A 54,151-nucleotide genomic window follows, 5' to 3' on the forward strand; every position below is an offset into this window, starting at 1 on the left:
GGGCGCCGCCGTCGGGGCCCAGGGCGCGCGTGAACACGGTGTGAGGGTCGGCGTCGAGTTCGCCCATCTCACCGGTGGTGGTGTCGGCGTACTCGATGGCGACGCGGCCGCCGTCGCGGCGGGTCCCGGTGATCGCCACCGTGGCCGGGGTGCCGTCGAGGTCCAGGACGATGACGTCGCCGTCCTTGAGGTCCGCGGCCGTCGGCTCGTCGATCCCGGTCACGGGGGCCGTGGCCGGATCGTCGTCGCGGACTTCGCCGGTTACCCGCAGGTCGCCGGCGCTGCGGGTGATCTTTCCCTGGGCGGTGGCGATGGTGACCTGGTCACCGTCGATGTTGTCGACGGGGCCGAGGAGTGCACCGTCGGTGTCGGCGACCACAGCGTCCGGGCGGACCTGCTGGCCGTCTGCCGTCCATCCGTCCGGGCGGGCGCTGTTGGTCACCGCGAGGGTGGACGGGCTGACGCCGTCTTCCTCGTCGTCGTCCCAGCGCACCGACACGGTGCTGTCGGTGGCACCAGTGACGGTGCCTTCCTGCGTGCGGATCCCCCGTACGCCGGTGACCGTGCTGCCCGGGAACAGGGCACGGCCGTTACGGTCCGTCGGGACCCGCTCCGGCAGGGCCCCGGCCCGCACCGTGTTCTGGGCGCCGCTGGCCGGCGAGCCGGGCACGACGTCGTCCGGTGTGGCGGCGCGCGCCGCCGCGGCGTTGAGGCTCGTGTAGACGTTGCCGGAAGCGCCGGTGCCGTCCGGGTTCTCGGTGACCCACGTACGCCACATCTGCTCGGTGCGGCCCTGGCGGGTGACGTCCACGCGCACGGGCGCGGTGTAGACGTATCCGGCGCGCTGGAGCGGCTTGCCCTTCTTGGTGGTGCCGTCCATGCGGACCATGTCGCCGGGCGTCAGGTCCTCGACCCGGGCCCAGTGCGCGGGCTGACCGCCGACCGGGGCCGGCTCCGGGGTCGGCTCCGGAGCGGCCGGCGGGCGCGCCGTGGTCTCCGGGGTGCCTGCCGGCCTGTCGGGCGCGGGCGTGCGCGGGGACGGGGCGTCGCCGGTGTTCTGCTCGTCGCCGTCGCGGGGCCGCTCGCGGTCGCTGTCCGGGACGCCGAGCCCGTCGAGGAGACGGCCTGCCCAGAACGTGCGCGCGTCGAGGTCGGCGAGAACGTCGCTCTGTCCCTCACTCGTCAGTGTGCTGCGCAGCCAGGCGAAGTCCTCGCGTGCCTGCGCCAGGTCCTGGCGCAGGTCCCCGCTGGGGGACCGCTGGTCGCGGAAGGCGTCGACGGTGCCGGACAGTCGCTCGTAGCGGGCGCGGGCTTCCGGATCGCCGTGCAGGGATTCCGGTAGCCCGGGCAGGGCACGGGAGGTGCCCGCCAGGTGCACCATCACGGTGTCCCAGGCGTCGTCGCTGGGGTTCGTCGGGTCCTCGGGCCCGTTCTGCAGCGCCCGGACGACGAGGTTGGCGACGGCCGTGTCCCGGCTTCCGGAGCGGGTCGTCCGGTCCTGGTCCAGGCCGAGGAACGGAGTGGCGTCCCATACCGGGTCACGGTCCGGGAGCGAGTGGTTGATGTTGTGGATAGTGCCGATCTGCTGCCCGTCGAGCCACACGGACGCGGACTCGCCGTCCCCCTCGGGACGGACTTCCGCCTGGTCGGCGAACTCCAGCATCCGGTCGCGGCCGCCGAAGCGGAGCGCCGCGCTTTCCTCACTTTCGACGCGCCTGGGGTCGAACAGCGGTGCCGGGTGGACGTCGGCCGCCGTGAAGTCGGTGCTCTCCTCTTCCGAGGTTTCCTCGCCCCCGGCCGCGAGACGCCGCTCCTCCTCGTTCTGCTGTTCCAGCTGCAGATCCCTGCGGCGCTGTTCCTTCCACTCGTTGAAGGTGACCCGCCCGTTGGCGTCGAACCACTCGACCAGCTCTTCACTGGCGTACTTCCGCCACCGGTCGTTGGACATGCTCCCGCCGGAGAACAGCACAGACTCGCTGGGGACGCCGGCGCGGGGCCGGGAATACTCCCGCTTGAAGAAGTAGCCGTTCGTCGCTTCGTAGGCCTGACGGCGGCGTGCCTCGTCCCAGTCTTCGAACTCGGCCCACAGCACACGGTCCTTCTCCCGCTGCCGGTACTGCGGGTACGTGAGCCGGCCGTGACCGGGGCGACCGGACTCGTCGCCTTCGAACCAGACCCGCAGCTCCGGGGAGGCCAGTTCCAGCGCCCGCTTGTTGGTGTACTTGCGGTGCGAGAACACCTCCCGGGGATCGTGGCCGGCGGCCTCGGCCTCGGGACTGAGCATCCGCCCGCCGGTCTCCTGCAGCGCGGCCTGGAAACGCTCCTCGTCCAGGCGGTCGAACGAACGGCGCAGGTTGCCGGGGGTGGCCGGAGCGGGCCGCGTGACGTCGGTGTCACCGAAGCCGAGGGCTTCGTCCATGGCGCGGCCGCGGCGCTCGGCCTCGGCGGCATCCGCCGGCGGGGTGTCCGGCACAGCGGCGCGGATCCGCTCGTCGACGTAGCCGTCACGGCGGTCCATCTCCGCCATGACCCGCATCTCGTCCTCCGGGCCCAGACCCTGCCGGTAGGCGGCCTCGAGTTCCGGGTCGCTGAGGGTGGTGAGGTCCTCGGGCAGGTCGAAGGCGCCGTTGCGCTCCTGCTCGTAGTCGTCGTGCACCGCGCGGAGCGCCTGGGGAAGAGTGCGGCCTTCCCCATCACGCCATGCGGCGATGCTGGCCGGCCCCCACGGCTGGTGCCAGTCGAACGTGTCGCCGTTGCGGTCGGTGATCTCCTCGAACCGTCCGGCCAGCTCCCGCGCCACTTCGGGGTCGTCGGTGGCCAGGGTGATACCGGGCAGGTTCGTGCCGTTACGGGCCTGGACGAAGCGCCACACGGTGGTGCCGTCGTCCTGCTGCTCCGGGTACATCGCCAGGCCGCCCTCGGGCGACAGGGCGAGGCCCTCGCGGTCCGCGAGATCAGCGAGGTGGGCGCGCCGCTCGGGGGTGTCCTCGGCCGTGGTGAGGCCGTCGCCGTTCTTCCACGCGTTCCGCAGGGAGCCGACGTCGCGGTGCCGGGGGCGGGTCGCGCCCTCGCCCTCGCCCTCGTCGCCTCCGGTGCCGGTGCTGTCGGGGAAGTCGGGCAGGTTCAGGTGCGGCAGACCGGGGCCGCGCGGACCGCCGGGGCCGCCGTTGCCGTCCCTGCGGTTACGGCGCCGCCGCCGACGCCGGCGCTCCTCGTCGTCCTCCTCGTCCTCACTGTTCTCGGGAGCGTCCTGCTCGTCGTCGTTCGGTCGGTCGCCGTCGTTCTCGCCGTCACTGTCGGGGGTGTCGGGGGTGTCTGCGCCACCGCCCTCGGGCGCCTCGTCAGGACCGGCGCCGTCCGGGTCCGGGTCGGTGTCCCGATGCCGGCGGCCCTCCTCCTCGTCGCGGCGGCCCTCGTCCTCGTCGCGGCGGTCATCGTCCTCGCCACGAGCGATGCGAGCGGCTTGTCGGAACAGCTCTGCCGCGCGCTCACCACGGGGGCCGCCCAGCTCGTACATCTCCGCGAGGGAGTCCAGCCGATCGGCGATGTCGCGCAGTTCGGCGTCCGGGGCGTCGGAGTTCTCGACCTGGTCCATGGCGTCGGCCAGCTCACGGATCTCGGGCAGCGCGTCACCGCCGGCGCGGTCGAGGGCGCGGCCGACCAGATCGGACATGCGGTCGGTGCGGTCCTTGATGGTGCTGCCGTCGCTGTCCGGGGTGCTCTCCGGCTCGTCGACGTCGGGGGTGTTGGACTCGGCGGTGTCGTTCTCGGGGATCTCCTCGTCCGGGTAGCGCAGGCGTACCTCGGCGTCGGCGTTGTAGAAGCGCTCCTCACCATCGCTGGTGACGATGCGGGTCCGGCCCCGGGAGGTCTTGACCGGGGGTTCGGCGACGGTGTGCGTGCGGCCGTCGGCGTCGGTGTACCGGTCTCCCGTCTCGAGGTCGGCGGCGTTGCGCATGCGCGCGGGGCGCAGGTCGCTGGTGTCGCGGCCTTCGGCATCGGCGAACATGTCCGGCGTGCCAAAGGCGTCAGCAGGCCGGTCCTCGGGGTTGTTCACGTCCGCGGCGCTGTTCGCCTGCGGGGTGGTCGCCACGTCGTCGAAGAGGCTACCGGGCTCTGCGGTGGGCTGCTTCGGCTTCGAGGTTTCCTCGCGCTTCGGGGCACGGCCGGCGCGGCGGGCCTCTTCGGCTTCGAGGACCTGCAGGCGCGTGCGGTCGACGCCGGGCAGCTCCCCGCCGTTGGCCATTTCGCGGCCCATCAATTCCACGATCTCGTCGCGGATCTCCTCGTTGGTCATCGACGAGGGGGCCTTGGATCCCTCGGGACGTACGGCGTCGAGCTGGGTAGAGACCTGGTCCGGGGACAGCGTCACCGTGCCGTTGTCCTCCGGAGCGGCGTCAGCGTCGCCCTGGTCGCCGTCCTCGTCGTCGCCGAGGTCGCCGGTGCTCGGGGCGTCGGCCGGCGGCTCGTCACCTCCTCCGTTGCCGCTGCTGCCGGTTTCCGGGGCCTCCGTCTCGTCGGTGTCCGGTGCGTCGCCGTCAGGGTCGGTGTCCCCCGTGGACGCGCTGTCGTCGTTGTTTTCCGGAGCGGTGGTCTCGGGGGCCGTGGCGGGTTCCGGGCGGATGCGTGCGAGGGCTTCGCGTACCTCGTCCTCGGAGAGACGGACGGTGTCGTCCTGCTCCGGCGCCGGGTTCTCCACGTCCCACTGTGCGAGGTCGGCGACGGCCTGGTCGACGGCGGCCTGCAGGGGCTCGCGTTCCTCGCGGCGCTCCTTTGCGATCGCCTCGCGGGCGTCCTTCTTGTACTTCTTCTTGTCGAGTTCGTCGGGGTCGATCTCGGGCTTCGCGTCGAGGTCGGTGATCCGGGCGACGATCTCCTCGAGCAGGTTCGACCGCTTCCGGGCGTGGTCGATCTGCGGGGAGAGGTCGGCGGCCGCGTGGGCGGACTGAAGCAGGGCTATCTGCTCGTCCAGGTCCGGTACCTTGGCCCGGTCCGATTCCTGGAGCGCGGGGGCCTTGTCGAGGGCGTTGCCGAGGCGGGTGATCATGCCCGATCCGGCGTTCTTCTTCTGCAGGTCCTCCACGGTTCGCGTGAACTCGGAGTGCCGAAGGTCTTCGAAGCCGACGTGCGCGACGAGCTTGCCGTTCGCGTCGCGCTCGGTACGGACGCCGAAGTCGAGGCCGCGGAACTGGCCGAGAGTGTGCCAGTCGCTCAGGCCCTCACGGTCGTGATCGAGGAGACGGCGGGTGATCTCCCGGTGCAGGGCCTTGCCGGCGTCGGAGCGCTCGCTGTACGGGGAGCCGCCGAGGGTCATGCGGAACTGGTCGCCTGCCTCCTGGATGCGGGGCAGGGCCTGCTCGCGGCGCTGGATACCGTCGCGGGTGGCCTGGGCCTCCTGGCGCAGCGCCTCGAGGGCTTCGGCACGGCGGATACGCTCCGCGGCCTCGTTGTGCTGGTCGATCTCCAGGTCCTTGAGACGGCGGCGGGCCTTCATGAGCTGACTCATGTAGGGGTTGCCGCCGATCTCGGCTTCCATGGTCTCGTAGTCGAACTCGCCGCCGTCGATCTCCTGGACGACGTCGCTGGAGTCGCCGTCCTCCGGCTCGGGCCTCTGGATGTCGACCAAGCCCTCGGCCTTGGCTGCGACGAAACCGGCCTTCCAGCCGTCCATGGAGCCCTTGGTCGCGACGATGTCGATCTCGACCTCGGGGTTCATGTTGCCGTAGCGCAAGATGCGGCCGTTGCGCTGCTCCATCTGCGCGGCACCCCAGTCGAGGTCCACGTGCGTCAGGGAGATCATGCGGGCCTGGGCGTTCATGCCCGTACCGGCGACGGCGCTGGAGCCGATCAGGACCGCGATTTCACCTTCGCGTGCCTGCCGGAACAGTTCTGTCATGTCTTCGGGCTTGCCGGACTTCTTGGCGTCCTGGACAAACTTGATCTTGTCCTCGGGGACACCGCCCGCGACCATGAGCTGCTTGAGCTCGGCGTACGCGTCGAAGCCGCCCTTGTTGTTGCTGTCGGGGACGCCTTCGTTCAGGAAGATCATCTGAAGGGCGCCGGGAACGGGGTGGTCCTCGTCGCTGCCGTACGCGACCTTGTAGGTCCGGTCCTTGGTGGCGTGGTACCGCTCGATGTGCCGGTCCGCGACGGCCTTGAGCTTGTTGCCCGCAGGTGCGTTTCCGTCGATGAGCCGCGGGTCCAAGGCCACGCTGGTGCCCTCGTTGGACACCGTGAGCATGTTGTCGTCGGCCAGCTCGCCCCGACGGGTACGAATCTTCTGGGGCTCGCCGTTGTGGATGTCACGGCCGCGGGCGACGAGTCCCTTGAGGCGCTTCTTCTGGTCGGGCGTTGCGTCGACCAAGATCAGGTTGGGGGCGCCGCCCTTGATCTTCGGCCGGGGGATACCGACGTCGTCGGCGCGCTTGGTGTCCGCGACCAGGCCCCACATGGTCTTCATGGCGCGCTTGTTGTGGAACTCGGAGAACCGCTCCACGACGCGGAGGCCGGAGCCGTCGGGGGCGTTCTCGATACGCAGGGTCTTGCGACCGAAGGTGTTGGCCCACAGGTCCGGGGCGCCGGCCTTGTAGGAGTCCAGCACCCACGGCGCCGCGAACTGCAGCATGGTGAACTGCTCGCTGATGCTGTTGGACAGCGGCGTGCCGGTGGCGAGCGTGATCGTGGCCCGGCCCCGTCGGCGGCGGTGCAGGTCGGTGGTCTTCTGATGCAGGTCGACGCCGCGGAGGGACGCCGGATCGCCGCCTGCCTCCTTGGAGCGGAAGCCGACGCCCTTGTACCGGTGGGCCTCGTCGACGACGAAGTAGTCGAAGCCGAGGTCGTCCCAGTACAGCGCGCCCGGCCGCCGCATCTCGGCGGCGTTCTTGTTGATGTTCTTCTGGACCGTCGCGATGCGCTGCTCGATCTTCGCGACGATGAACGGGTGGTTCGGGTTGTCGGAGTCCTCGTACTGGCGGTCGAGCTGCTCGCGCAGCGCCTCCAACTCCCGGAACTCGTACTCGTCCTGAGCCTCCGGGCTCATCTTGATCGAGCCGAACGCCTCTTCGGTGAAGATGACCAGGTCCGGCTTGTTGGCGCGCAGCCACTCCAGCGTGCTGCCGCGGCGGTCGCCGGCCAGGTCCGCCGAGGTGATCAGGTGGATATCAGCGTTCGGATACAGGTACCGGGCCTCGTCCGCCCACTGCTTGGCCAGGTGGTTGGGGACCACGGCCATCGGCTTGTCGATCTGCCCGGACGCCTTGAGGGCCTGGGTGCCCATGACGAGCGTCGACGTCTTGCCGAGACCCACCTCGTGGGCGAGGATCACGCCCCGCTCGAACTGCATACGGGCCGCACCGGAGCGCTGCCAGGCGTGCGGGTCCCGGTCGGGGGTGAAGCCCTCGAGCGTGGGCGACATGCCCTCGTACGAACGGACGACGTGCCCGTTCATGATGCGGTTGTACGACTCGGTGAGGACACTCAGCCGCTCGGCGTTCGCCGTGGCGTACTTGGCGAACTCGGCCCGCATCTGGTCGGCCTTCTGCCGGATCAGGCGGGAGGTCGTCTCGTCGACTTCCTTGCGCTTGTCGTCCTCGTAGACGGTCAGCGAGCCGAAACCGAGGAGGGCGCGGGCGATCTCTACGGCGTTCTTGCCCTTGTTGCCCTTGATGCCCTTGTCCGGGTTGGGCTTTACGGCCGGGACGCCGTACATGAGGTTGTTGGCCTCGGGCACCTTGCCGGTGTTGAGGATCCAGCCGTACCGGTCGTCGTGGGCGACGCGGAGGGTGCGGTCGCCCAGGTACTCGCGCAGGAAGCCCTGCAGCAGCTCCGGCGGCGTCCAGTGGGCGCCCATCTCCGGGGTGAACTGGCCGATGGTGCGGTCCGGGGGCTGTACGGCCTCCAGCGCGGCCACGTTGACCGCGTACGCCGGGTCCTTCTCGGCGGCCTTGCGGGCGGCGGCGAGTTTGTCGCGGACGGCTCCGGAGAGGTAGGCGCCGGCCAGTTCGAGGCGGCCGGTGGCCGGGTCGGTGAAGACCTCGCTGCCGAGCCGCTTCAGCGCCTCGGGCTCGTCGACCTCCAGGAGCCGCGCGACCTCACCGAGATCCACCTCGCCCTTGGCGGCGACGACCGCGGCCAGGGCCGCCTTCGGGTCGCTGGTCGAGGAGAGCGGCTGCCGGCGTGCGGCGGCACGCTCGGTGAAGACACGCGAGAGGACCGGCTCGCCCTTGTCGGCGTCCCACCGCTCCAGCGCGAGGACCGCCCCGGCGTCCGGGTCGGCCCGGAAGTAGCCCCACGCCGTCGGCACACCGTTCTTGGTGCGGTGCTGGCCGGGCTTGGACAGCGGCCCGTACTTCTCGACGTACGCGGCGTGCAGGTCCCGCAGCTCGGCGCGCAGGGCCTCGGCGCGTTCCTCCTCGTCGTTCTTCCGGTCCAGTTCGCGCAGCTCGGCGGCGACGTCACGGAGCTGCACCAGGTCGCGAAGCTGCTCGGTGTTGCCGTCGCCCGGCTCCAGGAGCACGGGTTCGGCACCGTTGACGTGCTGGTAGAACTGGCCGTCGTCGCCCTCGTACAGGCGGCCGGACCAGTCGTTGGCGTGCTTCTCGCGGGCGGTCTGGAGCTGCACCGGGGGACGGTCGTCGCCATCGGGGTGCGGCTCGTAGCCGCGGCCGTCGGCCTTCGCCTTGGCGGCGATGTCGGCGAGTGCGGCACGGAGCTGCTCGGCGGCCTTCGCCGGGTCGCCCTTGACGGTCGGCTGCGGCCCGTACTGGGTGGATTCGGTGGTGAGCGTGCCGAGAATGTGCTCGGGGTGCTCGTCGAAGTAGGCGTTGATGTGGTGCGGCGTGCCGTTGATGTCCCGTTCGGGGGCGTCCAGCCATGACGTGTCGGCCGGTTCGGTGCCGTCCTCGCGGCGGCGGAACACCAGGACGTCGGTGGTGACACCGGTGCCGGCGTCGTTGAAGACGCCGGAGGGCAGACGGACGGCGCCGATCAGGTCGCCGTACTTGGCCATTCGCCGGCGGGCCTTGTTGCCCTTGGAGTCCAGCGTCTGGCGGGAGGTGATGACGGCGGTGATGCCGCCGGGTCGAACGAGGGCGATCTCCTTGGTGACGAACCCGTTGTGGAGGTTCTCCGCCGGGTACCGCTTGTCGTCGAACGGGGCCTGGGCGAAGGGCACGTTGCCGATCGCCGCGTCAAAGGTGCCCGGCCGGGCGTCGGTCTCCGCGAAGGACTCGTTGAGGACGTTGGCGTGCGGGTAGATCGCCTGCGCGATCCGGGCCGTGGTCGGGTCCAGTTCGACACCGGTCAGGCGCGCCCCGTCGGGGGCGACACCGAAGAACGTGCCCGCGCCGGAACCGGCCTCGAGGACGTCACCGCGGTCGAAACCGAACTCGCGCAGGCCCTCCCACATCGCCTCGGCGATAGGCTGCGGCGTGTAGTGCATGGACAGCACGCCGCGGGACGCCTGCCGGAACTCCACGGGGGTGAGCACGCGCTGCAGTTCGCTGCGGATGTCGCTGTACTCGGACCACCGCTCGTGGTCCTTCTCGAACTTGCCTTCACGGGTGCCGCCCTGCTGGTAGCGGGGCTCCTTCGCGTTGGGCTCGTTGGCGAAGATGATCGGCACGGAGCCCCAGCCGGACCAGCGGGCGAGGATGCGCTTCTCCTCGTCGGTGGCCGGCCGGTTCTCGACCTCCAGCGTCTTGAGGACGCGGATCGCCTCAACGTTCGCGACCGCACGCGCGCGATGGCCCTTCGGCGCGTTGGCCGGGTCCGGCCGGAACCGCGTTACGCGTCGTACATCAGGTCCCGGATCTCCTGCAGGTGCTGCTCCATCGCCGTCTGCTCCGGCGCCTTCTCCGCCCCCGGCTCCGGCTCCGGCAGAAGCTCCGCCAGGACCATCGCCGTCGCGTCCGCCCTGATCTGCCTGTGCCTGCCGGCCGCCTCCTGATAGCCCGTCGGCTCCGGCACCGTCTTCTCCAGCGCCTCCTCGGCCACCAGAATCTGCGTCTCGATCTCCCGAGCCTTCGCCTCCACGAACGCCTCCGGATCGGCCATCGCCGCCCACTCCTTGGGCCGGTGCGTCGCCCAGTGCTCCCGAACCATCGGGCTGAACATGTTCATCGTCGCCTCCCAGCGCCTCACGGAGCGCAGCCCTCTGGGCCTCTGCCTCCTCACGGGACATGACCTTCTGGTCGTCGTTCCCGCCATTGTCGCGGACCTGCGCGCGCCGCGCCTCGATCGCGTGCAGAGCCACGTTGATGGACGCCAGACGCGTCTTGGCCTTCTGCCGGTCCGAGCTGTCCGCGTCACGGTCCGTGGACCGTACGGCCATCTCCCGGGACAGTTCCTCCGTCACCCGGTTGAACTCGGCGAGAAGCCCCTCGGGAACCCACAGGTTCCGGCCCTTGATGTTGCGGCCCTTCTTGCCGTCCGGGACCAGCGGGTTCACGCCGTCGTCCCAGCCGTACCGGTCCTCGAACAGGCTGTAGAGGTACTGCCGTTCCTGACTCGCGCTGGCCAGCCGGTCCTTCATGCGCTCGCTCTGGTACAGCTCCACGAACATCTTCGGGACGAAGACCTTCTGCGCGGTGCCCCAGGTGCGCTCACCGCGGGTGTCGGGGTCGTTGTCGTACGCCCGGACCAGTGCCGCCAGGGCAGCCGCCCGGGAGGTGTAGACCGTGTTGTCGTGGTCCCAGGAATTCTTGCCCCAGGTCCATCCGGGCTCGCGCTTTTGGTACCCGTTCGTGTCGGCCCGGAAGTCGACGTAGCCGTACCCGCCGCGGCCGTCGACGCGGATCTTGTCGTTGGCGTCCGGGTTGTCGATACGGGCGAGGAGCTGCGCAACCTCCGGCGTGGTGTCGCGTCGGTTCTGCTCCTCCTCCAGCGCGGCCACGCGTTCCTTACGGACCGCCTTGATGTCGTCCGTCTCGTCGTACGACGAACGGACACGGCGCAGTTCCAGGTACTCCGCGGCCAGGTCTTCCGCGCTCAGGTTCTCGGGGGCCTCCCGGTCGGTGATGGCCCGCTTCTTCCGCTCGCGGCGCTCCCGCTTGAGGTCCTCCAGACGTCCCTCGAGGACCTGCTGCGCCTCCGGCGGTGCCTTGCGGAAGTCCCGCCGGAGCAGGTCGTTGTACTCGCTGGACAGCTCGTCGTCGGTGAGGTCAGCGACCGGCGGGCGGTCGGCGATCTGTTCGGCGCGGCGGCGCTGCTGCTCGCCGACGATGGCGTCGTGCCGGGCCTGCAGGGCCTGTCGTATGCCCTGTTCCGCCTCGTGGTCGTCACCGGCGGCCTGGTGCATGCGGACGCGGTCGGCGATGGTCTCCCGGGCGCTCGCCAGGTCGTTCGCGGCCATCGTCGTGAGGTCGGTGTCATCGTCGACGAGGGCCTGCGAGCGGCGGCGGCGTTCGCCGTAGACGGCCCGCTCGACGTCGTTGGCCGGCTCGCCCCTGCGGGTGCCGTACGTGCCGCGTTCCCTCTGGGACTCCGCGATGCGGGCCTCGATGTCGGCGTCGCTGAGCGAGGTGGCGTCCCGGGCGGCGGCCGCGTCCCGTTCCTGCCGGCGGCGCTTCAGCTCCTCGTCGATCAGCTCTACTTCTGCCTCTGCACGCTCGCGGGCAGCGTGGGAACGGGAACGGTGGGAGGTCATCACCCGCTCGTTCCGCATCTGCTGGAGACGGGCGTCGTCCACCGCGGCGATGGTCTTGCGCAGCGCCTCGGTCTCATCGACCGCACCGCCGGGCGCGTCAGGGGTGCCTGCCGCGGTCTCGTCGGTGACGTGGATGTTGCGGCCCTGCTCGGTGAGCTTGGACAGGACCTCGCTGATCCGCTCGTCCCGAGTCCCCTCGGTCATGGTCGACATCGTCGAGTGGGCCTGCATGGTCCGGTTCCACATGATGGCGCGGGTCGAGCCGACTGCCTCGTGGTCGCGGTCGTCACCCTTGACGGTGCCGCGGAACACCATGACCCTCTTGCCCTTGTGCACGGTCCACGCCGCGGTGATGCGGTCACGCTGGTCTGGGTTCTGGGCCGCGAGGTGCAGACGGGCCATGACCGCTGCGCCCTGCTTCGGGTACTGCGAGATGGGGACGGTGACGCCGTCGATGTTCGCCTTCGGCGGGTAGCCCCGCTCGCTGGTCGCAGCGACCTGCCCGTCCGGGCCGTACAGAGTGATCGAGCCGCCGTCGTTGACGTAGTGGTAGCCGTCCACGCCTTCGACGGGCTCGGCGCCCTCCGGCAGAGCAGGTGCCGGCTGCGGCTGCGTTGCCGGGTCTGGCGTGTTCTGCGCCGTGTCGGGGGACGGGGCGTCCTGCGGGGCCGGGGTGCCCTGGCTGTTCTCCTTCTCCCGCTCGCCGAGGAGCTGGTCGACGACCTCGCGGATGTTCTTGTTGTCGTCGGACCGCCACTTGGTGATGGCGCCCTGGGCCAGGTCGAGCGGCTTACCGTCCTGCCCCTTGATGTCGGTGGTGACCAGCAGCCGGGCGAAACGCTGCGCGTCCTGCTGCGTCTCGAAACGAGGGTGCAGGGTGTAGCCGCTGCCGGTGCCGGTAAGACGCCAGTTGCCGTCAGTGTCGCGCCGGGTGACGAGCTGGCCCTGGCCGACCAGCTTGAGCCGGTCATCGTTGATCAGGGTGTTCAGCATCTGCACGGCGTTCTGCACCGACGGACCGCCCTGGCTCAGGCGGTCGCGCATGTTCGTCCAGTGCGCGCGGACGTCCTGCACGGTGGTGAAGCGGCGCCCATTCGCCGCGGGGGCGGCAGAGGAGGAGGCGGCCGGCTTCGGAGCCGTGTCCGGGACCGTGCCGTCGAACTCCTTTCGGGCCCGCTGGATGGCGCCCTGGATGTTCTCGCCCTTGGTGGAGCGCCAGCTGCGGGCGGCGGCGTCGGCCTGCGGGTCGGAGAAATCGAACGGCTCGTTGAACTTGGTGATCTGGCCGTTGACCGCGGTCTTGTCGAGGTGCTCGACGAACCGCTCGGCGTCCTGGAGGCTGTCGAAGTCACCGGCAGTATCGACGCGCTGGCCGGTGCCGGTGGCGGTCAGGAAGAAGCGGCCGTTCCTCTCGTCGCGGAGGATCGCGAGCCGGCCGGACGGGGTGGTCTGCAGGTCGTCGTCGTACGCCACCGAACGCAGGAAGGCGGCCATGCCCTCGCTCGTGCCGGGCTGCTCGGCGAGCTGCGTGAAGTGACGGCGGACGGCGGCGGTGTCCTTGTGCCGGGCTCCAGAGGCGTGCTGCTGGTTCGGGAGGGCGTCGACGTGGACCGGGAGAGAGCCGTCCTCGGGCTCGTCCTGGTCGTCATCGTCGTCGGGGCCGTCACCGTCGTCGGGGCCGATCGGACGGCCCCGGTCGTCCTGGTCGTGCGGATCGTTCGGGGTGTCCGGGTCGCCGTCGTCGTCGTGGACCACGCCGTTGCCGCGCCGCGGGTCCACGCGGCGCTTCTCGTCCTCGGCTGCGACCTTGTCCTCGTCGTCGGTGGGTGCGCTGCCGTCGGGGCGGGTGACCATGCTGACCCACTTGGCGCTGGTGGTGTGCCGGCGCCCGCGGAACTCGTTCGGGCCGCTCTGGTCCTGGACCAGGATGCGGTCGTGCGGAAGTGCGCGGATGACGCGCGCGAGCTTGCCGCCCCAGGTCCTGACCACACCACCGGTCTCGATGAACCGGCCCTTACTGTCGCGGGGGTGCAGAGCAGGGTTCCATGGCCGTCGCGTGACCTTGACCTCGAGACCGCGGTTCAGGTCCTGCGACTCAGCCTGTGCAGTGGGGCGATTCAGCATGCCGGGGACCATGCACACCGCGGGGGGTTAGTGTCGCGCCCTGGGATGCAGGCGCGACACCGCGGCGGGGCCTACATGGTTTCGGTGAGGATGTGGATGGCGAACCAGCCGGAGAATCCGAACCAGCCGACGGCGAAGACGGCTCGGCCGGCCTTGCTGGTGCGGGTGCGGAACAGGCGGCGGAAGTTCTCGGAGAGCGTGTCGCCGTCGCGTCGGTTGGCGAGAGCGATGGTCTCGAAGACGGCGAACAGTACGCTCCAGGCGATCCAGATAGCGGCCCACATGGCGGGTTACTCCTTTGGCTGGGGAAGAGGGCGGGGGCCGGTGCCGTCGTAGGGGGCGGCGTGGCCGGCGTCGATCAGGTCGGTGTTCAGGCAGGCGCCGTCGGTGGTCGTGATGGTGGCGAGCCAGCGGCCGTACTTCTCCTTGCGGTGGGTCTCCACGACGAGGCCGGGGCCGTGCTCGGCGAGCCAGTCGGTGGCCCAGGCGATGGCGGCCTTGCCTTCCGCGGTGTTCTTCTCCGGGGTGTTCAGGCCCAGGAGCCGGACGCGCTGGCGGATGCTGATGCCGAACCCGAGGTCGATGGCCAGGTCGTAGGTGTCGGCGTCCACCGTCCGCTCGAGGGCGGCGGGGTAGGTGTTCACGTCACCTCACCTCCTTGTCGGTGGCGTAGTGGAGACGGCAGCGGCAGTTGATCGTGAGGGCGATGGGGGCGAACGGGTCGCCGGGGTAGCGGAGGCTGGCCCCGTCGACGGTGTACGGGGTGCCGACGGGCAGTGTCTTGCCGTGCAGAGCCTTGTGGGCGGGCCGTACACGGTCGTCTCCGCGGGTGACCCACGTCCGGACGACGTCCGGGCCGGCGTGCTCGGCGGCGGCGTCGGCGGCGCCGTTGATGGTCGCGACGGCGCACGCCTCGGCGATGCGTGCGATCAGGGCGGGCCCGGCGGACGCGTAGAAGCGGGTGACGGCGTCCTCAAGGTCCCCGATGCTTTCGGCGTCGTGCTGGGCTTCACGGAGGACTTCGGCCAGTTCGGCGAGGAAGACGGTCACGGCCTCGCCGGCGTACGCCGCGGTGACGATGGCGGCCGCGGCCGCCGCCGGGGGAACCGTGTCCGTGCTGGTGAGGGCCTGGCCGACCTTGCGGGCGGTGGCGACGGCTGCCTGCTGGAGGATCGGCGCCAGGGTGCGGCTGGTCTCCTCTGCCCAGCGGGCGGCGCTGACGACACGGTCCTGGTCGAGGTCGGCGTCGACGTGCCGGGTGTCGTTGTCGTTCTCCGGCTCCCAGTACCGGGTGTACTTGCGGATCTTCGGGGCGCGGAGCCGGGCGAGGACAACGCCTTCCTGTCGGGCCAGGAGCGCGGTGATGGCCGCGGCCACGGCCATGGACAGGGCGTCGAAGTCGTCGTCGGTGACTTCGTATCCGTCGTCCTCGGGCAGGGCCTTGGTCTCGACGGGTGCGCGGGCGGCCGCCACGTCGTCGGCAGCGTCCCCGGGGAGCGCGGCCTCTTGGGTGGCGCGGGCGCGGGCGACGTCGTCGGCGGCCCCGCCGGGCCCCTGACCGGTGTCGGTGGCGCGGGCGGCGGCGACTGCGTCGGCGGCCGTCTCCGCTGTGCCGGCGGGCAGGGCGAGGGGGCCTCCGGCGCGGGCGGCGGCCACGTCTGCCGCAGCGCTCGGGCCGGAGCCGAGAGCGCGAGCGGCGGCCACGTCGGCGGCCGCGGTCTCCAGGGCGGTGCCTTCGGGGAGCGGAGCACCGCTGGGGGCGGCTCCGGACATGTCTGCGGCGGCCGGGTCGGGGCCGAGCCCCAGCGCGGCGGCGTCCTGCGGGTTGGCAGGCACAGGGGCCTTCTGCGGGGAGATCCACAGGGCCCTGGATTGCGGGACGCCGAACGCGGCACGGCCCGCGATCTCGCGGTACTCGTCGATGGTGATGAGGCCGGCCTCGAACTCCTTGCGGGCTTCCTCGCGGGCCTGGCGGCGGGGGAACTCCAGTGCCTGAACGCTGGAGGTGTCGAAGCGGACGATCCACTCGTCATCCAGGTCCGGGTCGAAACCGGACGCGATCAGGTTGAGGTGGGGCAGTTCCGTGTGGGCCCAGAAGTTCCACTCTTCGCGGTCGGCGTTCGCGTAGGTGCGCTCCGAGGCGTTGCCGACGATGGACTCCGGGACACCGAACGCGGCGAGGATCTCGCCCTTGGAGGTGTTGGACAGCGTCTCGTAGGCCATCTCCCGGGGCCGGGCGGACGTGTCGACGTAGGTCACGCCGCCGGGGCCGGTGCCGACGAGGGTGAGCTGGCCGGCGTTGTGCGCGCCTGGGGCCAGACGGCTCTGGATGCGGTCGACCTCGCGCGGGTCCACGCCGTCCAGGTCGATACCGACGATGCCGCCCGGCCGGCCGTCATTGTCGATGAAGCTGATGTTGTAGGTGCGGGCCTTGACGTCCAAGTCGATGGACAGGCCCGCCGCCTCGAGCGGAGTGACGCCACAGAACGGATCGGTGGGGTGGGGGTCCCTGATCCAGATGACGTGCTCGGGCAGCAGCTCCCGCACGTGCCCGCTGTAGTCCGTGAACTCGAAATGCTTGACGTAGTCGGCGTTCCGGTCGTCCGGGATGATCTGGACGCGGTCCGGGGGCAGCAGGTCGAGACGGACGAGGACACCGCCCCGGGAGTACGTCTTCTCGATGAACACGCCCTTCTTGGACAGCAAGAGCTGCGCGCTCAGCCGCTTCTTGAAGACGTCGCCGCTCTCCAGCGGGTTCGCCTTCTTGTTGAGGAGCTTCAGCAGCGGATGGTCGTCGAGGGTCTGCTCGAAGCGGCGTTCGTCCCCGCCGCGTCCGATCTGGATCGGGAGCGTGCTGGCGTGCTTGCTGATCGCCTCGACGGACTTGAAGGTCCAGATGGACCGTTCGTAACCCTCAACGATGACGCGTTCCATGTCCCAGCCGTCCGCGCGGCCGGGCGTCCCCCACACGTTGGTCACGCCGGCGTACGTCATCGAGACGTAGCCGGTGCCCGTGAGGAGGTTCTTCGTCTCCACGGGCGGCGGTGAAGAGGGAGCGGCAGCGCGCGGGACGAGGAGGCCGCGGAGGGTGGGGAGGAACTGGCGGGGCATCATCAGGCAGCCTCCTCGGCTTCGGGCTCACGGGTGGTGAGCCACAGGCCGGCGAGGACTGCTGCGAGAGAGACGCTGATCCAGCCCACAGGGACGCAGAGCGCGAAAGCGCAGCCGGTGAGGCCGCCGTACCCGGTGATGCAGACGGCGCCGCGGATGGCGTGCGCCCAGTGCGGCGCGTCGGGCTTCGGACGCGTGAGGATGCCCGCGGCAAGGAGGCCGGCCGCCGCAGCGGACAGCCCGGCCGCCCAGTGGAGTGCGCCCAACGCCACGAGGACGCCGAGCAGGCCGAACGCGGTGATGAACAGGCCGGCGGCTTCACGCGCGAGCGCCCAGGAGGTTCGCTGAGTAGTCACGCTGCGCACAGTGGACAGTGGGCGCAGCTAGTGTCGCGTGGTCAGCGCGGGGGCCGGGAAACACCCCCCACGTACGCCTCGATGCCGCGGCGCTGGATGCGGCCGCCGGGGACCACGCGAGCGTTCCTCGGGGGAACGGGGACTTTGCGTTTGGCGCGGGTGCTCTGGTCTCCGCCGATCAGGTGCCTGTTGTCGACCTTCGCGGCGCAGTCCTGGCCGGTGACCTCGTCGTAGGGGCGGCGGCAGCCCCGGCAGTACACCTCGAGGGCCTCGATGCGCTGCCCCTCGGTCGTCTTGAAGCTGCCCCGGTAGTCGGCGATGCTCGCGATCTTCGGGGTGACCTCGACCTCGGCGGCCACGACCCAGACGTGGGACAGGTCCCGCGCTTTCCCCTCGGCGGGCGGGGCGGGCGGTTCTTCTGGGGCGGACTCGTGCAGCGCCGTGGTGGCGTCTGCCTCCGCGGCCTCGTCTGCGGGCGCGGAGGCAGGGTCGGGCTCGAGCCAGGCGAAGAGACTCTCCTGCAGGTGAGAGCGGCCGGTCTCGGGCGGGAGGGGGGCTATCGCTGTCGTCACCGTTCCTCCGGAGGGCTGCGGGGTTGACGTAAAGCGTCAACCCCCTTCACAGCCCAAACGTCAACGGCCGCGATCTGTTACACCCTGCCCTCTACGCGGGCCTCTCCCAGCCGTGCACGGAGAACGGTTCGCCCTTGCGGTAGTGGGCGATTCCCAGCGCGTTGTACGGGACAGTGCTGTCCGGGAGGTGGTCGATCGCGTGCCAGGAAAGGCCCGCGCACTTGTGCGGTTCCATGTTCCGCGGCTCGCCCTCCCAGTGCCGTGCGGCGAAGAACCAGCCGATCCGGGGCTCACCTTCCGGGTTGCGGAAGTGCATGACGTGCACGATCCGCAGGGCGTCCCGCTCGATGACGATGCCGATCTCCTCCCGGGCCTCCCGGATCACGGCGTCGTACACGTCCTCGCCCTCGTCGAGCTTCCCGGAGGGCAGGTTCAGCATGCCGTCGGCGTAGCCGGTGCCCTGCCGCTCGGCAAGGCACACGGCGCCGCCGCGCTCCAGGATGAGCATCACGTCGTTCACGGGCTGTTGGGGCACTGTGCTTCGTCCTCCGACCGGTGGGGCGCTTGCCGGTAGGGGACTCTAGCCGGGATCAGACGGCGATCAGCCCCATGTCTCCAACGCGGCTCATCGCCCACTGGACACGCTCGGCGACCGTCAGGCCCGTGGGCATCTCCAGCATCGGTACGCCCGTGGCGCGGCACGCGTCGTAGATGGCCGTGTCGGACTCGTCCTGGATGCCGAGGACCTTCGCTCGCATCTGGTCGCCGCCGGCCTTCTGGTCGTAGCGGTCCCGGCAGTAGATGACCGCGTCGTAGGCGGTGGGCATCCAGGCGCGGCACAGGGCCTCGGCGGCTGCGAGGACGGGCGCTGTGCCCGGCTCGGTGGGGTCGAGGACCAGGCCCGCCAGGGCCAGGACGTTCGCGGGGGTCTTGTCGGTGATGAGGACCTGGTGGTGCCGGGCGGCGCGCAGGGGGACGGTGAAGTGCTGGGCGAACAGGTCCAGCTCTGCGACCAGGTCGAAGTTCCCTTTCTCGTGAAGGACGATCTCCTCCATGAACGGGCTGGTGCGGGCGGGCTCGCCGGTGCAGGCGACGCCGATGCTCTGCTCACGCAGGGCTGCGGTCAGCGCGTGGACGAACGTCGTTTTCCCTGCGGCCTGGGTGCCTTCGACGGCGATGACGCGGCACTCGCGGATGGGCATCGGTCCTCCAGGAGGTTGGTGAAGGTCGGGTTCTCCAGCCAGGCCCAGGCGCCGTGCGCTGCCTCGGCGAGGACCCGGTTGACGTTCAGGCCGGTGTCCGGCCGGCAGGCGAGTCCGGCGGTGAGGGCGGCGACGTAGGCCGTCGAGAGGGAGTGGCGCAGGTTCAGGACGCTGACACGCTCGCGGCCTTCGGACTCGCCGTCCTCGACCCACAGGCGGTGCCACGCCGGCATCGACTTCTTGAGAAGCTCGGGCTGGGTGACGTCGAGGCCGAGTTCGGCGCAGACGTCGACCAGCCGGCGGGACGTGCCCGTCAGGATGTGCCCCGCGTCATACCGGGTGTCCACGTAGTGGCTCGTGTCCGGCTCGGCGTCTCGACGCTGCCTCCACTGCTCACGCTCTCTCCGCAGGAGGGGAACGGCGTCCTGCGGCGCGTTGGCCTCCAGGACGGACAGGTCGGCACAGAACTGGTGGCCGGTGATGATGGTGGCCGTGCGGGCGGAGTTGGTGACGCACATCGCGGCGTGCCGCACGAGGTAGGGCATCTCGTCGGGTTCGTCGACGTAGAAGCTGGCCCACTCGAACGGGGCCTGCGACAGATCCGTGGTGCCGCCGAGGGGCAGATCGAGCCACACGGCGCTGTAGCAGAAGGGCCGCTGGCCGTTCTTGATCCGGTAGTTCTTGGTCCATTCCACGTCGATGGAGGCGATGCGTACGCTTCCCGAGCGGAGCGGCGGGAGTTCCATGGCCCGCGCGTCGGACATGCTGCTCTTGATGATCATTCGGATTGTTCCTGCCGTAGGACGGGGCCGCCCGGTGTGCACGGCCCCGTCGGACGCTACTGACTGCGTGTGGCCGGCACGCCGCTCAGAAGGGAAGGCGCTACCTCCCACGCGGCCTGGGACAGGACCTCGAAGACGCTCAGCGGTTCTTCCCAGTGCAGCCGCTCGGTGTGCTTGCCGCCGAGCAGCGCGGTGATGACCGCGGAGGACAGGACACTGCAGGCGAGAGCATCCACGGAGTAGTCCGCAGTGCGCCCCTCGGCGATGGCGTCACACGCTTCCTGCGCGCGCTCCTGCTGCCGGCTGCCGGCGAACACGTACATCGGGATCACGCCGTGCTTGGCGGCGGTGTCGCTGATGAGCCCGGCCGGGCCGAGGTCCTGGCTGGTGTCGACGCAGCGGACGGTGCCCCGTTCCCGCGTTGTGCGGTCCTCCCAGGCGTCGGCAATGGCGGTCACGCCCGGGTGGCGCGGTTCGCCTTCGGCCCGGGGGAGCTGCCGCAGGACGTGCAGGTCGTCGGCCCCGTTGTGCCAGGCGAGGATCTGCGCCTTGCGGCGGGCCTGGACGAGCACGACGTCGAGCTGCCGGACGATCGCCTGTGTCTCGTCCAGGGTTTCCGGGACGAGCACCCGGTACCCGAAGTTGATGAGCGGGGCAGAGACGGGTAACGCCTGGGTGCGGTGGATCTTCATCAGCACCATGCCGGCGCCCATGAGGACCGGATCGCCCCCGGCCTCTCCCCAGAGCAGAGAGATACCGGTCAGCCACGTCCCCGGCTTCTGCACGGGAGTGGTGACCGACCCGAACGGTGTCTCGGGCCATCCGAGGTTCGTCAGCTCCCGCACGTCACGCCCCCTGAGCAACGTGGTGGATCGACCGGCCGACGTACTTGGAGACGTGGTTCTTCTTGAAGCGGTAGCGCTTCCAGATCTCGGTGATGGGCTCCTCCAGGACGTTGCCCAGGTTCTCCCACAGGTCCGGCGCGTCGTACACCGGCCACGCCCGCGCGACGCCGTTCGGCTCGATGACGATCATGTGGCCCTCATTCTCCGGGGTCCACGCCGTCAGCCGCAGCGCCGGGGTCCACTGCATCTCGGCGCGCTGCTCCTTGAGCCGCTGGAAGGTGGTCTCGGCCTCCTGAGTGGTGATGAACTCGTGGTCGGCGAGGTTCAGGGCGTTGCCCTTGCGCAGGGGCAGGATCAGCTTCACCTTCGTCGCGTCCAGGACGTCGGCGATCTGCACGGTGTACGGCAGGACGGACAGGGTGGAGCGGTAGACCACGGCGGACAGGGCGAGGGGGATGCCCTGTTCCTGCAGGACGCGGACGCCGGCCATCGTCTTGTCGTAGTCGCCGCGCACGCGCCGGAAAGCGGCACGGGGCCCCTCGAACCCGACGTTGGCGTACGAGATTTTCCCGGCGATGTGCTTCGCGTGGTCCAGGGCGTGCGTGGCGTTCGTCGGCACGGCGACGATGTGGTGCCCGTGGAAGATGTCCACGACCTCGCTGAAGTCCTTCCGCATCAGCGGCTCACCGCCGGACAGGAAGACCCGGCTGACACCGGCCAGGTTCTCCCGCATCGTTTCGAGCTGCTCGAGGGTGGGGTCCGGCAACTGCAGGACCTCGGAGCAGAACGAGCAGTCGAAGTCACAGCGCTTGGTGACCTGCACGATCGTGGAGAGCGGCGCGGTGAGCGAGTTCGCGATCTCCTCGATGCTGAGGTCCGCCGGGGCGTCGAAGTGCTGCCCGTTGAACGCGTACCCGATGCCCGCGCCGAGGTCCTTGTGCCTCTGCTGAGGAACGTTGGGCATCCCAAGGTCGGTCATGATTCCTCCGTGATCGGTCGGGTGGAGCGTGGGGCCCGGCGCGGGCGGAGCCTGGCCGTGGGGGACACGAGTCGGGTGTCGTCCCGCGCCGGGGGCTTGGCCTGTCCGGCGGCCGGGAGCGGTGTCGACCGGCCGTCGGACAGAGATCAGGGGGCGGCCGCCGCGAAGGCGACCACAGTGGTGCAGCGCAGCTCGCGCACCGCCTGGCGGGCGACGACGAACGGCAGGTCGGGCGAGTCGAAAAGGACCAGGGCGTCGGGGTCGGGGGTGCCCGGGGTGCCGGGACGGGGGTAGAGCGTGCCGCGTACGCCGATCAGTTCGGCCTCCCGCACGCGGAGCTGCACGTGCCCGTCACGCAGCCGCGGGCACAGCAGCAGGGCCGCCTCGGCGCACTGCTCGCACATGGGCGGGATCGCGGTATGCACCCCCTCCCAGGGCCCGTCCGTGTCGTCGAGGAGCGGCAGGACCCACAGCATGCCGCGCTCGTCCCGGGCGGGCGTCCCCTTGCAGCCCGCGCACAGGAGGTTCTCCATCGCGGCCCGCTGCCGCTCGGGGTGGAGCTCGGCCGCGTACTCCGGCCGGCCGGTGGCCGCGCCGGCGCACAGGGTCCACAGCACGCCGTCCAGGTCCCGCGCGAGACCGTCCTGCACGGGGTCGGTGTAGATGACGCCGGACGCGGTGACTGTTACTGGCGCGGGCCGGGTGGTCTCCCCTGTCCACGGCGTCACGTACGGCGCTATCTGCCTGTTCACGGTGCTCCCCCGGATGTCGGCTGCAGGAAGGCGAGGAAGGCGCAGTGGCGTTGCAGCCAGCGCAGGTACGCCTCGTACGCCTCATCGGTGCTGGGCATGGCGCTGCGGTCGACGGCGAGCACCCCGTCCACGTAGCCCGCTCCGGCGTGGCGGCAGGCGCGGTTGAACTGCGGGTGTGCGGGGAGCGGCCCGCGGGCCGGGGCGTCGGTGAAGCGTTTCCGGTGGACGAGCCATCCCCGGTCGTGGGCGTGCCGCTCGAGGCGCAGGTGCGTGGCGTCGGCGTCCACTCCCGGGTCCGCGAAGACGTAGGTGGATACCCGGACCGGCCGGTCGGACGGGATGGCGGCCAGAGCAGCGTCGTAGATGCTGCGGCGCAGGTCGCTGAGCCTGGCGTCCGAGGTCGGCCGGAACCGTGGTTCCGTGGACTGCATCCACCAGAGCGGCTCGTCGATCTCGTCGTCGAGAACGGGGCGCAACCTCATCTGCTCTGCCCCTCGAGTACGGCCCGTACCGTCTTCCCCTCGACGTCGGAGGTGATGAACCACGAGAGGTGTGCTCCGAGGCGTCGGGCGTGCCACAGGCCGCGGCCCTGGGCGCCGTTTACGGCCTCGTCGAAGTCGGGGAACTGCGGGTGGGGGTCGGTGACGTCGATGAGCAGCCTGCGGTCCTCGGTGAGGGCGAGCCGGGCGGAAAGCCTGTCGTCCGGTCCCGGAGTCAGAGCGTGCTCGACGGCGTTGTCGACGAGGATGCCCAGCACGTTGACCGCGGCGTGAATGGGCCCGGGCCAGTTCAGCATCGTGAGGCGGGTACGGCCGGCGATCCGGGCGTAGGACGAGGCGCTGACGTTTGCGGGGAGGACCAGCCTCATCTCGTGTAAGACGGGGGCGGTCACCGCGGCGCGATCCATGCGGGGTCCTTCAGTCAGGGGAGGGAGAGGGTGCACCAGGTCGTCGTGCCGTCCGCACTGACACCCCATGACTCGGCAAGGGCGTCGACGAGGAACAGGCCGCGGCCGTTCTCGTCGTCGGGGCCGGCACGACGCGGCGCGGGGGCGAGGGGGGAGCCGTCGTTCACCTCGATCACGAGCTGGTCGTCTCGAAGGTAGATACGAACGCCGATGTTCCGACCGGGCGCGTAGCGGAGGGCGTTGGTCACCAGCTCGGTGAGCAGCAGCTCGGCCGTGTCCACCAGCTTGGGACGTCCCCAGTGGGTGAGGCTGGCTCGGGCGATGCGGCGCAGCCGGTGCGGCCAGCGAGCGTCCTCGTCGGACATGCCCTCAGCGCAGGGGGCCGGCCGCCGCTCGATGGACATTTCGATGGCCGTACGGACGCCTTCCTGTCGCGTGACCGCGGGGAACGTCATTCCGGGACCTCCGAGGCGTCCAGTGCTTGGCGGCGCAGCAGGGCGGAGTACAGCTCGCACAGGGATGCGAGATTTACCCGCTTACCTGTCACGGCTTGCGTTGACTCAACTACCGTGGCGTCAGGAAGCGTTGGTAAGCAACTGGATCGCCGCTGAAAATTCAGCGGAGACGTAAATGGACTATGCCGGAACCTGCACAGGGGGCTGCGGTGAGCGCACAGCAGATGTCACACTCTGCGCAGGGACGTACTCAGCCAGCGCAAACGCATGGGGGTGGTGCACAGGTGGCGGCGAAGCGAGGGGCAACCGGGCGGCGCTTGGAGCTCGGCATCCAGCTCAGACAGTTGCGCGAAAACTGTCCGCCCGTCGAGGACGGCCGGGCTCGCGGGATGACCCGCAAGGCGGCCGTGCGCGGACTCAAGGCGCTGTCCGAGGCTTCCCTCGCTCGGATCGAGAATGGCGAGCTTAACTTCCGGCGCAACGTCGGAGACCTGCGCTCGCTGTTGAAGCGGTACGCCGTCGATGATGACGATCTGATCGAGCAGCTGGTCGAGCTGAACCGAGAAGCGCCCAACGACGACTGGCTCACCCAGTACCGGGCGTTCATGCCGGCGGGCATGCCTCACTTCGTTGGCCTGGAAGCCGAGGCCACGGAAATCCTCGCCTACCACCCGACCGTCGTGTACGGCCTCCTGCAGACCGAGGACTACGCACGGGCCCTCTTCGAGGTGCAGCGCCCCGTCGAGGACACCACCAGCGAGTTCATACAGCGCAACGTGGACCTGCGGATGGAACGAAAGCAAAGAGTTCTCGAGCGCGAGGACGTACGCCTTCGTGTCATCCTCGGAGAGGCAGCACTACGCATCCCCGTCGGCGACGACGACATCATGCGAGAGCAGTACCGTGAGATCATCAAGCTGGCCCGCCAGGACCATATCTCGGTCCAGATACTGCCGTTCAAACTCGGCTACCGGGCCAGCAACGACTTCACGATCCTGGACCTCGGCGAGCTGCCCTCTCGTGTCCAGACGGACAATGCATGGGGGGCTGTGTCCACGTCGGACAAGCCCCGTGAAGTCGACCGGTTCACACGCCGGTTCAACGCGATGGTCGGGGCCGCACTCGGCCTCGAGCAGACCATCGAATTCCTGGAAGCACTCACCGGAAAGTAGCGGAGCCATCAACACTCACCGAATCCACCAGCCTTCCACCGACGTCGCCCCTGAGTCGGCCTGGTACAAGTCCTCCTACAGCGACGGCACCGGCAACAACTGCATCGAGGCCGCCGAACTCCCCACGAAGATCGGAGTGCGCGACTCGAAGGACAAGCAGGGCCCCGCGCTGATCTTCCCGCGGAACTCCTGGACCTCCTTCGTCACGAGCGTGCGCGACGGCGAGATCACCATGGACCCGCGCGCCTGACCAGGCACACCGCAAACATGGCGGCCCCCCTCAGACTCGTTGAGGGGGGCCGCCATCGTCTTCCTACCCACCACCGGAGTACCTGTGACGGGGTGGGCACAGTGTATGGGCGCCCGACCCAATGTTCGAGGGTCACCCACCTTTGCTTTCCGGGTCGTGCAGGGGGACCTTCGCGAACGGGTCGAAGTCGGCGTCTTCGACGGGGCGGACGTAGACGACTTCGGGGATGGGGGAGTCCTCCCGCCACCGGCCGGCCTTCCGGAGGTCGCGCGGGGACACCTTGGCCGCTCCCAGGTCGGTGGCGCCGCCCGCACGCAGTCCGTGAGAGGTGATCGGTCGGCCGTCCCCGACGAGGCCGGCCTTCGCGAACCAGTGCTTCACCCTCTGGTTCACGACGTGGCCTCGCAGGTACTCCCCGCGCTTCTTCGCCGTCTTCGCGCGGGTCTCTGCCGACGCGATCGAACCGTTCTTGAGGACCTGCCGGAACACCGGCCCGGTCGTGTATCCCTGCTCGGCGAGGTAGCCCAGCCAGCGGCGCATCCTCGGGACGAGCTGGAGGTCCGGCCGGTCCCGCAGGGGGATGGTCTGTTCCTCGCCCTTGTGGGACTTGTCCTCGGGGACCCAGACGATGATCCGGTCGTCCAGGATCGTCAGGTCCTCGATGTCCAGGTTGGTGTCCTCGATCGACCGGCCGAGGAACCGGTACCCGAAGGCGAGCATCGCCGCATCGCGCCAGCCGATCGGCCGGCCGTCCTCCTCGGCCTTCTCCATCATCGGCACGAGGTACGGCAGCGTGATCGGGAACGCGCGCCGTACCCGCAGCGCCTTCTTGTTGGTCTGCCGGTAGTCCGCCAGCAGCGTGAGGAACAGGCTGTTGTCGGGGCGCTTCCCGGGCGGCATCGCCGTCTTGATCAGGGACATGTAGTTCGTGATCGTGCTGACCTTGAGGCCCCGCCGCATCAGGTGTCGCCCGTACTCGGTGAACGTCGCGGTCGTGCACGGCACGGCCACGCGCCCCTCCTTCGCGCACCACTCCTTGAAGGCCACCATCGGCCCCGTGTCTGTCTTGTCCTTCTTCTGGAGGACCTCGGCCGTCTCCTCGCTGACGTACAGGTCCTGCTCGCTGTACTTGGGGCCGCCGGCCGCCGTGGGCAGCTCCTGCCCCGGGTACAGCACGGTGTTGTGGTCGACGAGCGGCGGCGGGGCCGGTTCGTCGACGAGCGCCAGGGCGTCGTCGTCGACGAACTCGGCGTCGACGAACTCGTCCTCGTCGCGGAGGGTCATGCCGTCGGCTCCCGGACCACGACGATGGTCTGGCCGGGCAGGATACGGAAGGCGTGCCCACAGCCCCCCAGGGTGAGCAGGTGGGCCACGTTCCGGCACTCCCCGAAGGGGGAGGGACGGTGACCGGCGAAGAAGACCTCTGGGTCCCTCGCGAAAATGCTGTCCTGGTCCATCTGCTCGATGGACTTCTGACACTGCGGACACACGGCGCTGAGCATCATGCCGTCCTTGCCCTGAGCCTGGATTGGGCCAGGGAGGTCGGGCGCCTCCTCGTAGCGGCGGACGATATCGGGCGAGGTGTCGACGTCCCATCCGAACGGCACGAGGACCTTGAGGTCAGAGGCGCGCTTCTCAGGAGCGGTCATCGGTCCCTCCACTTCCAGCAGGCCGGCGTGCAGTCCTGGGGCAGGTGCCACGGCGTGGGTTGTCCGGACAGGAGAGTGCCCGGGTCGTAGTGCGCGCCGCGGGCCTCCAGCTCCGCAACCTGGGGGGCCTGCCAGAAGTGGCCGCCGCCGTGCCCCTCGGCCGCGGCCCAGCCCTGCGGGATCCGCTTCACGCACGGGTGCCCGGTCTCCGGGGCGGGGACGGGGCAGGGCATCGTGCCGTCGGAGATCGGCTCGGGATAGTCGGGGTGCGTCTTCCACGGGGACGCCTGGTTCCTCAGTCCCCAGAGCAGGTTTTCGGCCTGCGCCTGGTCTCCGCGGTGCAGCGCGTCCACCAGGTCGTCGTGCTCCTTCTTCGCGGCGCGGAGTTTCTCCCGGTACTCCTCCACGGCCGGCGTGCTGTCCGCCGTCGGGTACTTGGTGCGCAGCTCCTCGTCGAGGCGCGCGTCGATGAACTCGTAGAACGCGAGCGCGGTCCGCTCGTCGACGGCGGTCACGTGGTCCTCCCGGGCAGGGCCACAGTGATCGGGCAGACCATCGCGTACAACCGGCCGGCGACCACGGCGTCCGTGATGCCGCTGGGGTCGGTGATGTCTCCGGCGAGGGCGATGAACATGCCGTTCCTGCGGGCGCTGCGGCGCCATGCCTTCGAGCTGTTGAGGGTGCCCTGGTAGAAGGGGACGCCCTCGGGGTTGGACATGGTCAGCTCGTCGGTTGCGACGTCGAGGACGGCGGACCAGCCGGGGGCAGGCTCGGCCCAGCCGGGGAAGTCGTTGAACTCGGCCCAGCCGCCCGTCCGCAGGCCGTGCAGGTACGGGTCCGGACCGGCACGGCCGTCCGTCCCGAACGTCTCGATCCGGTGGGTGGCGGCGAACACGGCGCGCGGCATGTCGTCGCGGTCGTCCATCCAGACCTGCATGCCCAGGTCGGGCGCCGGTCCGGACAGGTCGACGCTGTAGAGGGTGTTCGGTTCCATCGTCACGCTCCCTGCGGGACAGTGGCGTCCTGTTCGGTGATCCGGTACCAGCCGCCGCGCAGCCGCTGGTCTCCGTCGCCCGTGTCCGGGTTGATGGCGAAGAGGGCAACCAGCGTGGGGTCATCCGGCAGGGTGACGCTGAGGTTGCCGGCGTCGTCGGTCCAGACCTGCGCCCACTGGCGATCGTCCTCGGGGCCGCGGCACTCGGGCATGGTGTAGATCCTGGCCCGGCCGGTGACCCAGAGCTGCCCGTCCGGGGTACGGCCGAACTCTGCCGGGTCCCCGCCCAGCGCCACGCCTGGCATGTGGTGGAAGTGGCTGACCTCAACGTATCCGCTGGCGTTCGGCATCTCGGCCAGGTCGGAGAGCAGGAGGAACAGCGGCCGGGATGTCGTGGTCTCCGACGTGTTCGTGTTGAAGAAAGGGCTGTTCCAGGGAGGCGAGATCACGGCCGCCACTCCTTGCGGTAGTCGGGGTGGTCGCTGAAGCGCGCCCACACGAGGTTTTCCAGGGTCCAGCGCCGCCCGTCGGCTTCCCCCGTCTGGTCACTCGGGACGTGGGACATGGCCGCGCCCTCGTAGACCCCCTCGTAGTCGACGAGCGCGCTCTTGAGCCCATCGAGGAGGCGTCGTTCGCCGTCGCTGACGTGGCCCTGCAGCGCTTCGTTCAGACGCTCCCGGGTGAAGGCGGTGAACTCGCGGGCGTCGCCGATGTGCTCGAGCGCGCCCTCCGGGAAGTGGCGGCCGGCGGCGGTTGTCGTCATGCGCCCGCTCCCGTCGGGAGGGCATGGATGGAGCCGGTGCGGCGCAGGCGGGTGATGACCTGGGCGGCCAGGCCGTCGCCGTTGTCGCGGTCGTAGCCCCGCGGGTCGAACGTGTCGTCGCTGAGGTTCACCTTCAGCAGCCGGTCCTCGAGGTAGTCGAAGCCGGCGCCCTCGCGCAGGAGGATCTCCGCGGCCTCGGCGGCCGTCATCGCGAAGTTCCGCGGGTTGGGCGTCACGTGCGCCGGCGGCGGGGCCGCGTTGTTCCAGAGCGCGGCCAGCACCTTGGCCTTGTTCAGGCCGCTGATGTCGATGCGGCGGTCGTCGGTCATGTCCCACCCTCTGGGTCGCAGTTCTGACGTCCCGCCAAGATTACCGACAACAATCGGAGTTATTGTCGGCTACCGATGAGTAACAATCTAGAATCTTCTCCGAGGGCGGAGAGCACCGCCCGGATCCCGAACGAAGGACACCCGCCATGCGGAAGCTGAAGCTGTTCGCGTACGCCCTCGCGCTCCTAGCCCTCGCGCACCCCGCCGCCATCCCGCCGGCCGTCGCCGTTCTCGGCTCCGTCGCCGCCGCGGTGTTCGCCGTCGCCGGATGGGCTCTGGCGAACCTCTCGCTCACTCTCACGATCGCCGCGGGCCTCACCCTCGCCCAGGTCTTCCCGGGCGCGTTCGGCCGGACGGGGCGGTGGCTCGGCCGGGCATGGGTCGCTTCGGTCGCTGCCGTATCTCCGGTCAAGTCGTAACAATCCGCCCCGTTCGGGGATGTTCGATTCTTCGCTCAGAACGATTTTGCGCTCAGCCCTGTTCGCGGCCGCTCCGCGCCGCGACCGCAGAGTGCCCCATGCAGTACCTCCGGCGGAGAGCTACCGCCGTGTCCCAACGAAGCAAGGAGAACCCCGATGCGACGCCGTGTCGTCACCGTCGTCCTGCCCGAGCCCGAGCCCGAGCCTGCCTACGACCTCTATCAGGAGGTCCGCAGGGATGCCGACAACCGCAGCCGTGGACCGCTGGGCCCCGACGACCTCCGGCGGATGAACGAGGTCGCCGGCCGCCGCGGCTACGACTGGTGCACCGCGGTCCTCGGCCGCGCCTTCCCCGGCGTCGACCGCATGTCCACCGTGGACGGGTGGACGCTGGTCGGCGCCGACGAGCTGAACCTGGACCCGCCGCTGCCGCCGCGCATCGTCGAGGAGCGCAGGCTCCGCCAGGAGGCGGAGGAGCTGCGCGCCCGGCAGGCCGAGGAACGCCGGGCGCGGGAACAGCGCCGGTGGGACGCGGCCCTCGCGGCGGCCGGCGTCGAGATGACCGTGCGGGAGAACACCCGGCACACGGGCGTGCGCGGATCGCTGCGCCACGCCGTCCCCAAGGACGATCTGGTCTCCGGCCGGGCCCGGAAGCACCCGGCCGGCCGCGCCCTGTGCGAGACGCCCGGCCGCGCGAACCCGCTGCACCTGAGCGACCCGGTGAACGCGCCGGCGACCTGCCACCGTTGCCTTGACTGGATGGAGAAGGTCCGCACGCTCGACGCGCCCGCGCCGCCCACCGCGGCGGAACGCCGGCTGCTGGAGCTGGTCAACAGCGGGGTGGTGTTCACTATCCGGCCCGCTTGGGGCGGCCCGACGATCCGGGACACCAGCACGCGCAGCAACGCGGCCTGGGGGAACCTCGGCCGGAAGGTCGACGCCGGCGTGAAGAAGCTCAAGGACAAGGGGTGGGTGCGCAAGGACGACGAGTACAGCAGGACGGAAACGGGGCACTTCGGCGACCGTTGGCGGCTGACCGAAGCCGGTACCGCTGCCCTGGAGGGGTGACCTGTGGTCGCCAGAATGACCGCGAAGCAGTTCATCGAGCTGCAGGAGCGCCGTCGCCGCGGTGGTCAGGCTCCCCAGCCGGCCGCCGCGGCGGCGCCGCAGAAGACGGCCCGGAAAAAGCCGCCCGCGCACCCGGGCCCGCCGTCCGTCCCGGCCCCGCCCGAGGTCGAGCCGCTGCTCGCGATGCTGTCGAGCCCGGGGCGGCACTGGACGCTGCTCATGCCGTACGCCGAGAAGATGCTGACCAGCAACCAGCGCCTTCACCACATGGCCAAGCACCGCATCCGCAAGCAGCTCCGCGCAGACGCCGCCGGCATGGCCGTGGCCAAGCGCCTGCCCCGCCTCGAGCGCGCCGCGATCTTCTACGTGCTGCACCCGCGGCCGCTGTCCCGCAAACGCGACCCGGGCAACTGGGCCGACACCGCGAAGCACTACGTCGACGGCCTGGTCGTCGACGGCGGACTCCTCCCGGACGACAACCACGAGTTCCTCATGGGCCCGATCCCCGTCATGGGCGAGCCGGTCACCACCGGATACGCCCGCATGACCCTCGTCATCGTCGAACTGACCGAGCCTGTGACCAGCGGAAACGCAGAAACCGTAACAGGAATGGCCGATCCGACGTACAGGAGATGAGGGCTTCAGTCCTCACCCCCTTCTTTTCTTCCATATCGAGGAGATGCCCCTCCATGACTGCCGTGCTGCCGGAACTCGTCACCACCGCTCCCATCACCGCTGTGTCTGCTCAGGCGGTCGCCTCCGTGCCCGCGCCCGCGACGATCGCCGAGCTGGAAGCGCTGACCGGGGACCACCCGCAGGCCCACGTCGTCCTGCTCACGCCGGCGCTGGCCAAGCAGTTGCTGAAGCGCAACACCAGGAACCGCAACCTGCGTTCTCACGCCGTTGAGGGCTACGCCCGCGACATCCAGTCCGGTGCGTGGATGCTCAACGGCGAGGCCATCAAGCTCGACGTCAACGGCACCGTCCTGGACGGGCAGCACCGTCTGCACGCCGTGGTGAAGGCCGACACGGCGGTCGTGACGTTCGTCGTCACGAAGCTGCCGGCGGAAGCCCAGGACACGATGGACTCCGGGATGGGGCGCACCACCGCGGACGCCCTGGCCCTGGCGGATGAGACCAACGCCTCCACCCTCTCCGCGGTTCTGCGCCGCGTGTGGGAGTGGCAGCAGGGAGAGCGGAAGTTCGCCCGCCGGCGCAAGCCCACCGTGGCCGAGAGCAAGGCGCTCCTGGCGAAGCACCCGGAGGTCCGTCGCTCTGCGGAGATCGCCCAGCGGACCCGGCAGGCGTTCCCCCACATCCCCCAGTCCGCACTGGGAACGGCGCATTTCCTGTTCAACAAGATCGACCCCGACGAGTGCGCGTGGTTCTTCCAGCGGGTGGGGGACGGCGCTGAACTGCCCGCCCAGCACCCGATCCTGGCACTCCGCGCGCGGGTGACGTCCGAGCGCGCGAAGGAGGGGTCCATCCCGTGGGGTCGCCACCTGGCCTACCTGGTCTTCACGTGGAACGCGATCCGTGAGGACCGTCCGCTGGCGCGTCTGGTGGTCCGCCAGGACTCCCCCGTCCCTGCCCCGAAGTAGCCCCTCGCCCACCCTTCTTCTGGAGATGCCCCTCCGTGAGTACCACGCAAAACGTGTCCCTTCAGGTGTACGCCCAGGACGGCACGCCCATCCCGCCGGTCGTGAGCCGCGACCACCTGCTCGACCTGACCTGCGGCGTCTACAAGCACGCCGGCACCCACCTCGATCGCGACACCGTCGACATCGAGCTCGCCGAAGTCGCTGACAAGGCGGCGTGTTCCCTCCTGCGGGACCGCTGGAACGACGACTTCCCCATCGCGGCCTACGGCGAGCTGCTCACCGCCGTGGCGGCGCTCCGGGCCGTCCTCGGATTCGACCCGACGCCGACCGCCCGCGAGGTCCTGGACTGGGCTGATGAGCTGGGGAAGCGCCTGGGCGACGAACTTGAGGACCCGAAGTCCTCCGAGTACGCCAGGTTCGTGGATGGCCCGTACAGCGGCGTCATCCTGATTGTCCCCGGGACGCTCGCCATGCCCGACATGGGCCCGGCGCCCACCCTCGACCTTCCGATCGCCTGGGGCGACACCGCGGACCCCGGCCGCGGAGAGGCCCGGTACAAGCGGGACCCCGCGGCGCGCGAGGGCGTGTGGCACTACCGGCTCGACGACGAGACCGTTCGGGAGGACGCCCGCCCGCACATCGCCCTCCCCAACGAGTCCGACCAGGGCGGCCGCGCGTGATGTCGCTCCTCTCCGCTGTCCTCCCGTCCCCGGCCGCGGATGCCGCGCACGACGCTGCGCACGCGACCGCGGCCCGGTTCCAGCAGGGCGGCTACTCCGTGCCGTGCCCGGCGTGCCACGTCCCGGCCGGCGTGCTCTGCCTCGCCCGGCGCGGCGTGCACGCCGCCCGCCGTTCCCTGTACCTGCAGAACCACAAGACCGGCCTGGTGCCGCTTCTCGCCCGGAGTGCCCGATGACCACCGAGAACATCACGACGGGCGTCGCCACGCAGTGGGCCAAGCACTGCGCCGAGCGCGCGCAATACTTCCAGCAGGCCCTGGAGCTGTGGCGTCTTAAGAACCTGAACGTGACGAGGGAGCGTGGCGTCCCGACGGCCCTGATCGCCGATCTGGAGCAGACGGCCGCTGACATGGCCAGGGCGCGTGACGAGATGATCAACCTCGCGAACATGTGGGCCAACGTCTCCGGCGCCCTGCACCAGGCCGAGAAGCGTGGTGAGGCGTGATCACGCATGCCATGCGGGAGAAGGAACCTGACCACGACTTCTACGAGTGGGGGGTCTACATCCGGCTGCAGCCGGAGGCGGCGGAGCGGCTGGTCCTCGACGCCGGCTTCCCCGTCTTCCCGGAACCGGGCTGGACGGTGACGGTGCGGTACTCGCCGCCGTGCCCGGCCTGCGGGAAGGGCCCTCTCTACCGGCAGTGGTCCGTGGAGAGGTCCGGTGTCCTCCTTGCGGCTTCTGCGTGCGGCTTCCACACGTTCGTCGTCGAGCTGCCGGCGTGGCTTCGCAGGGGAGGCGCGTGATGAGCGCGCTCGCCGCCGAACCGCTGGCCGTCCCGGAGTGGGCCGGCCGCCTGATCGTGCGCGCCGCGGGCCGCCCGGTGCTGCACATCGGCGCCGAGGGCGTCACGGCCCCGACGGTGCCGATGTTCACCGTGGCTCTGGAGTGCGCGCCGGATCCGGAGCAGGCGCCGGGCGTACGGCCGTGGGACGGGCCGGTCACCACGTCGAGCCTCTGCCCGGCCTGCCTGCGGGCACTGCGGGGGGAGCCGGAGCCCGAGCAGCCGCGTCTCGTGCCCGCCGGCGTTGCCGAGGCCCTGCCGGTCCCGGCCGCCGAGCCGGACCGCCGCGGCCGCCACCTGCGGGCCGTCCCGGACCCGGTGACCTACGCCGAGGCGCCCCTGCCCGCCCTGCACGCGGGCCACCCGATCGCGTGGTCGGCGTGGAAGCCCGCGCCGGTCCTCTCCCACTACGACCCGTCGTGCGAGTGGTGCGGTGACCCCGGCCCCGGCGAGATGGCCGGCGGCCGCCAGGGACACCCGACGTCCACGACTGTCCCCTTCCGCCGATTCGTGGCCTACCGGTGCACCGCCTGTCAGGAGATGACCGCGTACGAGCAGGTCGGCAGCGAGCTGCAGACCATCCACCACCACAAGTCCCGCGCCCCGAAGGGCTGCAACCGCCCGGAGGGCACCCGATGAGCGAACAGGACACCGACCGCCCCATCAACGTCATCATCCGTGTGCCCGCCCCGGTGCCCGCAACGGAACTGGGGACGGTGGCCGAGCTCGCGCAGCAACTCGCCGACCGACTCGGCGCCGGCACCCTCGTCATGGGCAAGCACTTCTGGCAGGCGGGGAACGAATTCGTCTTCTCCATCTACGGCCACGCACCCACCAACTGCGAGAGCGGCCCCGACGAGGAGTTCGTCCGCACCACCGCACACGAGGAAGCGTTCCGTATCCAATGACTGCTGTCGCTGAAGCCCCCAGCCTCGCCGCGCTGGAGCAGCGCCTGGCCCTCGTCGCGTGCGGCGAGAACTCCCGGCCGGGCAAGACCCGCGCCTGCGACTCCTGCCGCAAGAAGGGCCCCACGCTGCTCCGCATCACCTCCACGGCGGCCGCTGATGCCCTTGCCGCAGCGATATGCGGCACCGGCCGGGCCCCGGCCTGCGACGACTGCAACAAGAAGGCCGTCCGCATGATCCGTATCTACCACGGGGAGATCGAGTGACCGTCACCATCGCCGCCCCGACGAAGACCGCTGCGGTCGTCTTCGACCTCGAGGGCGGTCTCATCGACGTCTCGGGCATCCACCACCTGGCCAAAGACGCCTCCCGGTTCCACCGTGCCAGCCTCGGCTGCAAGGCCAACCGCGATGTCGTGGCCGCCGCCCAGCACGCCCGCAAGAACGGGAAGACCGTCCTCGTCATGACGGGCGGGGACCGGCGCCTGGAGCAGCTCGTCGCCACCTGGCTCATCCGGAACGGCGTGCCGGCGTCGATGCTGCTGATGCGGTGCCGCGGTGACTTCCGGCCGGGCGCCGTGGTGAAGCGGGAACGGCTGCGTGCCGCTCACCGCCAGTTCGGCAGCCTCACCGTGTGGAGCGCCGATCCCAGCGTGAACCGTCTCTCGGAGCGGGACGGGATCGATGTCGTCGAGCTGCCCGGCTACTGGGGGGACACCCAGTGACCGGCCCTGGGAATCAGGAACTCGCCCCCGAGGAGCTGTCCGAGCTGCTTGGGGGCGAGTTGCCGCCCCCGCTGCCGCTGGAGGGTTGGCGGACGGTGACGCTGCACTGCCAGGTCGACGCGATCGGCCCGTCCGAGCGGCACCCGGACCTGGTTGCGGTCGAGGTGTCGTTCCCGCCGCCGAAGCCTCCCGCCCTGGCCGTACCACGGCCAGGGCAGCGGGTCAGGCTGATGTGCCCGACGTGCGGGCCGACGGTCCTGGAAGAGCATCCCCGCTGTCCAGGGACCTTGCGGTGTGCGAACTGCAAGGAGCACTTGGCGCGCGGGTGCCTCGAGCTGGAGCTGGCACGCCCCCTTCTGCACTCTCGCCGAGACTAATGAATCTCGGCGAGAACTTCCCATCTCCCTGAAAGATCGGCACAATAATGAGGGCTGTTGCCGATCTACAGGGGGGTACTGATGGCCGCCGAAAACGACGCGCCGCGCGTCCTGAGACTGACCTTCGAGTTCCACGTCCCGCGCGGACTGGGCGTCAACATCCGCAACCAGCGCCGATTCAGCGCCGTCGAGGCCCTGGTCGCCGCGGTGCAGAGCGTCGCCGGCCAGGTCTTCCCCTGGGCGAATCGGATGACCTGGCGGCACGAGTGGTCCTACGCATGGTGGGACAAGACCGAGGAACGCGAACTGCCGGCCACCGACATGAACACCCCGAAGAAGTAGCAGCAGCCGCACCCCGCGCCAACTGAACACCCTGGCCCCACGGCCAGTCCCGGCGGAGAGCACCGCCGGAGTCCCGAACGAAGGAACACGCGATGCCCTCGCGCACTCCAGTCCCCTGCCGCCCGTCCGTCCTCACCCGGGCGAGGTGAGGTGACGTGTTTCGCCCCACGGAGCCCGATCACCTCACCCCACCGCCCGGCAGCCGCGTCCGGCAGGCCCTCAGCACCGTGTGCCGCCTGTGCGGCCGCCTCCGGTACGAACTGATCCCCGCCGCAGCCTCCGCCGGCATGACGTGCCTGGGATGGCTGCACCACGCCTTCGGCGTCGGCGTGGAAGGCTGGGCCGCGTACGGTCTCGGTCTCGCCGCCACGGGCGCGCTCACCTACGGCGGGCTGAAATTCAAGAACGCCCCCGCCGCCTCCCTCGGCGTCGCCTCCACGGGCGCGCTGGTGAACACCGCGGTCGGCGCAGTGACCGGCCCGTCCGTCCCATCCCTCATCGCGGGCGGCGTCGTCACGATCGCCTCGTACGGCGTCTACGTGCCGTGGCTCATCAAGACCCGACACGACCGGATCGCCCTGCAGATCAAGGCCGCGAAGACCGCGCCCCTGCCCGACGGGATGGGCGTCAACGTCTCCCAGCCCGGCGTCACCGGCGACACCGAGGAGGAGACCGCGCTGCGCCGCGCCCTGGTCGCCCTGGGCGTGCCCGCGGTCGACGTCTCCCGGATCGTGTTCACCGACACCGGCTGGTACGCCATGGTGACGCTGCCGCCGGGCAAGAACACGTCCGCGCAGGCCGTCATCGGCAAGCGGCAGCAGCTCCAGGCGAACCTGGACCTGCCCGGCCGGCTGCGCCTATCCGAGGGCCCGCAGGCCAACCAGCTCATCGTGCGGATGCAGAGCCACGACCCGCTCGCCGGGCCCGGCATCCCGTGGCCGGGCGTGCACGTCACCTCGATCGAGCAGCCCATCCCCATCGGGGTCTATCCCGACGGCAGCGAGATCCTGATCGACATCGTCGACGGGCACGTCCTGATCGCCGGCGGCACGAACAAGGGCAAGTCCGGGGCGATCAACGTCCTGGCCGCGAACCTGGCGGCCTGCGACGACGTGTACCTCGCGGGCATCGACATGAAGCCGGGCGCCCTCGAGCTGGGCCCGTGGGAACCGAACATGGTCGCCCTGGCCGACGACGCCGACACCGCCCGGCAGCTCCTGGTCTGGCTCAAGGGCGAGATGACGCGGCGCGGCAAGCACCTGGCGACGCTGCGCGGCCCGAACGGGGAGCGGGTCAAGAAGTGGACCCGCGAGCACGGCAAGTACATCGTCCTGATCATCGACGAGCTCGCCGAGCTGCTGCGCCAGGCGCCCGACGTCGCGTCCGAGCTGATGACGCTCATGCAGGTGTCCCGCGCGATGGGGATCCGCATCATCGCCGCGACGCAGTCACCGAGCGAGCAGGCGTTCGGCGGGAAGGGCACCGACACCCGGCAGCAGTTCGGCGTGCGGATCGGTCTGCCGGTGAACGAGCCGACCCCCATCAACATGATCATGGGTACCGGTGCGTACGGGCAGGGCTGGCGCCTGGACGAGCTGGACCTGCCGGGCAAGTGCATGGTGTCGTCCGAGCGGTACTTCGAGCCGAACGAGGGCCGCTGCTACTGGATCACCGAGCACCAGATCCTGGAGACGTCGCTCGCGCACGCGGCCCCCGGAGCGGCCGCGGCCGGAGAGGAACGCCCGGAGCCCGATCCGGACCCGACCCCGCCGTCCCCGTCCGGCGGAGGCGGCGGCCCCCGTGGCGGTCGGCCGGTGCTGCGCGCCGTGCCGCTGTTCCCGGACGGCTCCCGTATCCCCGACAACAGGCTGCCGCTGTGGGAGGCCCTGGAGAAGGCCGGGCCCGAGGGTCTGACGAAGCCGGAGGCCGTCGCCCGCGGCATCTGCAATCACCACACCTCCATCGGCCCGTGGCTGTCCCAGTGGGTCGCCCAGGGCTGGGTCGAGGAGGCCGACAAACGCAACCGGGCCGTCGTCTACGTCCTCACCGCCGGCCAGCACACCCCTGTCCCCGAAGCGTCCACGGACGAGGAGAGCACCGCATGCCGTACGAGCCTGTGACCCCGACGGGCATCCGCCCCACCCGCCTTCACCCCGCGGCCGCACAGGTCACGCGTCCGGCCACGGGCATCGTCGAGCTGGGCGACGAACACGACCCGATCGTGCACGTCCAGGACCCCTACGACCCGAACCGGTCCATCGCGGTGCGCCGCTCCGCGCTGCAGCCGGTCGTACCGACCCCGGCCCGGGACCTCACCCCGCAGCCGCTCATCGACCCGCTCGCCGCGCGGCTGCTCGGCGGCGGGGTCGGCGCCGGCGTCGCGGGCTGGGGTGCCGGGGAGTTCCTCGCCGGGGCCAGCCAGCTCGTCAGCGCCGCGGCGGGCGTGGGCAGCGCGGCCGTGGCGATCGCGCTGCTGCTGCTCGCCTGGAAGATGACCCCGTCCGGGGGCGGGAAGACGGTGCACATCACGAACCACAACCGGTGGGGAGGCCGTTCCTCCACCCGCGTGTGACCCCTGCATGACGGCAAGGGCCCTGGCCAGACGGCTGGGGCCCTTGCCGTGTCTTGTCGGTGGGCCGTGCGATGATCACGCGTCATGGGGAGACACACGTGGGGGAAGACGGTCGGCGCGCTGGTCCTGGCCGTGACCGTGGGGGCCGTGAGCGGCTGCGGCAGCTCCGGTGACGAGGACGAGGCGAAGCCGGCGGTGACGGCGGCCGCGAAGGCGGACACCGTCGGTCTGGCGGAGGCGACCGCCGGCTTCCAGGACGCGGTGGCCGCGCTGACCACGGGCGGGGGGTGCGAGTCGATGCAGGCGGGGACGTGCTTCGGGCAGATGCAGGCGCTCATGGAGCCGACGCGGACCCTGCGGAAGGCGATGAACGCGGAGAAGTCGGTGGGGCCGGACTTCTGGACCGAGGCGTACGTGCTGATCGACCGTATGGAGAAGGGCGTTGCCGTGGGCGTGGACCAGGGCGGCGGTCTCGGTAACGTGTCCAGCAACCGCGGGGACGTGTTCGGGTCCGCTCACGACCTGTCGCGGTGGCTCGACGCACATCCGCTGTCGTAGCACCGCAGGAACAGCCGCAGGGGCCCCGTACAACGCCGATCGGGGCCCCTGCGGTGTCTCAGGCGGCGTCAGCCGTGTTCTCGTGCCCGGCGACGTGCCGGACGCCGTAGCGGGCGACTACGGCCTCGAGCGCGTCGGGGCTGCCCGCGGTCAGCGTGAGGGCGGCGCACTGGGGGCACTTCCAGGTGTACCGGACGGGGCCCGACTCGATGGGATGGGCGTTGTCGGCGGGGCCGCAGTACGGGCAACCGTCGTTCTCGTACCGGCAGGGGTGCACGATGCCGTCGCCGCGGCCCTCTTCGTGGTCGCAGCCCGTCCAGGCGCATTCGTCGTGCGGGCAGTGCGGGCCGTACAGCGGGCGGGGCATGGTCACTCGTCTCCATTCGGGGCGGGGTCGGTGTTGCGGGTGTCGAGTTGGAAGTACCAGCGCTCGCCGGAGTATTCGCGCGGGGCTGTGACGGTGAAGTGGGCGCGGAGGACGTCCAGGACGACCTGGGCGGTCTGCTCGTCGGCGCGGAGGCGTACCTCGGCGATGCCGGGCAGGCTCTCGCGGTCCTCGCGCGGGCGGCGGGGCTGGCGGGCCATCAGCCGCTCACCTCGATCAGGTCGCCGTGGATGATCCGCATCCGGTCGGCGGTGCAGCCGCACGGCACCCGCAGGTAGATGACCTCGACGGGTTCGCCCTCCTCGTCGGAGACCACGGCCTGCACGTAGTTGAACCCCCGCCCGGCGCACGGGTAGCAGGGCAGCTCTTCGTCCTCGTCGTACGGGTCTTCGTCCTCGTCGTACGGGTCTTCGTCCATGTCGGGGTTGGCGTGCGGGTGCCCGCAGCCGTCGTCCAGGTGCTCCGCGCGGCCGCAGCCCTCGCACTCGGAGCAGACGACTTCGGCCAGGATCGGGGGCCGGCCGCCGTCGGTCTCCTGCGCGAAGGTGCGGCCGTCCAGGCCGGAGCCCTCGCACCCGTCGCAGGGGCGGGCGCCGCCCAGGTCGATCGGCGGGAAGTCGATGTACAGGTACTCGGGGAGCAGGAACGTGCTCGGCTGGTTCGCGGGGGTGTCCGCCGGCTGGTCGGCTGGGGTGCGGGTGGAGCGGAGCCGGGCGAGGGCGGCGCTGTACGGGATGCCTTCGCGGGCGGCCAGTTCGCGGGCGCGGCGCTTGAGGTCGTTGCTGACGTGCCGTGACATGTCGTCTCCGAGACGGGCCCCACGCCGCCCGCCGCAGGTGTCAGGGCAAGGCGTTTCGTCACGGGCCCTCGCCCGGGGGAAGCCCGGGGTGCCGGTAGCCGTGTCCGGCGAGCCTTCGACCGTGGTGCCGTCGCTGCGTGGGTAGCGGGTCGGCGGTCTGTGCGGCGTGTCCACACTGCTCGCCACTCTAGCCGCATACCCGCGCATACCGCTAGATTCCTGGCATGACACAGCTTCGGCAACTTCAGTACGTGGGCGGGCCGTTCGACGGTGGGCGGGCGCCCGACGACTTCGCGGACCGCGTCGATATGCGGACCCCGCGCGGGTGCGGGGCGTACGTGCGGCAGGACACGGAAGAGGGCGTCACGGTGTACCGCTGGGTGCAGGAGGGAGCCGCGGCCGAGCTGTTCGCCGCGTGCACACCGAACAGCTACCCGCACGAGGACGGCCGGGTCGAGCACGGCTATCAGCTCAACGTCCTCGACCAGGACCTCACCGTCCTCACCACTGTGGAGCTTCCGGACTGGGAGACCTTCGACGAGGAGGCCGCCGGCCGCCGTCTCGCCGACGCGGGCTTCACTCTCCGATCCGGCCCGGACTCCGCCAGCCCGGGCGGCTGGAGCCCTGCCGGCCTCGGCTACATGGCGTCCGTTGCTCGCGCCGACACCGGACAGGCACCGTAAGCACTCGGCGCGTTTCGGCTTCCGCTCCCTCGGCGCACCGCTAGGGTCCCGATATGAGCGACCAGCCGATCGTGCCGCCCCCGTCCGACGCCGGACTTCCGCCGCTGACCCCGGACGAGATGCCGCCCCAGCTTCAGACCGCGCTCAAGCAAATGAGCAGGCGCGGCCCCGTGGTCGACGTCATGACGGGGCAGACCGTGGCTGATGCGGGACGGCTGGTCGGCGAGCAGCCACACGAGGTCCTGGTGGGCTGCTCGGGATGCGCGCGGGCGGTCGCTCAGGGCTGGTGGGGAAGCATCGCCCGGCATGCGGGTTCTTCCGGCGCGCCGGTGTGCGTGATGTGCGGCGAGGGCGAGGCGACGCTGTCCGCGGTGGAGTGGTTCCAGCTCGTGGCCGAGTTGGCGGCCGCGCGGACCGCTGCCGGCTCGCGGCGTTCGTGGCGGGAGGACGCCGTGAAGGGCCTGGGGGTAGTGACTCCCATGCCGTGCCCGACCTGCGTGCCGGAACAGCCGCAGGGATAACCGCCCCAGGAACGACGTCGCTCCCGGCGCGCACCGCGCTACGGTGCCTGAGGGGCCCGGTACCGCACCCCCGTCGGTACCGGGCCTCTCAGCGTCCTTGCTGGCGTTGCTGGGCGGCCAGGGCCCGCCGCACGATCTGGACGCGTTCCTGGTGCGGCTGTTCCGACCTCTTCCCCCGAACGATGCACAGGACGCCCGGGGCCGCCCTGCAGCGCGGGCAGGTGATCTTCGACCACTGCTCCTTGCCCACGGCGCGCGTGTTCGGGCTCTTGTACGGGTTACCGCTCCCCCCACGGCCGCGGGGCAGCGTCGAAGCGGGGTCGGGCTTCGTAGGTCTTTTCGGCGGCTCCTGCCGGCACTTCCCCTTGGGATGGATGGGCTTGCCGCGGGTCCGGTGTTCGTTGCTGGTGTGCGCGTCCCCCTCGATGGCGTAGCCGCAGAACGCGCACACGAGGGGTCCCCTGTTCCTCGAGCGCCGCGTCGTCTTGCTGCTGGCCTTCTTCGGCTTCTGGGCCGGCACGGTCTCGACGGTGCCGTCGGGCCTGGTCACGGTGACCTCGGAGGCGGGCGGCGTGCTGTAGGCGCTGAGACGGGGCGCGGCCATGTAGGTCTGGCCCTTGGCGCCGCCTGCCTTGCGGTGCTTCATGGCGCGGCAGTGTAGACCCGGAGCACTGGTCAGTTCGCGTAGTCGTGCTGGAGCCGGTCAGCCTGCGCCTGGGCGGCGACGGTGTCGGCGGCCCGGTCGAGGGCGGCCAGGAACGGGTCTTCGGCGGCGTCGAGGATGGCGTCCCGGGCGAAGTCCTCGACGCTCTTGCCGGCGGCCGCCGCGGCGCGCTGCACCTGAAGGTACTGGTCGGGCGTGAGAGGCGCTGGCGCGAGCAGGCAGAGGGCGAGTTCCATGCGGGGACCGTACCAGCGCTACAGGGGCCGCCAGGGGCCTTCTCGGGGCGATCTTGGCGGTGGCCCAGGGTTCGACCCAACCCGGGAGCACGGGGTTCGCGCGGGCCACCATGGACCGGCCGCTGATCAAGGCGGCCGGTGCTCCATCGCCTGACCAGACTACGCGGTGCCCTCGAGGGCCTGGCGCTGCGCGAGGAGGGTGCGGCGCATCGTCTCCCAGCGGGTGGGGACCAGGTCCTCCTCCGGGACGCCGGCGGCGTCCTGCTTGATCTGCACGGCGTCGGCCAGCTTCTTGTACCACTTGCTGATGCCGCGGCGGTGGATCGGGACGCCGAAGTCGGGGTTCGGCGGGGTCGACAGCCACAGGTGCCGGGGGACACCGCCCTGCAGGCGGGTGATCAGTTTGTCCCGGCGGTCGAGCCAGTCGCTCAGCCGGCGTGCGGTGTCTTCGCTCAGCTCCCAGGTTTCGGGCTCGGGCATCCGTCCGCGAAGGCCGCCCTGCGGCTGGCGGACCAGGGCGAGGGTTCTGGCGTCCTGGGTGAGGGTGAGGTCGTCGAGGAGCATGCTCTCGAGCTCGCCGAGGCGGGGCAGGACGTCCCGCATGACCGCCCACATGGCCAGTCCACGGACCAGGGCGTCCGGGCGGTCCGCTTCGGGCCACTTGGCGGCCTCGTCCTCCAAGTGCTGGGTGATGAGGTCAGCCAGCCGGGGGGGCACGGTGGGGCGCAGCGTCATCGGCGGCATGTCGGGGGTCTCGAAGGGGATCCGCGCCTGCCGGGCGAACGCCTCCAGACAGTAGATCCGGATGCGCTCGGAGGCATCCACGCTGGTGGGGTCGGTGGAGACCGTGGGCATGGACCGCAGGAACCCGCCGCGCCCCAGGAGCAGGTAGGCGTGGACGGCGTCGGGGGCGAGGAGGTCGGCGAGGGAGTCTCCGGCGGTCTCGGTCAGTCCGAGCGGGAGGGCCAGGGCGAGTTCGCCGGCGACCCATTCGAGTTGCTGCAGCCGGGCGTCCGAGACGACGTCCTTGGCGGTGCGGTTGACCGTGCGGAACGTGTCCAGGACCCGCTCGAGCTCGCGCAGCGCCGTTGCGGTCGTGGGCACAGCGGTGAGAGCGGCCGCCGGCATCGGGCGGTCGCCGCTGGCGCTGAAGTGGCGGGCGGTCGAACTCATGGCCAACAGTTTGCCGTCTCCCACGGGCACGCGACGCTCGTTCGCCGGGGCCCGGCCCGGGAGGAGAGGTCCCGGGACGGGCGGGCGGGTTGCGAGCCGTGCCCCCAGCCTAGTTCAGCAGGCCCCGGCGGCGTGGCGGGTTGATCGGCTCCGGCTCGTACAGGGCCAGGAGAAGCGCTTCGGCCCGGTCGGGGGACTTCATGCCGCGGGCCTTCATGACCTTCTTGGACTCGACGACGGAGTAGCCGCCCGCGTTCGACAGGAGTTTCGGGGTGGAGAGCTGCGCGGCGGACTTCTTGTCGATGAGGAAGCGGAGCCGGCCGCGGCCGGTGGACGGGTCGGGCTGCAGGAGGCTTCGGGTGGCAAGCCACATCTCGTCGCGTTTGCGGTACGGGCGCATGACCGCGCCCGGGTCGTCCTGTGTGGGGTTCTCGGACACCATCACGCCGACGATCTGCGCCCGGTGTCGTCCCGTCTCGGCCCACCGTTCGAGCATGCTGGTGACGCCGTGGCCGATGCCGTTCTTGTCGACCTTGACGCGGACGGGGTGCGGCGAGTTCAGGGCGTCGGCCAGGCGCTGCGCGGCGTGGATCTCCTCGAGGACCTTCTCCGCGACCTTCACCTGGTTGTCGTTGGCGGAGCCGGCCGACGCGTGCCGGTTCTCGAGGGCGTCTCCCACGGAGCGGGCGATGGCGAACTCGTCGCCTCCGTCCGCGGCGACGTCGACGCCCAGGCGCACCCAGGCGCCTTCCTTCACGGTGTGCGTCGCGGTTTCGCCTTCGAGGCCGAGGTCGCACAGGCGGTGCCAGCCGGGCCCGGACGGGTCGGGCTGGCTCAGGGCGTCATCGACCCAGGTGGGCGGGATGACGAGGCCGCCGCCTCCCTTGGGGAATCGGGCGTAGACCTTCGCGATGACGTACGGGTGGTCGGGGCCGTACGACCTGATGGTGCGGTCCACCCAGTCCTGATCCGGCATGTGCCGGGCGAGGGTGTGCCGGTCGTGGGTGGAGTCGGGGCAGTCGGTGCAGTACGGGACCCGCTCCCCCGTGATTGCCGGGGAGTCCAGGGAGGAGATCGGCAGGGTGACGGTCGTGGGTTCCTCGGGATCCTCGCCTTCGAGGCACAGTTCCTCGAACCAGGACGCCGGGTCGTCCATCGCTGGGTTGCCGATCGCCAGCATCGCCGCGTGGCCGCCGGTCAGCAGGTTGTTCGTGCCGTGGCCGATCATGGGCGCGATACCGCCGGCCTCGTCGACAATCAGCAGGATGTGAGCCATGTGGATGCCCTGCATCGCGGCTTCGTCGTTCGCGGGGGCCGAGAAGCCGTACGCGGCGACGAAGTCGTGGCCCTGCGGGGTGGGCATCTTGTACTGGACGGTGTCGCAGTACCCGGGCAGGCCCGCGCGGGGCACCACTTTGCGGATGTGGGGCCACAGCTGCCGCTGGACCTGCCGGAACCGGGTGGCGGTGGTGATGCACAGCGCGGTACCGACCGGGTAGACGTTGACGAACCAGACGGCGGCGCGCGCGGCGAGGTGGGTCTTGCCCACGCCGAAGCCGGCGGGGACCGCTACGCGCTTGTGGGTGACGATCGCGTCGAGGACGTCCCGCTGCAGGCTCCAGATGGACTCGCCGAGGACGTCCTCCACGAAGCCTGAGGGGGTGTCCCGCCACAGGCCGTACAGGGAGCCGGTGGCCCGTTCGACTTCCCGCATGACGTACGGGCGCTCGCGGGCGCTGATGTCGTGCTTGAAGGCGTGGCGGCGGGCGGGGACGGGGGCGCGGAGCAGGATGTCGGCGACGTTGGACGCGTCACGGGAGACGACTCCGGGCTTGCGGGCGTTCTGCAGCTCCTGACGGGAGGGGGCTACGCGAAGACGCGGAGACGGGGGCTGCGTGCGGGACATGGCCCGGAAGGTGCTGTCCGCGGGGGGTTAGTGTCGCGGCCTGGCCGGGGCCCATGCCCAGGCCTCCGGCCAGACCGCGTGATCCGGCACTCACCCGAAAGGATCCTTCTCACCTCCGCCCTTTCACGGAGACCTCGTGCCGGAAGTCTGTGCCGGGGGCGGCCCCGCTCCGGAGAGGTGGAGCAGGGACGCCCCCGGTCTCGGGGGTGCGGTGCTGGCATGCCTTCCCCGACGGGGGGGGTATCGGGGTCGGTGGACCAGCCGCACTCTGTAGTACGTCAGCGAGCGGAATTTGTTACGCCTGGCCAGTGGCCCGCTTCCGGCTGGTCCGGAATTCCCGGCGCAGCGCGTCGAACCGGCGCGCGGCCGGGCTGTTCAGGGCACGGTCCAGGTCGGCCTCGGTGAGCCGCGGCGGCGTGAGATCGACCGTCACGAAGACGGGTTCCTCGAGGACGTCGACGGGCTTGCCCAGGGCAACCCACTCGTCGAGGGACGTCCTGACGCTCGCCTGCAGCCGGGCCAGGCTCTCACTGCTGAGCGGGGCCGGGGCCGCAGCCGTCTGCCCTCTCCCTGCGCGTTCCTGCCCGGCGGGGAGGATGGGCTGGAAGACAGTTCCGGCGGTGCCGTTGCTGCTGCGGTCCTTGCTGCTCGCTTCGAGTTCCTGGAACTTCTCGACGAGCTGGCTGATCAGAGAGAAGAGCGCGCAGTCGGGGCAGCCGCAGTCCTGGACGAGGCGCTCGGCGGCCGCGGGCGTCTCGGTGGGCTCGGCGGCTTCGGGGACGGCCGGCTGCTCGGTGGGGCCCTGCTTCGCCTCGGCGTACTCGGTGACGCGTTCGCCGGCGGCGGCCGCGGCCCTGGTGGTGTCGAGACTGGCGAGCAGGTCCTGTTCCTCCTCGGCCCGACGGATCGCCTGCCGGAAGATTTCCATCTCCGACTCGACGACGGAGCGCTCCTGCGGGGGGAGCAGGAACCACGGCGTGGCTTCCTGGCCGACGCTCTGGAGGAGCGCCCGGCGGGTCTCGTAGAAGTGCCGGGTCAGGTTCGGCGGGAGCATCGTGCGTACGGGCATGGATGAGGTCATGTCTGGTGGAACGTCAACGGCCGGTTTTTGTGACACCTCTCCCCCTCGCCGCTGCTGCTGGCTGGTGTTCGGCTCGATCGGCTTCGGGGAGGTCCGCGCCGATGCCTGAGCGAAGCGAAGGCATCGGAACTCTTACTTCATTGTGGTGCTTGATCTTCTTACTAAAGGCGCCTGATCTACCGGCGACCGGGCCTCCGGCGGCCGTTTCACCGGAAGCCGGAAACTCAGGCCCCGGTGACCGGCGCCTGATATTCAGGCCCCGGTCTGACCTGCGGGCAAAGGGAAAGGCCGGTCCCGAAGTGCTCGGAACCGGCCTGCCAGCAGGGAGAGTTCAGTCAGCGGTTACGCGCCAGACGTGCCGTCCGCTGCTGCTGCCAGATCAGCTTCGTAGTGACGCCGGCGTGCTCGGCGATCTTCTCGCCGCTCCAGCCGTACGGCTCCTCCGAGAGGACCAACGCCGCTTCCCGCATGAACACCACCGCCGTCGCCCGGCGGGCGCGCGCCGCGGCGACGATACGGGCCAGCCGCGGCAGCTCCTCGGCCGCGTCGTCGACCCGCTCGATACCGGCCTCCTCGGCGAGCTTGACCAGCTTCTCGGGACTGTCGCCGACGGGCAGCGGCTTCTTCGGGTCGTCGTACAGGGCCTTGCTCAGGACCTCGCGGTACGCGTTCGGAGCGATACCCAGCACCTTCGGGAGGCCCAGCACCTGCTCGTAGAACCACAGCGAGGCTGCAGCCTTGTCACGGTCCGGAAGGTGCAGGGCGATCTCCGCGTCTGCCTGACGGATGATCTCGGCGGCACGCTCGATCCGGTCATCCGGCCGGGCGATAGCGCCGAGCTCCTCCTTGACGTCACGCTGTTCCCGCTCGCGGATCGCCGCGAAGTCGGACGTCTCCACACGCTTCTTCGAGTAGGTCATTCCGGCGACTCTGGGCATGGCTGCCGTTCTCCGTCTCACGCTGTGGCGCGTTTTGCGCCTGACGCCGACTGGGGTAACCCCACGCCTGCGCACAGCAGAGAATAATACAGCTCCGAGACCCCCGTGTCAGGGGTGAGGGCGGCGCACCGGCACTGACCTGCACCGGAGCGCCGCGAACGCCACACCACCCACGATCAGCACCCGTCCTTGCCCGTCCCGCGCCCGCGTCTGTCCGGGGGCTGGGTCGCGCGGGGTGTCAGTGAGGGCGATCCGCCCGACACCGAGGGCCGGGCCGTGCGGGAGACGGACGGCCCACAACAGCAGCCACGGCCCCAGCCGCAGCCCGCGCGGCCACCGAACGTAGGCGTTCAGCGTGACCTTCGAGCTCACCGCGGCCCCCTGCCCGCGGACCTCCGGGCCCAGTCCTGCTTCCGCTCGCCCCACTCCTTGCGGGGCATGAGCGTGAACACGGCCAGGGCGCGGCCGCCGAGGACGAACTCCAGGCCGGCCTTCGGGCCGGTGCGGTCCTTGCCGTGCAGCATCCAGCCGAGACCGATGATCGGGGCCGGGCTCGTCGGCGGGATACACCAGACCATGACGCTGTACCGGCCGACGTCGAGGTGCCGGCTCCGGTCGATGGACAGCCACGCCGCCGTCAGACAGAACACGACCGTCGCCAGCGGCGACATCGTCACCCACATCAGCACGGTGGGAAGCACGTAGAACAGCGCGAACACCGCCCAGCCGCCCAGGCGGCGCGCCAGGGACAGCTTCCAGCGGACCGTGCCAGGGAGCAGCCGGTACATGGTGAGAAGGTCCCCGTCGTTCCACGCGTAGTGCGTGGTCGACCGCTTGGAGTACGAAGCCTCGTGCGACCCGTCATGCCCCGCAAGACGCTGGCACTGCCAGTACTTCGCGAGCCCACTCGGTCGTGCGGTGCACTGCCGCCGGAGCCTCATCGCTGCCCCTTCCAGAACAGGACATCGGCGACGCCATCGACGAGGCCCTCGACCACAGCGGCGACCATCTCGCCCGGGGACCTTCTCGGCGCGCGGCCGCGCCTGCCGGGCTTGAGCGGGACGTACGTCTCTCGGCCGCGGGCGGCCCACCATCGGCGCCTCATCGGGCGGCCGCCACGGTCGTAGCCCGCACGCCGTCCGGGGTGAGCCGGTACTCGCTGCCGTCGGGGTAGCGCACCAGGACCTCGCCGGGCAGCTCCGGCCGGCGGACCTTCCACCCCGCCTCGTACGACTCCCGCGGGTGGTCCTCGAACCAGCCGTTGCAGACCCGGCACACCAGCAGCAGGTTGTGCGCCTGGTTGATCCACTCCTCCCGGGCGCCGCCCATCCCCCGGTTCACACGGTGGTGGATGGTCAGGTCGTCCTGCTTCCCACAGCGCACGCAGGCGCCGCCGTCCCGCTCATAGACGATCGCCTTCACCACGTCGGTGGGGCCGGTCCGTCGTCGTGCCACGGCACTGATCTCCTCGTCTGCCCCGAGCGCCGGACCGTCCACGGTCCTGGTGGGCGCACCCGGGGCGAGGAGGGGAGAGTGGACGGCCGCCGCGCCTTACGTCGCCTCGCGCCCGGCGCGCTGCTCACCAGCCCTGCACGACGTGCACGCTATCCGTGCACCACGGTGGTAGGCGGCCGCGTCTGCCTGCCGGGAGGTCTGCCAGACGACCGAGACCTGCAGGCACGGAAGGAGGAGACCGACCCCGATGCGTTGCGAAGGCCGGGCCGGACAGTAGCGGTGCCTGACCAGCCCGCTGCCCTCCCGGATGTTCCGCAGAAGACGCTTCCACGTACCCGGCGCGCGCTCACCGCGCCGCCCGAACTCCGCGAACGGAGCGAGGGTCACCACGGTCAGTTCGAGCTTCCGCCACCTACGCGGTCCGCCCAGTTGCCAATTGCGGATCGTGATGCCGTCGTTGTTCACCGGTCGAATCACGTACCCCCGAACCGTCAGCGGGCCAACCCGGTACCCAGTGGGCCCGGTACGCCGTCGCTTCACAGCACTGATCTCCTCGCCTGCCCCGGGCGCCGGACCGCGTCGTGCACAGTCCTGGTGGGCCACGCTCGGGGCGAGGCGGGGAGAGTGGGCGCCGGCCGCGGCTTACGTCGCGTCCAGGACCTGGTGCAGGTCCCTCCAGGCGGTGACGCCGAGGATGTCCTGGGCGAACCCGGTGAGGGTGTCGGCCCACAGGATGTACGGGGTGCCGTGCCGCAGGTACGACAGGACCAGGAGGTCGAGCACGGTGTCGTCGTCGAGGACGTGGAGGGTGGCGCGCCGGTCGGCGGCCGCGGCCGCGGTCAGGTGCTCGAGCTGGTCGAGGCGAGCGAGCCAGTCGGGGACTCCGGATGTGCGGGTGCACAGCCCGCTGTCGACGATGTTCCGGGCGCGGGCGGCGAGGGCTGCGAGCCGGGTACGGGGTCGTGCGGCAGTCGTGACCATGGCCGCGGACCGTAGGGACCAGGGCGGCTACCGTCGCGCGCTACCGTGCTCGCTGAGGTGAGGTGACGTGAATCCGCAGCTCTGGCCGCGTCACCTCACCTCACCCGGCCGCTTGCCCAATTGGGCAAGAACCGTCTCGGCCCGTCAGGCGGCCGCGCGGTGCTCGGCGAGCGCTTCCTCGAGGACGTCGAGCATGGCCGCGACGTCGTCGATCTTCACGTACGAGATTCCGAAGGTGACGGTGCCGTCGGGGTGGACGTCGAACGCGTACTCGGCGTACGTCGTCTCGTCGTCGTAGTGGTAGCTGCCGGGCTCGGCGCCGGCGAATCCGTCGGGGCCTTCGTCGAACCAGCCGGTGCCCCAGGTTTCCGCCATGGCGTGGCCGACGGCGGCCTTGGGGACGTGCTCGAACTCGATCGTGGCGCGCCCGTGGTCGTCGAGGCACACCTTGCCCTGGCCCTCGCCGGGGGTCTCCCAGCGCAGGGTGGGGCCGAAGCACTGGCACTTGGTGGCCGGCTTCAGGGCGGGGAACGCCGCGGTGAACGCCTCTTGTGCGGCGAGCTGCTGGTCGTTCCAGGTCATCCTCCAGTCGTGGATGGCCTTCATGACGTGCGGTTGCACTCGGTTCCTTCCGGCCGGCGGTGCGGGGCCGCCGGGCGGCGGCCGCAAGGGCGTACCGCCAGCAACCGGCGCACCCTGCCAGAAACGGAACATTTGCGTCCGGCCCTTGTTACTGGCCGGTCGGGAACACAGCTGCGCCCCGACCGGAGAGTCGTCCGGCCGGGGCGCAGCGTGGGAAGTGGGCGAGTTTCTACGCGTCGTTCGTGCAACCGGGGACGGACGGGCCCGGGCACGGGGGCCGAGGCGCCTCCGGCTCACCGGCACCGGCCGACGGCGTCCCACCGTCACCGGTGCTCGGCGACTCGCCGCCGGTGGGCTCGCCCCCACCACCGCCGGGCGAGGGCCACGCCGTCGGGTCGTGGGTCACGGTCGGCACCGGGGTCGGTTTCGCCGGCGAGTCGTCGCGGACGATGTTCAGCACGCCGAACCCGAGGGTGACCAGCAGGTTGATCATGAGCATGGCTATGAGCGCGGATTCGTACGCCGAGCGGGTGCCGCAACGGTTCGAGCGGAGCTCGAAAGACTCCAGCTCGGCCGGGCAGGCGCGGCAGGCATCCTTCGGAGCGGGGTCTGACACGGTGATTCCTTCCGTTCGGGTATCAGGCCCGCGGACTGTGACCGGCCCGGGCGGCTTGTGTCGCGCCCTGGCCGGGGTGAAGCCGGAGGGGTGGGTGTCGCAGCCGAGACAGAAGCTGCCGCTGGCCCAGCAGCGGTGGCTGGTCACCGCTTGCTCAGGGAGACCCGGGGCGGAGCAGCCGGCGCTTTCGGGGCGGGCGGCGCCTTCACCGCAGGCGCCTTCACCGCAGGCGCCTGCGGCCGCTGGGCGCTGCTCCCCGAACCGCTGGCGGGCGGCACGATGACGGCGCCGGAAGGGGCGTAGGGCTGGCACGTCACCGGGTCGACGGTGCCCGTCACAGCCGGGGCGCAGCGTCCCGTGCTGCGCTCCTTGTCGGTGCCGTCGTCGTGGACCAGGACCGCGACGAGGATCACCAGGGCGAACACGAGGATGCCGACGCCGACGCCGATGATCAGGTGGGAGACGCGGTCGCCGGGCGGGTTCTTGGTCTTCACGGTGTGGCCTTCCAGGCGGAGGGGTGAGGCCAGGAAGAGTGGACACCAGGCGGGGCTTGCGTCGCGCGCTGCCCACGGCGCGGTCGCCCGGGCCCCGCGCGGGCAGGCACGCACGGGGCCGGGACGGTTCGGTCACAGGTAGGTGAGCTGCAGCTCCGCGCCGAGGAGACCGCCGTTCACCACGGTGGTGGTGAGCAGCGCGCGGACGGGGCGGCCGTCGACCTCGAGGGGGACGACGGAACCGGCGGGGGCGGAGCTGCAGAAGGTGATGCGGCGGCCGGGGCCGAACAGCACGCTGGGGTTGGTCACGAGGTAGGTGCGGGCGGTGCGCGTCACGGCGTGGCCTCTCGACGGGGTAGGCGGCCCCGTGCGGGCCTCCCTGTACCCCTTAGCCGGTCTCGGACCCGGCAGGACAGCGCCGGGCCCGAGACCAGCTTTCAGGCGTCGCCGTAGAAGGCGTCCATCTGGACGTTCCACTCGGCGAGGTCCGGATGCGTGGCTACCGCCTGCGCCTCCATCGCTGTGATGATGCTGAGCGTCTTACGGAACGCAGCGTTGGCCAGCACGACGTTCGCGTTCATGGCACGCGCCTGACAGGCAGCGCGGTCGAATGCGGCCGCGGTGCGGTGGAGCTGGGGCCCGAGCTTGTCTCGCTCCTCCATCTTTCCCCCTCTCGTGTGGTAGCCAGTGTGGCAGCCGCAGGCGAGTAGAGGGCTCCGATTCAGCCAAGCCGGCCGCGGCAGCGCGTTCTCACGGGCGAGAGGTACCGCGTCCCGCCTGCCTCCGCGGATGCGGCAGCCAGAGCCAAGGCCGCTCCCCCTCGCCGGAGACCTTCCAACCGTGGGGGTGAACGTCTGCGTCTGTTGCGGCAGCGACGTTCACCATGGCCACCAGGTCAACCCCGGTGAGCTGCGCCCGGGTCATACCGGTCGCCGACATCAGATCGAAGGTCGGGACGGGCACAAGGATCTGGCCGTCGGCGAACGAGGGCACGGAGACGTGCGCCGTGCTCGGGCCCACGCGAACGACGTGGACCCATACCCGCTGGAACATGGCGGTCACGCGGCCGTTTCGACGTCACCATGCTGCAGGGGCACGGCGCCGTCGGCGTGCTTGAGCGCCTGGCGGGCGTCGACCAGGGCCTCGCCCTTGACGCCCTCCTCCTCGCAGAGCTTCCACCAGCGGTGGCACTGCACCGCGGCGGTGGCGGCGCGCAGCTCCTCCATGAGCCGGTCGAACTCGGCGGCGGCGTCGGCGGGCCAGCCGGGGGAGGCAGGCCGGCCGAGGTGTTCCCGGCCCCGCTCGGTCACCTCGGGCCAGCCGGGGTGCGGCTCACGGGACCAGGGCAGCGTCTCCTGCAGGGCGTGCAGGGCGGCGTACAACTCGGCGGCCTGGCGCTGGGCGGCGATCAGCTCGGGCGGGAAGGCGTGCGGGTCGAACGGGGCCGGGGCGGCGGAGGTGCTCATCCTTCGGAGCGTACTTCGCGGCTCCGACAGTGCTCCGGCTCCGGCTGGTTCCGCATGCTGGCGTCGGCGTGCTCGAGGTCAGCGGACCCCGCTTCGCCACCGGGAAGGGGGGCGAGGACGGTGACGGGCGGGGCGAGGCGCTCGGCGATGACTTCGCCGAGCTTGCGGCGGAGCTGGCGTTCGTACTCGGCGCGCAGGGCCGGGTCTCTGGAGATGACGTTCCAGTCGAAGCGCGGCACGAGCTGCTGGTAGCCGTGCTCCGTGCCGTTCACGGTGAGGCTGACTCGCAGGGTGACCGACTCGGCGAACGGGTTGGCGGAGGGGAAGTCGTACACGGGGCGGGACGGCTCGAGGGTGCTCATGCCTGGGAGAACGTCGGATCGTCAGGGCTGTTACAGGGCCCGGGAACGGCGGCGGCCCCCGCCGGGCGTGGCGGGGGCCGGGAGGGGCGGGGCGGGGTCAGGTCACCAGGGCGTAGTCGGTGGGGGTGAGCATGTCGTCCAGGTCGTAGAGCTGGGCGAGGTAGTCACGCACGAGGGCCTCGCCGAGGCCACCGAGGACGCCGGACAGGACGATGGCGGCCATGACCGGGGAGACGACGTCGGCGGCCTGCTGGAAGGCGCTCGTACGGCTTCCCTGCCACGGGTAGGAGCGGCGGAAACCGACGAGGAGCCCGGCTTCCGATTCGGTGAGGCGCAGCCCGTCACGCTCGCGCTTCCAGGTGCGGGACTTGCCGGTGAGGCACCACGAGGGGCCGTCGGCGGAGAAGCTGTTCCCGCCCTTGGCGCGGCCGGTCTTCGGGTCGACGGGCCGGTTGCCGCGGGTGTTGACGCGCTCGCCGGGTTCCCAGCCGAGGGCCTGGGCCATGGTGGTGGCGGGCAGCGGGCGGATGCGGGCGGTCTTCACGGTGTTGTACCAGCGGGTGGCGATCATGTAGACGCGCTTACGGCGGGACGGCAGACCGTAGTCGGCGGCCTCCAGGACCTCGCGGCTGGCGTACATCCACTCCGACGAGTAGAACTCCATGCTCAGGTCGTCGAGGATCTCCTCGGGGAGGTTGCTGGACTGCTCCATGGCCATCCAGCGAATCGGCGCTCCGGCGGCCTGCAGGGCGAGGGGCCAGATGACGACTTCGAGCATGAGCGCGATCCGCGGGTCGCTGACGGCGGCGGCCTCCGCTCGTACCTCGTCCCAGGT

General features: G+C 70.7%; 63 protein-coding genes (1 of these 63 cut by a window edge). 20 read left to right on the forward strand and 43 right to left on the reverse strand.

Annotated elements, in window-relative coordinates; translation table 11 throughout:
* The 15 genes from ACFYOJ_RS27835 to ACFYOJ_RS27905 form a co-directional block, all read right to left on the reverse strand.
* On the reverse strand, positions 1-13,768 hold a 13,768-nt coding region (locus ACFYOJ_RS27835), incomplete at its 3' end, for an SNF2-related protein (protein WP_388598147.1).
* Positions 13,769-13,839: 71 nt separating this feature from the next.
* A complete protein-coding gene (locus tag ACFYOJ_RS27840; RefSeq protein WP_356555680.1) occupies positions 13,840-14,052 on the reverse strand; it encodes a hypothetical protein in 213 nt (70 codons plus the stop codon).
* Positions 14,053-14,058: 6 nt separating this feature from the next.
* Positions 14,059-14,412, reverse strand: coding sequence for a thermonuclease family protein (locus ACFYOJ_RS27845; RefSeq protein WP_356555682.1), 354 nt, complete (start codon positions 14,410-14,412; stop codon positions 14,059-14,061).
* 1 nt (position 14,413) lies between these two features.
* Positions 14,414-16,882: a phage portal protein gene (locus ACFYOJ_RS27850; protein ID WP_356555684.1), complete on the reverse strand. Its 2,469-nt coding sequence runs from the start codon at positions 16,880-16,882 to the stop codon at positions 14,414-14,416.
* Positions 16,882-17,235: a hypothetical protein gene (locus tag ACFYOJ_RS27855; RefSeq protein ID WP_356555686.1), complete on the reverse strand. Its 354-nt coding sequence runs from the start codon at positions 17,233-17,235 to the stop codon at positions 16,882-16,884. The genes ACFYOJ_RS27850 and ACFYOJ_RS27855 overlap by 1 nt, the downstream gene beginning before the upstream one ends.
* A 41-nt stretch (positions 17,236-17,276) precedes the next feature.
* Positions 17,277-17,807 carry a hypothetical protein gene (locus ACFYOJ_RS27860; RefSeq protein ID WP_356555688.1) on the reverse strand — a complete coding sequence of 177 codons (531 nt, stop codon included), beginning with the start codon at positions 17,805-17,807 and terminating at the stop codon, positions 17,277-17,279.
* A 91-nt stretch (positions 17,808-17,898) separates the two neighbouring features.
* Positions 17,899-18,342, reverse strand: coding sequence for an NUDIX domain-containing protein (locus ACFYOJ_RS27865; RefSeq protein WP_356555689.1), 444 nt, complete (start codon positions 18,340-18,342; stop codon positions 17,899-17,901).
* A gap of 55 nt (positions 18,343-18,397) precedes the next feature.
* The gene (locus ACFYOJ_RS27870) at positions 18,398-19,009 is read right to left on the reverse strand and encodes an AAA family ATPase (protein WP_356555691.1); all 612 of its coding nucleotides are present in this window, start codon (positions 19,007-19,009) and stop codon (positions 18,398-18,400) included.
* The gene (locus ACFYOJ_RS27875) at positions 18,931-19,791 is read right to left on the reverse strand and encodes a hypothetical protein (RefSeq protein WP_356555693.1); all 861 of its coding nucleotides are present in this window, start codon (positions 19,789-19,791) and stop codon (positions 18,931-18,933) included. Before ACFYOJ_RS27875 ends, ACFYOJ_RS27870 begins: the two co-directional genes overlap by 79 nt.
* A gap of 56 nt (positions 19,792-19,847) precedes the next feature.
* Positions 19,848-20,636 carry a hypothetical protein gene (locus tag ACFYOJ_RS27880; RefSeq protein WP_356555694.1) on the reverse strand — a complete coding sequence of 263 codons (789 nt, stop codon included), beginning with the start codon at positions 20,634-20,636 and terminating at the stop codon, positions 19,848-19,850.
* A 1-nt stretch (position 20,637) separates the two neighbouring features.
* Positions 20,638-21,615 (reverse strand): radical SAM protein, encoded by a 978-nt coding sequence (locus tag ACFYOJ_RS27885; protein ID WP_356555696.1) that lies wholly within the window; start codon positions 21,613-21,615, stop codon positions 20,638-20,640.
* Between the two features lie 146 nt (positions 21,616-21,761).
* Positions 21,762-22,367 carry a hypothetical protein gene (locus ACFYOJ_RS27890; protein WP_356555698.1) on the reverse strand — a complete coding sequence of 202 codons (606 nt, stop codon included), beginning with the start codon at positions 22,365-22,367 and terminating at the stop codon, positions 21,762-21,764.
* Positions 22,364-22,849, reverse strand: coding sequence for a hypothetical protein (locus ACFYOJ_RS27895; protein ID WP_356555699.1), 486 nt, complete (start codon positions 22,847-22,849; stop codon positions 22,364-22,366). Before ACFYOJ_RS27895 ends, ACFYOJ_RS27890 begins: the two co-directional genes overlap by 4 nt.
* Complete coding sequence (locus tag ACFYOJ_RS27900) at positions 22,846-23,274, reverse strand: ATP-binding protein (protein ID WP_356555701.1); 429 nt, start codon at positions 23,272-23,274, stop codon at positions 22,846-22,848. Before ACFYOJ_RS27900 ends, ACFYOJ_RS27895 begins: the two co-directional genes overlap by 4 nt.
* Positions 23,275-23,288: 14 nt before the next feature.
* Entirely contained in the window at positions 23,289-23,639 is a 351-nt protein-coding gene (locus ACFYOJ_RS27905; protein ID WP_356555703.1) for an ATP-binding protein, read from the reverse strand.
* Between the two features lie 407 nt (positions 23,640-24,046).
* On the opposite strand from ACFYOJ_RS27905, the gene ACFYOJ_RS27910 reads away from it, so the two are divergent.
* Together ACFYOJ_RS27910 and ACFYOJ_RS27915 are read left to right on the forward strand one after the other, a co-directional pair.
* Complete coding sequence (locus ACFYOJ_RS27910; protein WP_356555704.1) at positions 24,047-24,901, forward strand: helix-turn-helix transcriptional regulator; 855 nt, start codon at positions 24,047-24,049, stop codon at positions 24,899-24,901.
* A complete protein-coding gene (locus tag ACFYOJ_RS27915) occupies positions 24,801-25,151 on the forward strand; it encodes a DUF397 domain-containing protein (protein WP_356555706.1) in 351 nt (116 codons plus the stop codon). The genes ACFYOJ_RS27910 and ACFYOJ_RS27915 overlap by 101 nt, the downstream gene beginning before the upstream one ends.
* A 132-nt stretch (positions 25,152-25,283) precedes the next feature.
* Here ACFYOJ_RS27915 and ACFYOJ_RS27920 read toward each other — a convergent pair whose 3' ends face one another.
* From ACFYOJ_RS27920 to ACFYOJ_RS27950, 7 genes are read right to left on the reverse strand one after another with little or no spacing between them, the layout of a single operon-like run.
* On the reverse strand, positions 25,284-26,435 hold the full coding sequence (locus ACFYOJ_RS27920) for a tyrosine-type recombinase/integrase (protein ID WP_356555708.1): 1,152 nt from the start codon (positions 26,433-26,435) through the stop codon (positions 25,284-25,286).
* The gene (locus ACFYOJ_RS27925) at positions 26,432-26,800 is read right to left on the reverse strand and encodes a hypothetical protein (protein WP_356555710.1); all 369 of its coding nucleotides are present in this window, start codon (positions 26,798-26,800) and stop codon (positions 26,432-26,434) included. Before ACFYOJ_RS27925 ends, ACFYOJ_RS27920 begins: the two co-directional genes overlap by 4 nt.
* The gene (locus tag ACFYOJ_RS27930) at positions 26,797-27,315 is read right to left on the reverse strand and encodes a hypothetical protein (protein ID WP_356555712.1); all 519 of its coding nucleotides are present in this window, start codon (positions 27,313-27,315) and stop codon (positions 26,797-26,799) included. The genes ACFYOJ_RS27925 and ACFYOJ_RS27930 overlap by 4 nt, the downstream gene beginning before the upstream one ends.
* The gene (locus ACFYOJ_RS27935) at positions 27,312-27,794 is read right to left on the reverse strand and encodes a hypothetical protein (RefSeq protein WP_356555714.1); all 483 of its coding nucleotides are present in this window, start codon (positions 27,792-27,794) and stop codon (positions 27,312-27,314) included. Before ACFYOJ_RS27935 ends, ACFYOJ_RS27930 begins: the two co-directional genes overlap by 4 nt.
* A 2-nt stretch (positions 27,795-27,796) precedes the next feature.
* Complete coding sequence (locus tag ACFYOJ_RS27940; protein ID WP_356555715.1) at positions 27,797-28,243, reverse strand: hypothetical protein; 447 nt, start codon at positions 28,241-28,243, stop codon at positions 27,797-27,799.
* Positions 28,240-28,557, reverse strand: a complete 318-nt coding sequence (locus ACFYOJ_RS27945; protein WP_356555717.1) for a hypothetical protein — start codon at positions 28,555-28,557, stop codon at positions 28,240-28,242. The genes ACFYOJ_RS27940 and ACFYOJ_RS27945 overlap by 4 nt, the downstream gene beginning before the upstream one ends.
* Complete coding sequence (locus ACFYOJ_RS27950; RefSeq protein WP_356555719.1) at positions 28,554-28,886, reverse strand: hypothetical protein; 333 nt, start codon at positions 28,884-28,886, stop codon at positions 28,554-28,556. Before ACFYOJ_RS27950 ends, ACFYOJ_RS27945 begins: the two co-directional genes overlap by 4 nt.
* A 146-nt stretch (positions 28,887-29,032) precedes the next feature.
* Between ACFYOJ_RS27950 and ACFYOJ_RS27955 the strand changes: the two genes are divergently transcribed.
* The 16 genes from ACFYOJ_RS27955 (at position 29,033) to ACFYOJ_RS28030 (ending at position 38,974) form a co-directional block, all read left to right on the forward strand.
* The gene (locus ACFYOJ_RS27955) at positions 29,033-29,305 is read left to right on the forward strand and encodes a hypothetical protein (RefSeq protein WP_356555721.1); all 273 of its coding nucleotides are present in this window, start codon (positions 29,033-29,035) and stop codon (positions 29,303-29,305) included.
* A 156-nt stretch (positions 29,306-29,461) separates the two neighbouring features.
* Positions 29,462-30,373 (forward strand): hypothetical protein, encoded by a 912-nt coding sequence (locus tag ACFYOJ_RS27960; RefSeq protein ID WP_356555723.1) that lies wholly within the window; start codon positions 29,462-29,464, stop codon positions 30,371-30,373.
* Positions 30,374-30,388: 15 nt separating this feature from the next.
* Entirely contained in the window at positions 30,389-31,009 is a 621-nt protein-coding gene (locus ACFYOJ_RS27965) for a hypothetical protein (RefSeq protein WP_356555725.1), read from the forward strand.
* A gap of 53 nt (positions 31,010-31,062) precedes the next feature.
* Positions 31,063-31,974, forward strand: a complete 912-nt coding sequence (locus tag ACFYOJ_RS27970) for a hypothetical protein (RefSeq protein ID WP_356555726.1) — start codon at positions 31,063-31,065, stop codon at positions 31,972-31,974.
* A 35-nt stretch (positions 31,975-32,009) separates the two neighbouring features.
* The gene (locus tag ACFYOJ_RS27975; RefSeq protein WP_356555728.1) at positions 32,010-32,654 is read left to right on the forward strand and encodes a hypothetical protein; all 645 of its coding nucleotides are present in this window, start codon (positions 32,010-32,012) and stop codon (positions 32,652-32,654) included.
* The gene (locus ACFYOJ_RS27980; protein WP_356555729.1) at positions 32,654-32,890 is read left to right on the forward strand and encodes a hypothetical protein; all 237 of its coding nucleotides are present in this window, start codon (positions 32,654-32,656) and stop codon (positions 32,888-32,890) included. Before ACFYOJ_RS27975 ends, ACFYOJ_RS27980 begins: the two co-directional genes overlap by 1 nt.
* Positions 32,887-33,159, forward strand: coding sequence for a hypothetical protein (locus ACFYOJ_RS27985; RefSeq protein ID WP_356555731.1), 273 nt, complete (start codon positions 32,887-32,889; stop codon positions 33,157-33,159). Before ACFYOJ_RS27980 ends, ACFYOJ_RS27985 begins: the two co-directional genes overlap by 4 nt.
* A complete protein-coding gene (locus ACFYOJ_RS27990) occupies positions 33,156-33,458 on the forward strand; it encodes a hypothetical protein (RefSeq protein WP_356555732.1) in 303 nt (100 codons plus the stop codon). Before ACFYOJ_RS27985 ends, ACFYOJ_RS27990 begins: the two co-directional genes overlap by 4 nt.
* Positions 33,458-34,135 carry a hypothetical protein gene (locus ACFYOJ_RS27995; protein ID WP_356555734.1) on the forward strand — a complete coding sequence of 226 codons (678 nt, stop codon included), beginning with the start codon at positions 33,458-33,460 and terminating at the stop codon, positions 34,133-34,135. Before ACFYOJ_RS27990 ends, ACFYOJ_RS27995 begins: the two co-directional genes overlap by 1 nt.
* A complete protein-coding gene (locus tag ACFYOJ_RS28000) occupies positions 34,132-34,404 on the forward strand; it encodes a hypothetical protein (RefSeq protein ID WP_356555736.1) in 273 nt (90 codons plus the stop codon). Before ACFYOJ_RS27995 ends, ACFYOJ_RS28000 begins: the two co-directional genes overlap by 4 nt.
* Entirely contained in the window at positions 34,401-34,667 is a 267-nt protein-coding gene (locus ACFYOJ_RS28005) for a hypothetical protein (protein ID WP_356555738.1), read from the forward strand. The genes ACFYOJ_RS28000 and ACFYOJ_RS28005 overlap by 4 nt, the downstream gene beginning before the upstream one ends.
* On the forward strand, positions 34,664-35,125 hold the full coding sequence (locus ACFYOJ_RS28010; RefSeq protein WP_356555739.1) for a hypothetical protein: 462 nt from the start codon (positions 34,664-34,666) through the stop codon (positions 35,123-35,125). Before ACFYOJ_RS28005 ends, ACFYOJ_RS28010 begins: the two co-directional genes overlap by 4 nt.
* A gap of 458 nt (positions 35,126-35,583) precedes the next feature.
* The gene (locus ACFYOJ_RS28015) at positions 35,584-35,844 is read left to right on the forward strand and encodes a hypothetical protein (RefSeq protein WP_356555741.1); all 261 of its coding nucleotides are present in this window, start codon (positions 35,584-35,586) and stop codon (positions 35,842-35,844) included.
* A gap of 155 nt (positions 35,845-35,999) precedes the next feature.
* On the forward strand, positions 36,000-37,964 hold the full coding sequence (locus ACFYOJ_RS28020) for an FtsK/SpoIIIE domain-containing protein (RefSeq protein WP_356555743.1): 1,965 nt from the start codon (positions 36,000-36,002) through the stop codon (positions 37,962-37,964).
* A complete protein-coding gene (locus tag ACFYOJ_RS28025; RefSeq protein WP_356555744.1) occupies positions 37,946-38,416 on the forward strand; it encodes a hypothetical protein in 471 nt (156 codons plus the stop codon). The genes ACFYOJ_RS28020 and ACFYOJ_RS28025 overlap by 19 nt, the downstream gene beginning before the upstream one ends.
* A gap of 84 nt (positions 38,417-38,500) precedes the next feature.
* On the forward strand, positions 38,501-38,974 hold the full coding sequence (locus tag ACFYOJ_RS28030) for a hypothetical protein (RefSeq protein WP_356555746.1): 474 nt from the start codon (positions 38,501-38,503) through the stop codon (positions 38,972-38,974).
* Positions 38,975-39,032: 58 nt separating this feature from the next.
* On the opposite strand, the gene ACFYOJ_RS28035 is transcribed toward ACFYOJ_RS28030, so the two are convergent.
* Genes ACFYOJ_RS28035 through ACFYOJ_RS28045 form a run of 3 tightly spaced genes read right to left on the reverse strand, consistent with a single transcriptional unit; the run spans position 39,033 to position 40,158 of the window.
* Positions 39,033-39,341, reverse strand: a complete 309-nt coding sequence (locus ACFYOJ_RS28035) for a hypothetical protein (RefSeq protein WP_356555747.1) — start codon at positions 39,339-39,341, stop codon at positions 39,033-39,035.
* A 2-nt stretch (positions 39,342-39,343) separates the two neighbouring features.
* Entirely contained in the window at positions 39,344-39,559 is a 216-nt protein-coding gene (locus tag ACFYOJ_RS28040) for a hypothetical protein (protein ID WP_356555749.1), read from the reverse strand.
* Entirely contained in the window at positions 39,559-40,158 is a 600-nt protein-coding gene (locus ACFYOJ_RS28045; protein ID WP_356555751.1) for a hypothetical protein, read from the reverse strand. Before ACFYOJ_RS28045 ends, ACFYOJ_RS28040 begins: the two co-directional genes overlap by 1 nt.
* 224 nt (positions 40,159-40,382) lie before the next feature.
* Between ACFYOJ_RS28045 and ACFYOJ_RS28050 the strand changes: the two genes are divergently transcribed.
* Positions 40,383-40,841 carry a hypothetical protein gene (locus ACFYOJ_RS28050; RefSeq protein WP_356555752.1) on the forward strand — a complete coding sequence of 153 codons (459 nt, stop codon included), beginning with the start codon at positions 40,383-40,385 and terminating at the stop codon, positions 40,839-40,841.
* Between the two features lie 53 nt (positions 40,842-40,894).
* Positions 40,895-41,362 (forward strand): hypothetical protein, encoded by a 468-nt coding sequence (locus tag ACFYOJ_RS28055; RefSeq protein ID WP_356555753.1) that lies wholly within the window; start codon positions 40,895-40,897, stop codon positions 41,360-41,362.
* A gap of 88 nt (positions 41,363-41,450) precedes the next feature.
* Here ACFYOJ_RS28055 and ACFYOJ_RS28060 read toward each other — a convergent pair whose 3' ends face one another.
* The 18 genes from ACFYOJ_RS28060 to ACFYOJ_RS28145 form a co-directional block, all read right to left on the reverse strand.
* Positions 41,451-42,008, reverse strand: coding sequence for a hypothetical protein (locus ACFYOJ_RS28060; RefSeq protein WP_356555755.1), 558 nt, complete (start codon positions 42,006-42,008; stop codon positions 41,451-41,453).
* A gap of 29 nt (positions 42,009-42,037) precedes the next feature.
* Positions 42,038-42,262 (reverse strand): hypothetical protein, encoded by a 225-nt coding sequence (locus ACFYOJ_RS28065; protein ID WP_356555757.1) that lies wholly within the window; start codon positions 42,260-42,262, stop codon positions 42,038-42,040.
* Positions 42,263-42,421: 159 nt separating this feature from the next.
* Complete coding sequence (locus ACFYOJ_RS28070) at positions 42,422-43,435, reverse strand: hypothetical protein (RefSeq protein WP_356555759.1); 1,014 nt, start codon at positions 43,433-43,435, stop codon at positions 42,422-42,424.
* 109 nt (positions 43,436-43,544) lie between these two features.
* Complete coding sequence (locus ACFYOJ_RS28075; protein WP_356555761.1) at positions 43,545-45,341, reverse strand: hypothetical protein; 1,797 nt, start codon at positions 45,339-45,341, stop codon at positions 43,545-43,547.
* 295 nt (positions 45,342-45,636) lie between these two features.
* Entirely contained in the window at positions 45,637-46,410 is a 774-nt protein-coding gene (locus ACFYOJ_RS28080; RefSeq protein ID WP_356555762.1) for a hypothetical protein, read from the reverse strand.
* Positions 46,411-46,757: 347 nt separating this feature from the next.
* Positions 46,758-47,360, reverse strand: a complete 603-nt coding sequence (locus ACFYOJ_RS28085; protein WP_356555764.1) for a hypothetical protein — start codon at positions 47,358-47,360, stop codon at positions 46,758-46,760.
* A gap of 368 nt (positions 47,361-47,728) precedes the next feature.
* On the reverse strand, positions 47,729-48,148 hold the full coding sequence (locus ACFYOJ_RS28090) for a hypothetical protein (RefSeq protein ID WP_356555765.1): 420 nt from the start codon (positions 48,146-48,148) through the stop codon (positions 47,729-47,731).
* A gap of 313 nt (positions 48,149-48,461) precedes the next feature.
* Positions 48,462-48,815: an HNH endonuclease signature motif containing protein gene (locus ACFYOJ_RS28095; RefSeq protein ID WP_356555767.1), complete on the reverse strand. Its 354-nt coding sequence runs from the start codon at positions 48,813-48,815 to the stop codon at positions 48,462-48,464.
* A 642-nt stretch (positions 48,816-49,457) separates the two neighbouring features.
* Positions 49,458-49,796, reverse strand: coding sequence for a hypothetical protein (locus tag ACFYOJ_RS28100; protein WP_356555769.1), 339 nt, complete (start codon positions 49,794-49,796; stop codon positions 49,458-49,460).
* A gap of 144 nt (positions 49,797-49,940) precedes the next feature.
* A complete protein-coding gene (locus ACFYOJ_RS28105) occupies positions 49,941-50,417 on the reverse strand; it encodes a hypothetical protein (RefSeq protein WP_356555770.1) in 477 nt (158 codons plus the stop codon).
* A gap of 190 nt (positions 50,418-50,607) precedes the next feature.
* A complete protein-coding gene (locus ACFYOJ_RS28110; RefSeq protein WP_356555772.1) occupies positions 50,608-50,994 on the reverse strand; it encodes a hypothetical protein in 387 nt (128 codons plus the stop codon).
* 143 nt (positions 50,995-51,137) lie between these two features.
* Entirely contained in the window at positions 51,138-51,488 is a 351-nt protein-coding gene (locus ACFYOJ_RS28115; protein WP_356555773.1) for a hypothetical protein, read from the reverse strand.
* Positions 51,489-51,620: 132 nt separating this feature from the next.
* The gene (locus ACFYOJ_RS28120; RefSeq protein WP_356555775.1) at positions 51,621-51,824 is read right to left on the reverse strand and encodes a hypothetical protein; all 204 of its coding nucleotides are present in this window, start codon (positions 51,822-51,824) and stop codon (positions 51,621-51,623) included.
* A 101-nt stretch (positions 51,825-51,925) separates the two neighbouring features.
* On the reverse strand, positions 51,926-52,150 hold the full coding sequence (locus ACFYOJ_RS28125) for a hypothetical protein (protein WP_356555776.1): 225 nt from the start codon (positions 52,148-52,150) through the stop codon (positions 51,926-51,928).
* Between the two features lie 88 nt (positions 52,151-52,238).
* Complete coding sequence (locus ACFYOJ_RS28130; RefSeq protein WP_388598183.1) at positions 52,239-52,550, reverse strand: hypothetical protein; 312 nt, start codon at positions 52,548-52,550, stop codon at positions 52,239-52,241.
* A complete protein-coding gene (locus ACFYOJ_RS28135; protein ID WP_356555778.1) occupies positions 52,547-52,954 on the reverse strand; it encodes a hypothetical protein in 408 nt (135 codons plus the stop codon). The genes ACFYOJ_RS28130 and ACFYOJ_RS28135 overlap by 4 nt, the downstream gene beginning before the upstream one ends.
* Complete coding sequence (locus ACFYOJ_RS28140) at positions 52,951-53,316, reverse strand: hypothetical protein (protein ID WP_356555779.1); 366 nt, start codon at positions 53,314-53,316, stop codon at positions 52,951-52,953. Before ACFYOJ_RS28140 ends, ACFYOJ_RS28135 begins: the two co-directional genes overlap by 4 nt.
* Before the next feature lie 97 nt (positions 53,317-53,413).
* On the reverse strand, positions 53,414-54,151 hold the 3' portion of the coding sequence (locus ACFYOJ_RS28145) for a DNA cytosine methyltransferase (RefSeq protein WP_356555781.1). 588 nt of this gene lie beyond the right edge of the window; 738 of the gene's 1,326 nt are visible here — the last part of the coding sequence; its start codon lies beyond the right edge, outside the window; it ends in the stop codon at positions 53,414-53,416.

The sequence above is a fragment of the Streptomyces sp. NPDC006384 genome (assembly GCF_042870695.1).
In the GTDB taxonomy this organism is placed as follows: domain Bacteria; phylum Actinomycetota; class Actinomycetes; order Streptomycetales; family Streptomycetaceae; genus Streptomyces.

Excerpts from the sequence above, each read along its gene's own strand:
- ACFYOJ_RS27840 (WP_356555680.1), bottom strand. The coding sequence starts at position 14,052 with ATGTGGGCCGCTATCTGGATCGCCTGGAGCGTACTGTTCGCCGTCTTC.
- ACFYOJ_RS27850 (WP_356555684.1), bottom strand. The coding sequence starts at position 16,882 with ATGATGCCCCGCCAGTTCCTCCCCACCCTCCGCGGCCTCCTCGTCCCG.
- ACFYOJ_RS27870 (WP_356555691.1), bottom strand. The coding sequence starts at position 19,009 with ATGCCCATCCGCGAGTGCCGCGTCATCGCCGTCGAAGGCACCCAGGCC.
- ACFYOJ_RS27875 (WP_356555693.1), bottom strand. The coding sequence starts at position 19,791 with ATGATCATCAAGAGCAGCATGTCCGACGCGCGGGCCATGGAACTCCCG.
- ACFYOJ_RS27885 (WP_356555696.1), bottom strand. The coding sequence starts at position 21,615 with ATGACCGACCTTGGGATGCCCAACGTTCCTCAGCAGAGGCACAAGGAC.
- ACFYOJ_RS27895 (WP_356555699.1), bottom strand. The coding sequence starts at position 22,849 with ATGAGGTTGCGCCCCGTTCTCGACGACGAGATCGACGAGCCGCTCTGG.
- ACFYOJ_RS27900 (WP_356555701.1), bottom strand. The coding sequence starts at position 23,274 with ATGGATCGCGCCGCGGTGACCGCCCCCGTCTTACACGAGATGAGGCTG.
- ACFYOJ_RS27905 (WP_356555703.1), bottom strand. The coding sequence starts at position 23,639 with ATGTCCGACGAGGACGCTCGCTGGCCGCACCGGCTGCGCCGCATCGCC.
- ACFYOJ_RS27920 (WP_356555708.1), bottom strand. The coding sequence starts at position 26,435 with ATGACCCTCCGCGACGAGGACGAGTTCGTCGACGCCGAGTTCGTCGAC.
- ACFYOJ_RS27925 (WP_356555710.1), bottom strand. The coding sequence starts at position 26,800 with ATGACCGCTCCTGAGAAGCGCGCCTCTGACCTCAAGGTCCTCGTGCCG.
- ACFYOJ_RS27935 (WP_356555714.1), bottom strand. The coding sequence starts at position 27,794 with ATGGAACCGAACACCCTCTACAGCGTCGACCTGTCCGGACCGGCGCCC.
- ACFYOJ_RS27945 (WP_356555717.1), bottom strand. The coding sequence starts at position 28,557 with ATGACGACAACCGCCGCCGGCCGCCACTTCCCGGAGGGCGCGCTCGAG.
- ACFYOJ_RS27950 (WP_356555719.1), bottom strand. The coding sequence starts at position 28,886 with ATGACCGACGACCGCCGCATCGACATCAGCGGCCTGAACAAGGCCAAG.
- ACFYOJ_RS27955 (WP_356555721.1), top strand. The coding sequence starts at position 29,033 with ATGCGGAAGCTGAAGCTGTTCGCGTACGCCCTCGCGCTCCTAGCCCTC.
- ACFYOJ_RS27960 (WP_356555723.1), top strand. The coding sequence starts at position 29,462 with ATGCGACGCCGTGTCGTCACCGTCGTCCTGCCCGAGCCCGAGCCCGAG.
- ACFYOJ_RS27965 (WP_356555725.1), top strand. The coding sequence starts at position 30,389 with ATGACCGCGAAGCAGTTCATCGAGCTGCAGGAGCGCCGTCGCCGCGGT.
- ACFYOJ_RS27970 (WP_356555726.1), top strand. The coding sequence starts at position 31,063 with ATGACTGCCGTGCTGCCGGAACTCGTCACCACCGCTCCCATCACCGCT.
- ACFYOJ_RS27980 (WP_356555729.1), top strand. The coding sequence starts at position 32,654 with ATGTCGCTCCTCTCCGCTGTCCTCCCGTCCCCGGCCGCGGATGCCGCG.
- ACFYOJ_RS27985 (WP_356555731.1), top strand. The coding sequence starts at position 32,887 with ATGACCACCGAGAACATCACGACGGGCGTCGCCACGCAGTGGGCCAAG.
- ACFYOJ_RS27995 (WP_356555734.1), top strand. The coding sequence starts at position 33,458 with ATGAGCGCGCTCGCCGCCGAACCGCTGGCCGTCCCGGAGTGGGCCGGC.
- ACFYOJ_RS28000 (WP_356555736.1), top strand. The coding sequence starts at position 34,132 with ATGAGCGAACAGGACACCGACCGCCCCATCAACGTCATCATCCGTGTG.
- ACFYOJ_RS28005 (WP_356555738.1), top strand. The coding sequence starts at position 34,401 with ATGACTGCTGTCGCTGAAGCCCCCAGCCTCGCCGCGCTGGAGCAGCGC.
- ACFYOJ_RS28015 (WP_356555741.1), top strand. The coding sequence starts at position 35,584 with ATGGCCGCCGAAAACGACGCGCCGCGCGTCCTGAGACTGACCTTCGAG.
- ACFYOJ_RS28025 (WP_356555744.1), top strand. The coding sequence starts at position 37,946 with ATGCCGTACGAGCCTGTGACCCCGACGGGCATCCGCCCCACCCGCCTT.
- ACFYOJ_RS28030 (WP_356555746.1), top strand. The coding sequence starts at position 38,501 with ATGGGGAGACACACGTGGGGGAAGACGGTCGGCGCGCTGGTCCTGGCC.
- ACFYOJ_RS28035 (WP_356555747.1), bottom strand. The coding sequence starts at position 39,341 with ATGCCCCGCCCGCTGTACGGCCCGCACTGCCCGCACGACGAATGCGCC.
- ACFYOJ_RS28040 (WP_356555749.1), bottom strand. The coding sequence starts at position 39,559 with ATGGCCCGCCAGCCCCGCCGCCCGCGCGAGGACCGCGAGAGCCTGCCC.
- ACFYOJ_RS28045 (WP_356555751.1), bottom strand. The coding sequence starts at position 40,158 with ATGTCACGGCACGTCAGCAACGACCTCAAGCGCCGCGCCCGCGAACTG.
- ACFYOJ_RS28050 (WP_356555752.1), top strand. The coding sequence starts at position 40,383 with ATGACACAGCTTCGGCAACTTCAGTACGTGGGCGGGCCGTTCGACGGT.
- ACFYOJ_RS28055 (WP_356555753.1), top strand. The coding sequence starts at position 40,895 with ATGAGCGACCAGCCGATCGTGCCGCCCCCGTCCGACGCCGGACTTCCG.
- ACFYOJ_RS28060 (WP_356555755.1), bottom strand. The coding sequence starts at position 42,008 with ATGAAGCACCGCAAGGCAGGCGGCGCCAAGGGCCAGACCTACATGGCC.
- ACFYOJ_RS28065 (WP_356555757.1), bottom strand. The coding sequence starts at position 42,262 with ATGGAACTCGCCCTCTGCCTGCTCGCGCCAGCGCCTCTCACGCCCGAC.
- ACFYOJ_RS28070 (WP_356555759.1), bottom strand. The coding sequence starts at position 43,435 with ATGAGTTCGACCGCCCGCCACTTCAGCGCCAGCGGCGACCGCCCGATG.
- ACFYOJ_RS28075 (WP_356555761.1), bottom strand. The coding sequence starts at position 45,341 with ATGTCCCGCACGCAGCCCCCGTCTCCGCGTCTTCGCGTAGCCCCCTCC.
- ACFYOJ_RS28080 (WP_356555762.1), bottom strand. The coding sequence starts at position 46,410 with ATGCCCGTACGCACGATGCTCCCGCCGAACCTGACCCGGCACTTCTAC.
- ACFYOJ_RS28085 (WP_356555764.1), bottom strand. The coding sequence starts at position 47,360 with ATGCCCAGAGTCGCCGGAATGACCTACTCGAAGAAGCGTGTGGAGACG.
- ACFYOJ_RS28090 (WP_356555765.1), bottom strand. The coding sequence starts at position 48,148 with ATGTACCGGCTGCTCCCTGGCACGGTCCGCTGGAAGCTGTCCCTGGCG.
- ACFYOJ_RS28100 (WP_356555769.1), bottom strand. The coding sequence starts at position 49,796 with ATGGTCACGACTGCCGCACGACCCCGTACCCGGCTCGCAGCCCTCGCC.
- ACFYOJ_RS28125 (WP_356555776.1), bottom strand. The coding sequence starts at position 52,150 with ATGGAGGAGCGAGACAAGCTCGGGCCCCAGCTCCACCGCACCGCGGCC.
- ACFYOJ_RS28135 (WP_356555778.1), bottom strand. The coding sequence starts at position 52,954 with ATGAGCACCTCCGCCGCCCCGGCCCCGTTCGACCCGCACGCCTTCCCG.
- ACFYOJ_RS28140 (WP_356555779.1), bottom strand. The coding sequence starts at position 53,316 with ATGAGCACCCTCGAGCCGTCCCGCCCCGTGTACGACTTCCCCTCCGCC.